The organism is Bradyrhizobium sp. CCBAU 51627 (assembly GCF_028128765.1).
Classification (GTDB): domain Bacteria; phylum Pseudomonadota; class Alphaproteobacteria; order Rhizobiales; family Xanthobacteraceae; genus Bradyrhizobium.
In genome coordinates this window covers 1-55117 of record NZ_LBJG01000085.1, presented here as the reverse complement: position 1 = coordinate 55117, position 55117 = coordinate 1, and the positions used below count along the sequence as shown (strand labels likewise).

62 protein-coding genes and 1 pseudogene (1 of these 63 cut by a window edge) are annotated in these 55117 nt (G+C 63.5%); 19 read left to right on the top strand and 44 right to left on the bottom strand.

The genetic code is table 11. The features are described 5' to 3' along the window. Together ptsP (XH88_RS30365) and prfA are read left to right on the top strand one after the other, a co-directional pair. Positions 1–585: the final stretch of a phosphoenolpyruvate--protein phosphotransferase gene (gene ptsP / locus XH88_RS30365; RefSeq protein ID WP_271671899.1), read on the top strand. 1683 nt of this gene lie to the left of the window's left edge; the window shows 585 of its 2268 coding nt (coding positions 1684–2268); its start codon lies beyond the left edge, outside the window; its stop codon occupies positions 583–585. Positions 586–635: 50 nt separating this feature from the next. Beyond that, positions 636–1721: a peptide chain release factor 1 gene (gene prfA, locus XH88_RS30360; RefSeq protein WP_271671898.1), complete on the top strand. Its 1086-nt coding sequence runs from the start codon at positions 636–638 to the stop codon at positions 1719–1721. A 3-nt stretch (positions 1722–1724) separates the two neighbouring features. On the opposite strand, the gene XH88_RS30355 is transcribed toward prfA, so the two are convergent. Next, positions 1725–2132: a MarR family winged helix-turn-helix transcriptional regulator gene (locus tag XH88_RS30355; protein WP_271671964.1), complete on the bottom strand. Its 408-nt coding sequence runs from the start codon at positions 2130–2132 to the stop codon at positions 1725–1727. A 145-nt stretch (positions 2133–2277) separates the two neighbouring features. On the opposite strand from XH88_RS30355, the gene prmC reads away from it, so the two are divergent. Together prmC and XH88_RS30345 are read left to right on the top strand one after the other, a co-directional pair. Next, positions 2278–3186, top strand: coding sequence for a peptide chain release factor N(5)-glutamine methyltransferase (gene prmC, locus XH88_RS30350; RefSeq protein WP_271671897.1), 909 nt, complete (start codon positions 2278–2280; stop codon positions 3184–3186). 462 nt (positions 3187–3648) lie between these two features. Beyond that, positions 3649–4431: a DUF4167 domain-containing protein gene (locus tag XH88_RS30345; protein WP_271671896.1), complete on the top strand. Its 783-nt coding sequence runs from the start codon at positions 3649–3651 to the stop codon at positions 4429–4431. Positions 4432–4494: 63 nt separating this feature from the next. Here XH88_RS30345 and XH88_RS30340 read toward each other — a convergent pair whose 3' ends face one another. Next, positions 4495–5238, bottom strand: coding sequence for a methyltransferase domain-containing protein (locus tag XH88_RS30340; protein ID WP_271671895.1), 744 nt, complete (start codon positions 5236–5238; stop codon positions 4495–4497). A 108-nt stretch (positions 5239–5346) separates the two neighbouring features. On the opposite strand from XH88_RS30340, the gene gloB reads away from it, so the two are divergent. Then, positions 5347–6114: a hydroxyacylglutathione hydrolase gene (gene gloB / locus XH88_RS30335; protein WP_271671894.1), complete on the top strand. Its 768-nt coding sequence runs from the start codon at positions 5347–5349 to the stop codon at positions 6112–6114. A gap of 23 nt (positions 6115–6137) precedes the next feature. Beyond that, positions 6138–6560 carry a cupin domain-containing protein gene (locus tag XH88_RS30330; protein ID WP_271671893.1) on the top strand — a complete coding sequence of 141 codons (423 nt, stop codon included), beginning with the start codon at positions 6138–6140 and terminating at the stop codon, positions 6558–6560. 7 nt (positions 6561–6567) lie between these two features. Here XH88_RS30330 and yddG read toward each other — a convergent pair whose 3' ends face one another. The 4 genes from yddG to XH88_RS30310 all read right to left on the bottom strand — a co-directional run bounded on the left by yddG (position 6568) and on the right by XH88_RS30310 (position 9980). Further along, the gene (yddG, locus tag XH88_RS30325; protein ID WP_271671892.1) at positions 6568–7437 is read right to left on the bottom strand and encodes an aromatic amino acid exporter YddG; all 870 of its coding nucleotides are present in this window, start codon (positions 7435–7437) and stop codon (positions 6568–6570) included. Between the two features lie 142 nt (positions 7438–7579). Continuing rightward, a complete protein-coding gene (gene phbB / locus XH88_RS30320; RefSeq protein WP_271671891.1) occupies positions 7580–8305 on the bottom strand; it encodes an acetoacetyl-CoA reductase in 726 nt (241 codons plus the stop codon). A 236-nt stretch (positions 8306–8541) separates the two neighbouring features. Beyond that, a complete protein-coding gene (locus XH88_RS30315; protein ID WP_271671890.1) occupies positions 8542–9720 on the bottom strand; it encodes an acetyl-CoA C-acetyltransferase in 1179 nt (392 codons plus the stop codon). A gap of 77 nt (positions 9721–9797) precedes the next feature. After that, positions 9798–9980 carry a hypothetical protein gene (locus XH88_RS30310; RefSeq protein WP_271671889.1) on the bottom strand — a complete coding sequence of 61 codons (183 nt, stop codon included), beginning with the start codon at positions 9978–9980 and terminating at the stop codon, positions 9798–9800. Positions 9981–10023: 43 nt separating this feature from the next. Between XH88_RS30310 and phaR the strand changes: the two genes are divergently transcribed. After that, a complete protein-coding gene (gene phaR / locus XH88_RS30305) occupies positions 10024–10614 on the top strand; it encodes a polyhydroxyalkanoate synthesis repressor PhaR (protein ID WP_271671888.1) in 591 nt (196 codons plus the stop codon). A gap of 103 nt (positions 10615–10717) precedes the next feature. Next, the gene (locus XH88_RS30300) at positions 10718–11335 is read left to right on the top strand and encodes a class I SAM-dependent methyltransferase (protein WP_271671887.1); all 618 of its coding nucleotides are present in this window, start codon (positions 10718–10720) and stop codon (positions 11333–11335) included. A 144-nt stretch (positions 11336–11479) separates the two neighbouring features. Here the strand turns inward: XH88_RS30300 and XH88_RS30295 are convergent, their stop codons facing one another. Continuing rightward, positions 11480–12367, bottom strand: coding sequence for a branched-chain amino acid aminotransferase (locus tag XH88_RS30295; protein WP_271671886.1), 888 nt, complete (start codon positions 12365–12367; stop codon positions 11480–11482). 145 nt (positions 12368–12512) lie between these two features. Here XH88_RS30295 and XH88_RS30290 point away from each other — a divergent pair, with 145 nt between their 5' ends. The 3 genes from XH88_RS30290 to XH88_RS30280 all read left to right on the top strand — a co-directional run bounded on the left by XH88_RS30290 (position 12513) and on the right by XH88_RS30280 (position 14833). Further along, a complete protein-coding gene (locus XH88_RS30290; protein ID WP_271671885.1) occupies positions 12513–13448 on the top strand; it encodes an alpha/beta hydrolase in 936 nt (311 codons plus the stop codon). A 189-nt stretch (positions 13449–13637) separates the two neighbouring features. After that, entirely contained in the window at positions 13638–14510 is an 873-nt protein-coding gene (locus tag XH88_RS30285; RefSeq protein ID WP_271671963.1) for a hypothetical protein, read from the top strand. A 149-nt stretch (positions 14511–14659) separates the two neighbouring features. After that, complete coding sequence (locus tag XH88_RS30280; RefSeq protein WP_271671884.1) at positions 14660–14833, top strand: hypothetical protein; 174 nt, start codon at positions 14660–14662, stop codon at positions 14831–14833. 16 nt (positions 14834–14849) lie between these two features. On the opposite strand, the gene XH88_RS30275 is transcribed toward XH88_RS30280, so the two are convergent. The 3 genes from XH88_RS30275 to XH88_RS30265 form a co-directional block, all read right to left on the bottom strand. Then, positions 14850–15410: a carboxymuconolactone decarboxylase family protein gene (locus tag XH88_RS30275; protein WP_271671883.1), complete on the bottom strand. Its 561-nt coding sequence runs from the start codon at positions 15408–15410 to the stop codon at positions 14850–14852. A gap of 122 nt (positions 15411–15532) precedes the next feature. After that, entirely contained in the window at positions 15533–16678 is a 1146-nt protein-coding gene (locus XH88_RS30270) for a PLP-dependent cysteine synthase family protein (RefSeq protein ID WP_271671882.1), read from the bottom strand. Between the two features lie 101 nt (positions 16679–16779). After that, positions 16780–17244, bottom strand: coding sequence for an Lrp/AsnC family transcriptional regulator (locus XH88_RS30265; RefSeq protein WP_271671881.1), 465 nt, complete (start codon positions 17242–17244; stop codon positions 16780–16782). Between the two features lie 159 nt (positions 17245–17403). Between XH88_RS30265 and XH88_RS30260 the strand changes: the two genes are divergently transcribed. Then, positions 17404–18420 (top strand): 1-aminocyclopropane-1-carboxylate deaminase, encoded by a 1017-nt coding sequence (locus XH88_RS30260; RefSeq protein WP_271671880.1) that lies wholly within the window; start codon positions 17404–17406, stop codon positions 18418–18420. A 116-nt stretch (positions 18421–18536) separates the two neighbouring features. Here the strand turns inward: XH88_RS30260 and recQ are convergent, their stop codons facing one another. The 18 genes from recQ to XH88_RS30170 all read right to left on the bottom strand — a co-directional run bounded on the left by recQ (position 18537) and on the right by XH88_RS30170 (position 37418). Next, entirely contained in the window at positions 18537–20402 is a 1866-nt protein-coding gene (gene recQ, locus XH88_RS30255) for a DNA helicase RecQ (protein WP_271671879.1), read from the bottom strand. 101 nt (positions 20403–20503) lie between these two features. Beyond that, positions 20504–21247, bottom strand: coding sequence for a polysaccharide deacetylase family protein (locus XH88_RS30250; protein WP_271671878.1), 744 nt, complete (start codon positions 21245–21247; stop codon positions 20504–20506). A 104-nt stretch (positions 21248–21351) separates the two neighbouring features. After that, positions 21352–22347: a homoserine O-succinyltransferase MetA gene (gene metA, locus XH88_RS30245; protein ID WP_271671877.1), complete on the bottom strand. Its 996-nt coding sequence runs from the start codon at positions 22345–22347 to the stop codon at positions 21352–21354. A 12-nt stretch (positions 22348–22359) separates the two neighbouring features. Continuing rightward, positions 22360–23661, bottom strand: a complete 1302-nt coding sequence (locus tag XH88_RS30240; protein ID WP_271671876.1) for an O-acetylhomoserine aminocarboxypropyltransferase/cysteine synthase family protein — start codon at positions 23659–23661, stop codon at positions 22360–22362. Between the two features lie 289 nt (positions 23662–23950). After that, positions 23951–25516, bottom strand: coding sequence for an amidase family protein (locus tag XH88_RS30235; RefSeq protein WP_271671875.1), 1566 nt, complete (start codon positions 25514–25516; stop codon positions 23951–23953). A 217-nt stretch (positions 25517–25733) separates the two neighbouring features. Next, entirely contained in the window at positions 25734–26717 is a 984-nt protein-coding gene (gene dusA, locus XH88_RS30230) for a tRNA dihydrouridine(20/20a) synthase DusA (protein ID WP_271671874.1), read from the bottom strand. Positions 26718–27320: 603 nt separating this feature from the next. Next, on the bottom strand, positions 27321–28304 hold the full coding sequence (dhaK, locus tag XH88_RS30225; protein ID WP_271671873.1) for a dihydroxyacetone kinase subunit DhaK: 984 nt from the start codon (positions 28302–28304) through the stop codon (positions 27321–27323). 35 nt (positions 28305–28339) lie between these two features. Further along, a complete protein-coding gene (locus tag XH88_RS30220) occupies positions 28340–28768 on the bottom strand; it encodes a hypothetical protein (protein WP_442868495.1) in 429 nt (142 codons plus the stop codon). Next, complete coding sequence (ptsP, locus tag XH88_RS30215) at positions 28755–30374, bottom strand: phosphoenolpyruvate--protein phosphotransferase (RefSeq protein WP_271671871.1); 1620 nt, start codon at positions 30372–30374, stop codon at positions 28755–28757. The genes XH88_RS30220 and ptsP (XH88_RS30215) overlap by 14 nt, the downstream gene beginning before the upstream one ends. 4 nt (positions 30375–30378) lie before the next feature. Next, complete coding sequence (locus tag XH88_RS30210) at positions 30379–30678, bottom strand: HPr family phosphocarrier protein (protein ID WP_271671870.1); 300 nt, start codon at positions 30676–30678, stop codon at positions 30379–30381. A gap of 30 nt (positions 30679–30708) precedes the next feature. Next, the gene (gene dhaM, locus XH88_RS30205) at positions 30709–31101 is read right to left on the bottom strand and encodes a dihydroxyacetone kinase phosphoryl donor subunit DhaM (RefSeq protein WP_271671869.1); all 393 of its coding nucleotides are present in this window, start codon (positions 31099–31101) and stop codon (positions 30709–30711) included. After that, positions 31098–31721, bottom strand: coding sequence for a dihydroxyacetone kinase subunit DhaL (gene dhaL, locus XH88_RS30200; protein WP_271671868.1), 624 nt, complete (start codon positions 31719–31721; stop codon positions 31098–31100). The genes dhaM and dhaL overlap by 4 nt, the downstream gene beginning before the upstream one ends. Positions 31722–31733: 12 nt before the next feature. Next, complete coding sequence (locus tag XH88_RS30195) at positions 31734–32759, bottom strand: ABC transporter ATP-binding protein (RefSeq protein ID WP_271671867.1); 1026 nt, start codon at positions 32757–32759, stop codon at positions 31734–31736. Further along, positions 32752–33849: an ABC transporter ATP-binding protein gene (locus tag XH88_RS30190; protein ID WP_271671866.1), complete on the bottom strand. Its 1098-nt coding sequence runs from the start codon at positions 33847–33849 to the stop codon at positions 32752–32754. Before XH88_RS30190 ends, XH88_RS30195 begins: the two co-directional genes overlap by 8 nt. A 10-nt stretch (positions 33850–33859) precedes the next feature. Next, on the bottom strand, positions 33860–34060 hold the full coding sequence (locus tag XH88_RS30185) for a hypothetical protein (RefSeq protein ID WP_271671865.1): 201 nt from the start codon (positions 34058–34060) through the stop codon (positions 33860–33862). After that, positions 34057–35019 (bottom strand): carbohydrate ABC transporter permease, encoded by a 963-nt coding sequence (locus XH88_RS30180; protein ID WP_271671864.1) that lies wholly within the window; start codon positions 35017–35019, stop codon positions 34057–34059. The genes XH88_RS30185 and XH88_RS30180 overlap by 4 nt, the downstream gene beginning before the upstream one ends. Further along, positions 35016–35990 carry a carbohydrate ABC transporter permease gene (locus tag XH88_RS30175; RefSeq protein ID WP_271671863.1) on the bottom strand — a complete coding sequence of 325 codons (975 nt, stop codon included), beginning with the start codon at positions 35988–35990 and terminating at the stop codon, positions 35016–35018. Before XH88_RS30175 ends, XH88_RS30180 begins: the two co-directional genes overlap by 4 nt. 69 nt (positions 35991–36059) lie before the next feature. Further along, on the bottom strand, positions 36060–37418 hold the full coding sequence (locus XH88_RS30170; protein ID WP_271671862.1) for an ABC transporter substrate-binding protein: 1359 nt from the start codon (positions 37416–37418) through the stop codon (positions 36060–36062). A gap of 1001 nt (positions 37419–38419) precedes the next feature. Here XH88_RS30170 and XH88_RS30165 point away from each other — a divergent pair. Next, positions 38420–38737 (top strand): ArsR/SmtB family transcription factor, encoded by a 318-nt coding sequence (locus XH88_RS30165; protein ID WP_271671861.1) that lies wholly within the window; start codon positions 38420–38422, stop codon positions 38735–38737. 33 nt (positions 38738–38770) lie between these two features. Here XH88_RS30165 and XH88_RS30160 read toward each other — a convergent pair whose 3' ends face one another. The 14 genes from XH88_RS30160 to XH88_RS30095 form a co-directional block, all read right to left on the bottom strand. Then, positions 38771–39322 carry a YeeE/YedE thiosulfate transporter family protein gene (locus tag XH88_RS30160; RefSeq protein ID WP_271671860.1) on the bottom strand — a complete coding sequence of 184 codons (552 nt, stop codon included), beginning with the start codon at positions 39320–39322 and terminating at the stop codon, positions 38771–38773. Between the two features lie 14 nt (positions 39323–39336). Beyond that, a complete protein-coding gene (locus tag XH88_RS30155) occupies positions 39337–39888 on the bottom strand; it encodes a YeeE/YedE thiosulfate transporter family protein (protein ID WP_271671859.1) in 552 nt (183 codons plus the stop codon). Positions 39889–39980: 92 nt separating this feature from the next. Further along, entirely contained in the window at positions 39981–41081 is a 1101-nt protein-coding gene (locus tag XH88_RS30150; RefSeq protein ID WP_271671962.1) for a YeeE/YedE family protein, read from the bottom strand. 87 nt (positions 41082–41168) lie between these two features. Continuing rightward, positions 41169–41612 carry a DsrE family protein gene (locus XH88_RS30145; RefSeq protein WP_271671858.1) on the bottom strand — a complete coding sequence of 148 codons (444 nt, stop codon included), beginning with the start codon at positions 41610–41612 and terminating at the stop codon, positions 41169–41171. A gap of 8 nt (positions 41613–41620) precedes the next feature. Next, on the bottom strand, positions 41621–42526 hold the full coding sequence (locus tag XH88_RS30140; RefSeq protein WP_271671857.1) for an alpha/beta hydrolase: 906 nt from the start codon (positions 42524–42526) through the stop codon (positions 41621–41623). Between the two features lie 16 nt (positions 42527–42542). After that, on the bottom strand, positions 42543–42974 hold the full coding sequence (locus tag XH88_RS30135) for a DsrE family protein (protein ID WP_271671961.1): 432 nt from the start codon (positions 42972–42974) through the stop codon (positions 42543–42545). A 26-nt stretch (positions 42975–43000) separates the two neighbouring features. Beyond that, positions 43001–43693 carry a c-type cytochrome gene (locus XH88_RS30130; RefSeq protein WP_271671856.1) on the bottom strand — a complete coding sequence of 231 codons (693 nt, stop codon included), beginning with the start codon at positions 43691–43693 and terminating at the stop codon, positions 43001–43003. Beyond that, positions 43677–44948 carry a sulfite dehydrogenase gene (soxC, locus tag XH88_RS30125; RefSeq protein ID WP_271671855.1) on the bottom strand — a complete coding sequence of 424 codons (1272 nt, stop codon included), beginning with the start codon at positions 44946–44948 and terminating at the stop codon, positions 43677–43679. Before soxC ends, XH88_RS30130 begins: the two co-directional genes overlap by 17 nt. A gap of 6 nt (positions 44949–44954) precedes the next feature. Further along, positions 44955–46646, bottom strand: coding sequence for a thiosulfohydrolase SoxB (gene soxB, locus XH88_RS30120; RefSeq protein ID WP_271671854.1), 1692 nt, complete (start codon positions 46644–46646; stop codon positions 44955–44957). 27 nt (positions 46647–46673) lie between these two features. Then, the gene (gene soxA / locus XH88_RS30115; protein WP_271671853.1) at positions 46674–47495 is read right to left on the bottom strand and encodes a sulfur oxidation c-type cytochrome SoxA; all 822 of its coding nucleotides are present in this window, start codon (positions 47493–47495) and stop codon (positions 46674–46676) included. A gap of 28 nt (positions 47496–47523) precedes the next feature. After that, positions 47524–47850 (bottom strand): thiosulfate oxidation carrier complex protein SoxZ, encoded by a 327-nt coding sequence (gene soxZ / locus XH88_RS30110; protein ID WP_271671852.1) that lies wholly within the window; start codon positions 47848–47850, stop codon positions 47524–47526. A gap of 18 nt (positions 47851–47868) precedes the next feature. Next, positions 47869–48321, bottom strand: coding sequence for a thiosulfate oxidation carrier protein SoxY (soxY, locus tag XH88_RS30105; protein ID WP_271671851.1), 453 nt, complete (start codon positions 48319–48321; stop codon positions 47869–47871). 18 nt (positions 48322–48339) lie between these two features. Continuing rightward, positions 48340–48783, bottom strand: coding sequence for a sulfur oxidation c-type cytochrome SoxX (soxX, locus tag XH88_RS30100; RefSeq protein ID WP_442868494.1), 444 nt, complete (start codon positions 48781–48783; stop codon positions 48340–48342). Between the two features lie 131 nt (positions 48784–48914). Beyond that, positions 48915–49496, bottom strand: a complete 582-nt coding sequence (locus XH88_RS30095) for a SoxW family protein (protein ID WP_271671850.1) — start codon at positions 49494–49496, stop codon at positions 48915–48917. Between the two features lie 87 nt (positions 49497–49583). Between XH88_RS30095 and XH88_RS30090 the strand changes: the two genes are divergently transcribed. Then, the gene (locus XH88_RS30090) at positions 49584–50303 is read left to right on the top strand and encodes a hypothetical protein (RefSeq protein ID WP_271671849.1); all 720 of its coding nucleotides are present in this window, start codon (positions 49584–49586) and stop codon (positions 50301–50303) included. A gap of 1 nt (position 50304) precedes the next feature. Here XH88_RS30090 and XH88_RS30085 read toward each other — a convergent pair whose 3' ends face one another. Continuing rightward, positions 50305–51036, bottom strand: coding sequence for a cytochrome c biogenesis CcdA family protein (locus XH88_RS30085; protein WP_271671848.1), 732 nt, complete (start codon positions 51034–51036; stop codon positions 50305–50307). Positions 51037–51110: 74 nt separating this feature from the next. Between XH88_RS30085 and XH88_RS30080 the strand changes: the two genes are divergently transcribed. From XH88_RS30080 to XH88_RS30065, 4 genes and pseudogenes are all read left to right on the top strand, one after another. Continuing rightward, positions 51111–51482: a thioredoxin gene (locus XH88_RS30080; RefSeq protein WP_442868493.1), complete on the top strand. Its 372-nt coding sequence runs from the start codon at positions 51111–51113 to the stop codon at positions 51480–51482. A 30-nt stretch (positions 51483–51512) separates the two neighbouring features. After that, the gene (locus tag XH88_RS30075; RefSeq protein ID WP_028137430.1) at positions 51513–51863 is read left to right on the top strand and encodes an ArsR/SmtB family transcription factor; all 351 of its coding nucleotides are present in this window, start codon (positions 51513–51515) and stop codon (positions 51861–51863) included. A gap of 72 nt (positions 51864–51935) precedes the next feature. Beyond that, positions 51936–53015: a YeeE/YedE family protein gene (locus XH88_RS30070; protein ID WP_271671847.1), complete on the top strand. Its 1080-nt coding sequence runs from the start codon at positions 51936–51938 to the stop codon at positions 53013–53015. Between the two features lie 42 nt (positions 53016–53057). Beyond that, positions 53058–53141, top strand: a pseudogene (locus XH88_RS30065) (YbaK/EbsC family protein); the annotation flags it as partial. A gap of 5 nt (positions 53142–53146) precedes the next feature. Here XH88_RS30065 and XH88_RS30060 read toward each other — a convergent pair. Then, positions 53147–53797, bottom strand: a complete 651-nt coding sequence (locus XH88_RS30060) for a DUF2306 domain-containing protein (RefSeq protein ID WP_271671846.1) — start codon at positions 53795–53797, stop codon at positions 53147–53149. Between the two features lie 527 nt (positions 53798–54324). Here XH88_RS30060 and XH88_RS30055 point away from each other — a divergent pair. Next, positions 54325–55029 (top strand): hypothetical protein, encoded by a 705-nt coding sequence (locus XH88_RS30055; protein ID WP_271671845.1) that lies wholly within the window; start codon positions 54325–54327, stop codon positions 55027–55029. The last annotated feature ends 88 nt before the right edge of the window (positions 55030–55117 follow it).

Sequence of the window (55117 nt, the reverse complement as noted above, 5' to 3'; positions counted from 1 at the left end):
CGCGCGCTGCGCATCATGTTTCCGATGATCTCGGAGGTCGCCGAGTTCGATGCAGCGAAGGCGCTGGTCGAGCGCGAGCTGACATACTTGCGCCAGCACGGCCACACGCTGCCTGAAAGAATCGATATCGGGACCATGGTCGAGGTGCCGGCGCTGCTCTATCAGCTCGACGAGCTCTTGAAGAAGGTCGACTTCATTTCGGTCGGCTCCAACGATCTGTTCCAGTTCCTGTTCGCGGTCGACCGCGGCAATGCCAAGGTCTCCGAGCGCTTCGACACCATGTCGACACCGATCCTGCGGGCGCTGCGCGACATCGCGCAGAAATCGCAGGCCGCGAAGAAATCGCTGTCGCTCTGCGGCGAGATGGCCTCGAAGCCGATCGGCGCATTGGCCTTGATCGCAATGGGCTACCGCTCGCTGTCGCTCTCGGCGACCGCGCTCGGCCCGGTCAAGGCAATGGTGATCGACCTCGATGCCAAGAAGGCCGCAGCGATGCTCGGCCCGCTGCTGGATGCGCCGACCGGCAGCGTCTCGATCCGGCAGAAGCTGACGGAATTTGCCGAGGCCGAAGGCCTGGCGTTGTAGCGGCCTGCCGCCCGTCGCCGCCGCCTCCCTCCGCTTTTGAGACCAAACCGATGTCGTCACTTCCCGAAGCCAAACTGGACGTCCTGCTTGCGCATCACGCTTCGCTCGAAGCCGAATCGCTCGGACGGCTCTCCTCCGAGCGCTACGTGCAGGTCACACGCGAGCTCGCCGAGATCACTCCCTTGATCGAGGCGGTGAAGACCTACCGCGCCGCCGTCAAGGAGCTCGCCGACACCGAAGCGCTGATCGCCGACCCGGCAACCGATGCCGAAATGCGCAGCATGGCTGAAGCCGAGCGCGACGAGCTCAATCCGAAGATCGAGGATCTCGTACAGAAGATCCGTGTCGCGCTGCTGCCCAAGGACGCCATGGACGACCGCAACGTGGTGCTGGAAATCCGCGCCGGCACCGGCGGCGACGAGGCTTCGCTGTTCGCCGGTGATCTGTTCCGGATGTACGAGCGCTTTGCCGCCTTGCAGGGCTGGAAGGTCGAGGTGATCTCGGCGAGCGAAGGCACCGTCGGCGGTTACAAGGAAATCATTGCGGAGGTGCAGGGCCGCGGCGCTTTCTCCAAGCTGAAATTCGAATCCGGCGTGCACCGCGTCCAGCGCGTGCCTGACACCGAGACGCAGGGCCGCATCCACACCTCGGCGGCGACGGTCGCCGTGTTGCCCGAGGTCGAGGATGTCGACGTCGAGATCAAGAACGAGGATCTGCGCATCGAGACCATGCGTGCGCAAGGCGCGGGCGGCCAGCACGTCAACAAGACGGAATCGGCGATCCGCATCACCCACATTCCGACCGGCATCGTGGTGATGATGCAGGACAGCCGCTCCCAGCACAAGAACCGCGCTTCCGCCATGAACATCCTGCGCTCGCGCATCTACGACGCAGAGCGGCAGCGTGCCGACGCCGCGCGCTCGGCCGAGCGAAAGGAGAAGGTCGGCTCCGGCGACCGCTCGGAGCGGATCCGCACCTATAACTTTCCGCAGGGCCGCGTCACCGACCACCGCATCAACCTGACGCTCTACAAGCTGCCACAGGTGATATCAGGCGAGGCGCTCGGCGAACTCACCGATGCACTGACCACCGAACACCAGGCCGCCCAGCTTGCGGCGCAAGGCGCGGCGGCCTGAGCCTCAGCGCGTTTTGGCCCGGAACGATCGCAGGATCTTGGCCAGAGCCGGAGCGGCGGCACGCAGCTCGTCCAGATGAATGCGCGAGAGCGAGCGCAGCTTCTGCTCGCCCTTGACGGTCAGCTTGACCAGGACGCGGCGCGCATCTCCGGGATCGGCTTCCCGGCCGATCAGGTTCAGTTTCGCCATGCGATCGACCAGCTCCACGGCGGTATGGTGCCGGATCAGGAGGAAGCCTGCGATATCGCCGACGCTGGCGCCGTTGGGGCTCGCCAATCCCTTGATCGCAAGCAGCGCCTGATGCTGCTGCGGCGTCAATCCAGCGCTTTGGGCCGCCGTCTCGCTGAAGGCGAGGAATGTGCGGAGCTGGTGGCGGAATTGCGCAAGCGCTCTGTAATCAGCCTCGCGCATCGCAGCGCCCTTTGAGGATGTCGCAGAGACCGTACGTTCGGTCGCCCGCTTCGATTGAGCACTCACGCGATCTCTCCTTCGCTGCGAAGCGCGATCAAACGCGCTCCTTTCCGTTGACGCAAGCGATGCTGCCGATCTATCCACGATGCCAGGCAGGACGGTTCCCTTGACGGCAGATTTCGATTCCGGACCCAGCATCGAGCGTGCGCGGCGCGCGCTTGCGGCGCGGCTGCAGGCGGCCGGCATCGAGGATCCGTCGCTGGATGCTCGCCTGCTCGTGGGCGCCGCGCTGGGGCTCGATCTGACCGGCTTGGTCGTGCAGGCGGAACGATATCTCACGCCCGAGGAGGCTGTGCGGCTCGAAGGATACGCAAAGCGAAGGCTCGCCCATGAGCCGGTCGCCCGCATTCTCGGCGTGCGGGAATTCTGGGGCTTGCCGTTCCGGCTGTCCGAAGCGACGCTGGTGCCGCGGCCTGATACCGAGACCGTGGTCGAGCTGGCACTCGAGATCTTTCGCGAGCGCGCGAACGCGGGGCGACGGCCGCGCATCGCTGATATCGGCACGGGATCGGGCGCCATTCTGCTGGCGCTGCTGCACGAGATTCCCGATGCGTTTGGCGTCGGCACCGATCTCAGCCTGACCGCGCTTCATACCGCCAGGGGCAATGCCGCCGCCCTGGGCCTTTCCGACCGCGCTGGCTTCGTCGCCTGCTCCTACGCGGCGGCGCTTCGCGGGCCGTTCGACCTGATCGTATCGAACCCGCCCTATATTCCCGCCGGGGAAATTCCGAAACTGAGCATCGAGGTACGCGAGCACGATCCGCATCTGGCACTCGACGGCGGCAATGACGGCTACGACGCCTATCGCGCCCTGATCCCGCAGGCGGCCGAGCGGCTCGCGCCCGGCGGCATCCTGGTCGTCGAGGCCGGACGGGGCCAGGCCGGAGATATTGAAACCTTGATGGCAGCTGCCGCGTTATCGATCGACAGGCCGCCCAAGACCGACCTGGCGGGCATTCCCAGGGCCGTCTCGGCCCGAAAAATGCCCCCATAAAAGCCGGATTGGGCTCCAAAAACCTCTTGGAATATCCCGTGGGAACGACTACTTTCCGGTCAACACATCGGTGCCGGCCCCGTAGACCTACGGGCGAAAGCCGGGCTCTCGGGCGAGAGCTTTACTGATTATAGGTTCCAAGCCGCAGGTCCTGTTGAGCGCGATGGCCAGTTAAGCTGCGCTGCTTACCGACCGCAAAGTGAACGAAAGCCTGATATTGCGCTTGAAGACTTACGCAAGAAAGCTGGGCTTGTTTCGGCAGGCGATATGAATGGGTTCGCTGGCAATGGATGCTGGCGGGTGGGGAACGCGTCTTTGTTGAACGCGACGGTCGACGAACATTGGCAGGGTTCAATCCGCCCTTGCGCGCGGTGCGCGCGAGGACTGTGAACCGCTGTCCGCAGGCTACTCCAGGCAATCAGTGATGCGTGCAACCTTTAGGGCTGGAATCAAAGGCAGGACATGAGAAACGGTCAGAACAAGCAGCGGATGCGCAACCGCAACAACAACAATAACAACAACCGGCGCGGCCAGAACCCGATGACCCGGGTCTTCGAATCGAACGGCCCAGACATCAAGATCCGCGGCACCGCCTCGCACATCGCCGAAAAATATCTTCAGCTTGCGCGTGACGCGCGTTCTTCGGGCGACCCGGTCGCCGCCGAAAACTACTACCAGCATGCCGAGCACTATTTCCGCCTGATCGCCGCGGCGCAGGAACAGTTCCGCCAGAGCCAGCAGCCGCGCGGCGACGAGCCCAGCAGCACCGGCAGCGACGATGGCGAGGATGACGGCGAGAACTTCTCGGCGTTCGGCCAGGAGCCCGGCTTCGTTCCGCAGCCGCCGCCGCAGCAGCCCTTCATGCGCGACCGCGACGGCCAGCGTGATCACCACCAGCGCGACTACCAGCCGCGCGACAACCAGCAGCCCTATCAGCGCGATCAGCAGCAACCGCGCGAGCATCGCGAACGCGACCATCGTCCGCAGCCGCAATATCATCAGCAGCCGCAGCCGCAGAACCAGCCGCAGCCGGTCGTCGCCGATGCCGGCAACGTCGATCGGCTGCCATCCTTCATCACCGGCGCGCAGCCGCAGACGAGCGGCGCGCCTGGCGGCTTCGAAGGCGGCAGCGGTGGTGGTGGCGAGCGTTATCCGCGGCGGCGGCGCCGGCCGCATGGCGGCCCACGCCCCGAGCGCGAGGCCGCTCCCGCGGCGACCAGCGACGATCTCGCCCCCGGCGAGTAAGCTGCCCAACTCTCTTGATCTTCGTGGACTGCATCGTCCCGGCTTCGCCGGGACGATTTGTTTTCAGGTCCGCGTCACCGTCGTCGAGGACGGCACCAGGACCGGCTTCAACGAGGGAATCAGCCGCGCCCGTTCGCGCTTGGCCGGGATGGCACGATAGACCTGCTTGGTCGCTTCGACGATGTGGACGCCGGCGAACGGCAGCGACAGCGCCGCGCCGGCGCGTTCCCACATCTGCGCCGATTTCAGCACCCAGCGGCCCGCATAAGGCGGCATGAACAGCGCCTCGCCCCAGGCGGTCGGCGTGAACCAGGTCTGGCGCAACAGGTCCGTGATCTGTGAGCGCGAGTAGGGACGGCCGTGGCCGAACGGCGTGTTGTCGCTGCGCGTCCATACCCCGCGCCGATTCGGGATCACCGCGATGACACGCCCGGACGGCGACAGCACGCGCCAGACCTCGCGCAGCAGCGCGGCCGGATCATCCGACATCTCGAGCGCGTGGACCAGCAGGATGCGGTCCACCGCGGCGTCGGGAAGCGGCAGCGAGAACTCGTCGACCAGCGAGGCCAGCGCCGGCCGCCCGGTCGGCCATTTCAACACGCCCTGGGCTGCCGGCATGAAGGCGATGCAGCGCTCCGCGTCCTCGCGAAACAGTCCGAGATAGGGCGTCGGATAGCCGATGCCGAGCACACGCTGCCCCTCGGCGCCCCGCCAGCGCTCCCGGATCCCGCGATTGATCATCTGCCGCGCCACGATGCCGAGGCGCCGGGAATAGAACTCTCTGAGGTCGACGACGTCGATGGTCATGGCGGCAATGTAACATGCACAAGGCTGCCGCCGCGCGCGGAATATTGCATTGCCTGCGCAACGTTAACGCCATATTTGTCTGACGGGGCTGAGCCCGATGGAGATGTCATGGCCGCCGAAATTCGTACTTTCACCTGTTTAAACGACAATTTCGGTTATCTGATCCACGACGTGGAAACCAAGGCAACCGCGTCGATCGACGCACCGGAAGCCGGCCCCATCATCAAGGCGCTGGAACGGGAGGGCTGGCAGCTCACCGACATCCTGATCACCCATCATCACGGCGATCATGTCGGCGGGGTCGCCGAGCTCAAGCGGAAATACAATTGCCGCGTCGTCGGGCCGCATGACAAGACGACTGCGATCGCCGATGTCGATCTGCGCGTCGCCAATGGCGACGTGGTCAAGATCGGCACGCTGCTCGGGCGCGTGCTGGAGACGCCTGGCCACACGCTCGACCACATCTCCTACGTGTTCGACACCGAGAAGACCCTGTTCGCCGCCGACACGCTGTTCTCGATCGGCTGCGGCCGCGTGTTCGAAGGCAATTATCCGATGATGTGGGACTCGCTGTTGAAGCTGCGGGCGCTGCCCGACGATTTCAAGCTCTATTGCGGCCACGAATATACGGCATCCAACGTCAAATTCGCGCTCACGGTGGAGCCGGACAACGCAGCGCTTCAGGCCCGCGCGGCCGAGGTTGCGAAGCTGCGGGCGGAAAACAAGCCGACCATTCCCTCACTGCTTGGTGATGAGAAGCGAGCAAACGTGTTCCTGCGTGCGGATGAACCGTCGGTGGCGGCCAGGTTACACATGAAGGGTGCGGATGCCGCCGCAGTGTTCGGCGAACTGCGCGAGCGCAAAAACAAATCCTGAAGAACAAGTCCTGACGGGGATCGATGCCGACCGCAGCCGAGATCATCGCACGCCTCGAACTCCGTCCGCATCCCGAGGGCGGACATTATCGTGAGACCTTCCGCGACCAGACCACCGACGCCAACGGCCGCTCGCGCTCGACTCTGATCTACTTCCTGCTCGCGCGCGGCGAGCGCTCGCACTGGCATCGCATCGATGCGGTCGAGACCTGGCACTATTATGCCGGTAGCCCGCTGACGCTGCGCATCGCCCATGACGGCTGCTCCCAACACGAGGTGCGCCTCGGCGCCGACCTTATGAGCGGCGAGCGGCCGCAGGCGATCGTTCCCGCGGACGCGTGGCAGATGGCAGAGTCCACCGGCGAGTGGACGCTGGTCGGCTGCACCGTGGCACCCGCTTTCGAGTTTGCAAAATTCGAGCTCGCGCCGAAGGGGTGGGAGCCTTAGAGGGCTCTCATCGCTTCCGCAGCACCATGTCCTTGGCCGCGATCAGGCCGCCGCCGGCGATCAGGATCGCTGCAATCGCGATGTTGGCGCTGGCTTTGGCAAAACCGGCGGCGATGAGGAAGCCCGTCGACAGCAGCGGCGTCGCGTAGGAGGCGGCGCCGAGCACGCGGATGTCGCCTCGTTTCATGCCGATGTCCCAGGCGTAGAAGGCCGCACCCACGGGGCCGACGCCGAGCCCGATCACGGCGAGCCATTGCAACGCGCTCTCGGGCCACACAGTGGCTTCAAGCAAACCGTGCATCAACGCCGCGAGCACCGATGTTGCGAGACAGAAGCCGGCGACCGCATCGGTCGGGACGGCCTTCAACCGCCGCGACAGCACCGAATAGGTCGCCCAGACGAACGCGGCAATGAAAGCCGCGATCAATCCCGGCACCGCGCCCGGCGCGAAGCCGGAGGTGTTGCCGGCAAACAGCAGAACGGTGCCGACGAGGCCGAGCACGGCACCGATGATATGATGCACGGCGAGCCGCTCGCCCGGCAGGAAGGACGAGAACAGCACGATCAATAGCGGCCACATGTAATTGAGAAGGCCGGCTTCCGCCGGCGGCGCGAAGCGCAGTGCGAGGAAATAGAGCGCGTGATAGCCAAACAAACCGCCGACGCCGACGACCCACACGACCAGCGGCTGACGCAGGCTCTTCGTCGCCTCGCCCCGACCGATCCAGGTGAGCAGGCCGACGAGACCGCCGATCGCAAAGGTCATTGCCGCGAGTTGAAACGCCGGAATCCTTCCGGTCGCCACCGTCGTCACCGACAGCAGCGACCACATCAGGATCGCGGTCAGTCCGATCAGCGTGGCGGTGCGGGGAGTCATCGGCCCAATGTTTCCGTCATGGCCGGGCTTATCCCAGCCATCAACGCTCTTCCGTGGCGACGGTTGTTGTAGGGCCGTGGATGCCCGGGACAAGCCCGGGCATGACGATGTGAACAATATCACCCGGTGTGATGCGGTCGCATCACACCATGTACTGTCCGCCGTTGACCGTCAGCGTCGAGCCGGTAATGAAACCGGAGTCGTCGGCCGCCAGGAACACGACCGCGCGCGCGATCTCCTCGGGCTCACCCAGCCGGTTGGCCGGGATCTGCGGGATCACGCTCTTCTCCAGAACGTCCTTCGGCACCGCCTGCACCATTTCGGTGTTGATATAGCCGGGGCAGATCGCGTTGACGGTGATGCCGCCCTTGGCATTCTCGAGCGCAAGCGCCTTGGTGAAGCCGATGTCGCCGGCCTTCGCCGCGGAATAGTTGACTTGGCCGAACTGGCCCTTCTGGCCGTTGATCGACGAGATCGAGATGATGCGACCGAACTTGCGCGAACGCATGCCCTCGATCACCTGGCGCGTCATGTTGAACAGCGAGCCGAGATTGGTGTTGATGACGGCGTTCCACTGCTCGAGCGTCATCTTGTGGAAGGCGGTATCGCGGGTGATGCCGGCATTGTTGACGAGCACCTCGATCGGACCGAGGTCGGCTTCGACCTTCTTCACGCCTTCGGCGCAGGCATCGAAGCTGCTGACGTCCCATTTGTAGACCGCGATGCCGGTCTCGGCCTTGAACTTCTCCGCCGCCGCATCGTTGCCGGCGTAACTCGCCGCGACCTTGTAGCCAGCCGCCTTCAGCGCCTTGCTGATCGCAGCACCGATGCCCCGCGTACCACCCGTGACCAATGCAACACGTGCCATGTCTTATTCCTTCCCTTGGACTCTTCGGACGTTTCTGGCGTGATCGTTTTTAACGTTGGATTATGCGGTTGGTTTGACGGACATCAAGAACAAAACGCCCGGCGTTGAGCCGGGCGCTTGTATTTAGTCGAGGCTTGAGCGGATGCGAAGAATATTTGATTTGCAACCGCCGCCTTTTTAATCGCGTGCAACGCACTCACCGACGTGTGCAGCGCACCCGTCGGTCAAGTGTAAGCTCAGTCGCGCGCCAGACACATCGCAATGCCCATGCCGCCGCCGATGCACAGCGTGGCAAGGCCCTTCTTCGAATCACGCTTCTGCATCTCGTGCAGCAGCGTCACCAGCACGCGCGCGCCGGAAGCGCCGATCGGATGGCCGATCGCGATCGCGCCGCCATTGACGTTGACCTTGGACGTGTCCCACCCGAGGTCCTTGTTGACGGCGCAGGCCTGTGCCGCGAAGGCTTCGTTGGCCTCGATCAGATCGAGATCACCGACATTCCAGCCGGCCTTCTTCAACGCAAGACGCGAGGCTGGGATCGGGCCGGTCCCCATGATCTTCGGATCGACGCCGGCATGCGCCCAAGACACGATTCGGGCGAGCGGCTTCTTGCCTTCCTTGGCCGCCTGCTTCGCGGTCATCAATACGACGGCGGCTGCGCCATCATTGATGCCGGATGCGTTGCCGGCCGTCACGGTGCCGTCCTTCTCGAAGGCGGGACGGAGCTTGCCCATCGCGTCCAGGGTTGCGCCGTGGCGCGGATATTCGTCGGTGTCGACCACCACGTCACCCTTGCGGCTCTTGATGGTGACCGGAACGATCTCGTCCTTGAACTTGCCGGCCTTCTGCGCGGCCTCCGCCTTGTTCTGCGAAGCGACCGCAAACTCGTCCTGCTGGGCGCGGGTGATCTGAAATTGCTTGGCCACGTTCTCGGCGGTGTTGCCCATATGGTAGCCATTGAAGGCGTCCCACAGGCCATCCTTGATCATGGTGTCAACGAATTCGAGGCCGCCCATCTTGACGCCGCCGCGCAGGTGCTGGGCGTGTTGCGCCATGCTCATGGACTCCTGCCCACCAGCGACCACGATGTCGGAATCACCGTTGACCAACGCCTGATAGCCAAGCGCGACCGAGCGCAGTCCCGAGCCGCAGAGCTGGTTGACGCCCCAGGCCGGGCTGTCCACGGGGATGCCGGCCATGATCGAAGCCTGGCGGGCCGGGTTTTGCCCCTGACCTGCGGTCAGAATCTGGCCCATGATGACTTCCGAGACCCGGCCGGGCTCGATACCACCGCGCTCCAGCGCGGCCTTGATGGCGATAGCACCGAGGTCATGGGCGGGAAGGGTCGCGAAGGCTCCGTTGAAGCTTCCGACCGGGGTGCGGGCGGCGCTGACGATGACGACATCGTCTGACATGGGCATCTCCTGGGGTTATTGGGGGCAGACGGGGCTGGGAAAACGGCTCGCCAGTCTCGAACGGCATCCTGTTAACGTCATTGCGGCATGTCAATCGGCGGGTCACCAAATTCATGCCGCAGCGCATTCAAAATAGCGTTCTTGGCGTTTTCGCAAGCAAGATTTTGCTCTGCAATTAACCGTGCCGCACAAAACGGTAGCGTGAGCCCTTTGAAAATGCTTATTTTGTTGCGTTGCGTACTCTTCCCGCCCTGCGGCATAGCCCTGCAGGTTCCTGTTCTCCGCGCTTGCAAGTGAGAGCCCATGGCGAAATCAGACCAACCCACCACCATCAAGAAATACGCGAACCGCCGGCTCTATAACACCGGAACGAGCACCTATGTGACGCTCGAAGATCTCGCCGCCATGGTCAAGGACGGCGAGGATTTCCTGGTCTACGACGCCAAGACCGGCGACGACATCACCCGCTCCGTGCTCGCCCAGATCATTTTCGAGCAGGAGAACAAGGCCGGCCAGAATCTGCTCCCGACCACCTTCCTGCGCCAGTTGATCCGCTTCTACGGCGACAGCATGCAAATGGTGGTGCCGAAATATCTGGAGCAGTCGATTGCGACCCTGACCCAGGAGCAGGAGAAGTTCCGCAAGCAGATCGCCAACACGTTGTCCGGCACTCCCTTTGCGCCGCTGGAAGAACAGGTCCGCCGCAACATGGAGCTGTTCCAGCAGACCTTCTCGATGTTCAAGCCCTTCGCTCCGCCCGCGCGCTCGGCCACTCCGGAACCGGAGCCCGATGCGAACGCTGAAGCACCGAAGGACACCAACATCGAGGACCTGCGCCAGCAGATGAAGGACATGCAGGAACGCCTCGAACGGATGTCGAAAAAGGAAGAGTAGGGTTTCACGCGCCGGCGCGTCCGCATGGGGCGGGCGCGCAAACGACCAACCGATTGCGGCACCGCCATGCGGGCGCCGCCGTCCGGCCAACGCCGGAGCTTCCATGTCCGACCGCACCACGCACTGGCAGACTGTCTACGCCACCAAGGGCGAGACCGAGGTCAGCTGGTTTCAGGACAACCCTGCGATCTCGCTCGAGATGATTCGCGCTGCGGCCCCCGACCGCAGCGCCGCTATCATCGACATCGGCGGCGGCGCGTCGCGACTGGCCGATGCCCTGCTGCGCGACGGATACCACAATCTCGCCGTGCTGGACCTCTCTGCCAACGCACTCGATGCAGCGAAGCAACGAATCGGAAGCGCCGCTTCAGCGATCGATTGGATCGTTGCCGACGCCACGACATGGCGGCCAGCGAAGACTTACGATATCTGGCACGACCGCGCCGCCTTTCACTTCCTGACCGATCCGCGCGACCGGGCCGCCTACGTCGAGCGCCTGCGATCGGCGCTTGCGCCCGGTGGACATGTCATCATCGGGACATTCGCGCTCGACGGACCGGAGAAATGCAGCGGCCTGCCGGTGCAGCGGCACGACAGCGCCAGCCTGTCAGGCGAGCTCGGGCCGGAGTTCGAGCTGGTCGAGACGCGAAGCGAGATCCACCGCACGCCGTGGAATTCGACGCAGGCGTTTCAGTTCAGCCGATTCCGGCGACGGGGCTAAAAAGACGCCTTTAAGAAGCCGGTGTCATGCCCCGGCTTGACCGGGGCATCCAGTACGCCGCGGCTTCTCCGTATCCTATCACTGTCTCTGGAATACTGGATCGCCTGGTCAAGGCCGGGCGATGACAGCGGAGCAAATGGTTCCCTACGCCGCCAGCTTCACCGCATGCGCAAAGTCCCAATAGAGTTTTCGCGCCTTGGTGTAGAGCGGGCCCGGCTTCAGTTCGCGCCCATCGATGCGAATCACCGGCGCGACCTTGGCGAAATTGCCCGTTGAGAAAATCTCGTCGGCGGCGACGAAGTCGGTATAACGCAGCGTCTTCTCGACCACGGTCACGCCCTCACCGCGAAGCAGGCTGATGACGCGCTGGCGCGTGATGCCGTTGAGGAAGGTGCCGTTCGGCGCCGGCGTGAAGACCACGCCGTCTTTCGCCATGAACACGTTGGAATTGCCGAACTCGGCGACGTTGCCGAGCATGTCGAGCATCAGCGCGTTCTGGAAACCGCGCGAGGCCGCTTCCGCGAGCGCGCGCGAATTGTTCGGATAGAGGCAGGCAGCCTTGGCGTCGACCGGCGCGCATTCGGCCGCGGGCCTGCGGAACGGCGACAGCGTGATCGCGTTCCCGACCGGCTTCGGCATCGGCGCCTCGTAGATGCAAAGGCACCAATTGGTGGTCTCCGGGTCGAACAGCACGCCGCCGCCCGATCCGTTCTGGGCCCAGTACATCGGTCGGATATAGAGCTCGGCATTCGCGGCGAAGCGCGCAATGCCTTCATTGGCGAGCGAGAGCCAGGTGCCGGCATCGACCACCGGCTTCAGGCCAAAATTGATCGCGGACTGATTGGCGCGAGTGACATGGCGATCGAGATCGGGCGCGACGCCTTCGAACGCGCGCGCACCATCGAACACCACCGAACCAAGCCAGGCCGCGTGCGTGCGCGGTCCCATGATCGGCACGTTGCCGTCATGCCATTTGCCCTCGAAGAAGGTCCAGCTCGGCGAATATTCGATCGGCTTCTTGATCTCGGCCATATCAAGCCTCCCCTCAGAATGATCCAAGCACTATTGTCCCGATTTCTAAACGAATTGCTGCGGGAAAGCACCATTCCCACCCCGGAAGGAAAGACGACGCCGCGGTCAAACCGGTTATAATGTCGGGTATGTCACGGAGCTTCCCATGCCGCTCGATCCGCTCGCAAAGCGCTTGTTGACCATGATGGCTGCCGCTGCGCCCCAGGCGCGCAGCCGGCCGAGCGTCGAGGCACGGCGGCAGTCACTGGCGAAGCTGATGCAGTTTGCCCGAGCCGAGGCGCCTGACGTGGCCGTGTCGGACGGCATTCTGCCCGGTCCGGGCGGAGCGCTGCCCTATCGCCTCTATTCGCCCGCGTCTGCCGCGGAGAGCGCTCCGGGCTTCGTGTTCTTTCATGGAGGTGGGCTCGTGGCCGGCAGCGTTGCGACACATGACCGCATCGCGGCGGCGCTGGCGCATGCGACCGGGTGTCGTCTCGTTTCCGTCGACTATCGCCTCGCGCCCGAACACAAATATCCTGCCGCCGTCGACGACGCGATCGCGGCGACCGAATGGGTCGCGCGCGAAGCCTCCTCGCTAGGCATTGATGCCGAGCGCCTCGTGGTTGGCGGCGATTCCGGCGGTGCGACGCTGGCCGCGATCGTTTGCCAGGAGGCAGCGCAGAGCGCCGGCCTCTCGATCGTCGCGCAATGCCTGATCTGCCCGGTGCTCGATTTCGAGGAGACCTCACCTTCACGCGAGGCCTTCGCGGAAGGGCATCTGATCGATCGCGTCACCATCGAGGCCGACCTGTCCGACTACCTGCCCGAGGGCCTGGATGCGGCCGATCCCCGCATCTCGCCCTTGCGTGCGACACGGCTCGCGGGCCTGCCGACGGCAATCATCCACACCGCCGAGTTCGACCCGATGCGCGACGAGGGCAATGCTTACGCGCGCAAGCTGCTAGCGGCAGGCGTCGCGGTCGAGCACGTCTGTCATGATGGCATGGTCCACAATTTTCACGCCATGGGCGCGATCCTGCCGCAAGCGCAGCTCGTGCTGTCGCAGATCGGCGAGCAGGTGCGGCGGGCGGTGGAAAGGTAACGCATATCCTCGCCTCTCCCATCGCGGGAGAGTGTGCCGGTGCGATCACCGCAGGGCAAATCGCGTTCCTTGGCTGGGATCCCGCTTGACCAGACCTGTGAACACGTTCCATCTAGCAATCCGTTGTCGTCACAGCGCCACGCGTCGGATCGCCACTTGTCACATCACAGACCATTGCAGGTTACGGGATTGTGCGCTGTCGCGATGGGACTGCTTTGCCTGACGATATCGGCAGGCGGCGCCTTCGCCGCCGATGAGGATGAGAAAACACCGGCGAAGCCTGCCGTCCCGAACATCTATCTCGATCTGCGCACGATCTATGCCACGATCCCCGCGGGCACGCTCGCGCTCGGCTTTGGCAACACGTCGCTGGCGGCCGCGTTCGAAGCCCTGGCCGCACGACGGGGCACGACGCTGCCGAACGGGCTGCCGGCCGCTAGATCGATTGCGGTCGACCTGCCGCTGACGGTCGACGTCAACGATCGCGTCTCGCTCTATGGTGGCGTATCGGGCTCGACCACCGACATCGGCGGCGGCTGGTCTACCTTCGACATCACCAGCTGGAATATCGGCGTCCAGGCCGATCTCTACCAGCAGAACGGCGGCAGGATCCCGACCATCACGCTACAGTCGACCCTGACGCAGTCGGTGCCGAACGAACAGGGCATGACGAATTCGTTCAACAACATCCTGGAGTTCGACTACGCGCTCGATGAGGACGAGACGCGCGGCTGGCTTGCCGGCATGCAATACACCTACACCACGATCGCAAGCCCGTTCGCCAGCATCCGGCCGAACACGATCCTCTATGCCGGCGGCTATTACCAATGGCCGAGCAACTGGAAGTTCATCGGCCGCTTCGGCATGCAGTCGTTCGGCGGCGCGCAGCTTGCGGGCCGGACGCTGGTGCAGTCCTTCACCCAGCCGATCCTGCGGCTCGACCTTGACCGCATGGACGATAACGACAACCGCCTGTTCGGCATCACCGCGCAGATCGCGTGGATGCCGAGGCCGGCCTACCAGGTGACGCTGCGCACACCGCTCTATGCGGTGCGCAATTAACCCGGGAGCTGCGGCAGATTGTTTGTAAGTTCCGCGTCAACTGGTCGTTAATCCTCATCCGAAAACATCGGGCACGTTACACCGGGGCAAGGGACCTCGCGCGACGCTCGTCCCGCGCTTCGCTTCGTTGTTCGCATTGGAGGCCGCGAATGTCCCGCTTGGTCGCGGAACGGGCGTTCCTTGCCGGAAAGATTTTGCGCGACCTTCAGACGCCCGACGGTCGGCGCATCAGAGCCCATTGCACCACGACGTCGAATGGCGGCCGTATGCTGACCTATGTCGCCTGGAAGTCCCCGCCGCCTGCAAGCAAGGCGGCGGAGTGATGATCGCTCGCCGCAACTAATCCGGCACAGGCACGTCGAACGTGTTCAGCGTGACCGAGACCATGCAATAGACGCCGACCAGATAGGACAGCTCGGCCGCGCCGTGCTCGCCGAATTCCTTCACCGCGGCCCGATAGGTCAGCTCGGGCAGCACGCCGCCGTTCACCAACGCAGATGCCATGTCGTAGGCGACCGCCTCCTGCTTGGTAAGATCGACCGGCCGTTGTCCGGCGACGATCGTCGCGAGCTTCTCGTCCGAGAGGCCGCGCTGCTCGGCGACCAGCACGTGAGCATAGAGCTCGTAGCCGGAGCGGAAATGCGAGCCTGTGACGAGGATCGCGACCTCGCGCACCGGCGCCGGCAGCAGCGGGTTCGACGCGATCGCCTTGACCAGCTCCCACACCGGCTTGCCGAAGCGCGGCTCGCGGAGCCAGGGATTCCACGGCCCGAGCAGCGCGCCGTCGTCGCGCATGTTCACGAAGCCCTTGAAGTGGCCCCTGATACCCGCTTGCATGTCGGCATAGAGCGGCTTCTGCTCGTCGGTCAGCTCTTTCGGATCGAGAATGGGAAGGCGCACGGTGGGTCTCCTCGTTGAGAAGACGCCAAGCTCGCTTGCGTGCACACGCATGGCAAGTGAAGTTGCTGTGACATCGCTGCAATTTCGCAGATGGAAAAGACGCCGCTACGAAGCCCTCGGCTTCATGGGCTCTGGGGATTGACGACGTCCTCGACCGCAAGCGCCAATGGCTGCGCAGTCTCCAGAAACGACGACAAGGCCGCCTCGAACGGCGCCGGATCGAGACCGCGCGCGGCGAGCCAGGCAGGCTCGTAATAGGTCTGCCGGTAACGCTCGCCGGAATCGCAGATCAGCGTCACAAGCGATCCGGTCTGGCCTGCCTTTCGCATCTCCGAGGCAAGGCGGCACAGCGCCAGGAAGTTGGTGCCCGTGGAGCCGCCGACCGCACGTCGCAGCCGGCGCGACAGCACGTTCATCGCCGCGATCGTCGCCGCATCGGGAATCTTCATCATGCGGTCGACCACACCCGGCACGAAGGACGGTTCGCAGCGCGGCCGGCCGACGCCTTCGATCAACGAGGGACGTTCGCAAACATGCGAGCGGTCCTGCGAGCGGAAGCAATCGAAGAACGCGGAATGCTCGACATCGGCGACGCACAGGCGCGTCGGATATTGGCGATAGCGCAAATAGCGGCCGATGGTGGCCGAGGTGCCGCCCGTGCCAGCCCCCATCACGATCCAGTCCGGAAGCGGACGCGGCTCGCCTTTCAACTGCGTGAAGATGGACTCTGCGATGTTGTTGTTGCCGCGCCAGTCGGTGGCGCGCTCCGCAAAAGTGAACTGGTCCATGTAGTGACCGCCGAGCCGGGCCGCGAGCGCGGCGGCCTCCGCGTAGAGCGCGCGACCGTCGTCAATCAGGTGGCAATTGCCGCCATAATGCGCGATGGCGGCGATCTTCTCGGCCGAGGTCGTGCGCGGCATCACGGCGTAGAAAGGCACGCCGATCATCTCCGCGAAATAGGCTTCCGACACCGCGGTCGAGCCGGACGACGCCTCCACGACGGGCGTGCCTTCGCGGATGTGGCCGTTGCAGAGCGCGTAAAGGAACAGCGAGCGCGCCAGCCGGTGCTTCAGACTGCCGGTCGGATGCGTGGATTCGTCTTTCAGATAAAGGTCGATGCCAGACAGCGCCGGCACGATCAGGCGAATCAGATGGGTGTCGGCGGTACGGCACTGGTCGGCTTCGATGGCAGCAATGGCCTTGTCGACCCAGCCGCGCCGGTAGCTGGGGGCGATGGGATCATGCTGACGAAAGGGAAGCGGTTGCATCGGACGAATCTCTCATGAGGCGCATTGCGCATCGATAGCACGATTGTTTGACGCGTTTTCATGACGCGAACCGGCCTCCACTTCGCTGGAAAACGCTCTGCTCAAAACTCCAGCGGCGCGTTGTCGACGACCTCCTTCATGACGAAGAAGGTGCGGGTCTGGCGGACGCCGGGCAGCGCGATCAGCTGCTCGCCATGGATGCGGTTGAAGTCCTCCATGTCGCCGACGCGGATCTTCAGGAAATAGTCGAAATCGCCGGCGACGAGGTGACAGTCGAGTACGAATTTCAGCCTGGCGATCGCCTGCTCGAAAGTGGCGAAACTCTCCGGGGTCGAGCGGTCGAGCACCACGCCGACCATCACGAGCGTGCCCTTCGCCACCTTCTTCGGTGCCACCATGGCGCGGACAGTGGCGATAAACCCGTCCTCGAACAGGCGCTGGGTGCGGCGATGGCAGGTGGCGGGGCTGATCGCGACTGATACGGCCAGCTCGGCGTTGCTGAGGCGGCCGTTATTTTGCAGCAATCTCAATATTTTAAGGTCGGTTCGGTCGAGCCGGGCGGCCATGAAAGGATCTTTCGAAAAAGCAGTCAAACTCGAAAGAAGTCTTAGCAGGTGGCGCCATTTGCGCAAGATAATGCGCAGTACTGGCGCAATATTCGAAAGCACCTTTTTGCTTCACAATGCTAGCGACATCCCAGCCATAACGCCAATCGGGATGATGCAATGAACCTGGACAAATTCGCACGCTATCCGCTGACCTTCGGACCGACACCCATCGAGAAGCTGGAGCGACTGTCGAAGCACCTCGGCGGCAACGTCGAGATCTACGCCAAGCGCGAGGACTGCAATTCCGGCCTCGCCTATGGCGGCAACAAGCTGCGCAAGCTCGAATACATCATTCCCGATGCGATCGCCTCGAATGCCGACACGCTGGTATCGATCGGCGGCGTGCAGTCGAACCACACCCGGATGATCGCCGCGGTCGCCGCCAAGATTGGCATGAAGTGCCGCCTGGTGCAGGAAGCCTGGGTGCCGCATGAAGACGCCGTCTATGACCGTGTCGGCAACATCATGCTCTCGCGCATCATGGGCGCCGACGTGCGCCTGGTCGATGACGGCTTCGACATCGGCATTCGCAAGAGCTGGGAGCAGGCGGTCGAGGAAGTGAAGGCGGCGGGCGGCAAGCCTTATGCGATTCCCGCCGGCGCCTCCGTGCACAAATATGGCGGGCTCGGCTATGTCGGCTTCGCCGAGGAAGTGCGCAAGCAGGAGAAGGAACTCGGCTTCAAGTTCGACTACATCATCGTCTGCACCGTCACCGGCTCGACACATGCCGGCATGCTGGTCGGCTTCGCCGCCGACGGCCGCGCGCGAAAGGTGATCGGCATCGATGGGTCGTTCACTCCCGATCAGACCAAGGCGCAGGTGCTCTCGATCGCGCAGAACACGGCCAAGCTGGTCGAGCTTGGCAAGGACATCGTTGCAGACGACGTCGTGCTGATCGAAGATTACGCCTATCCGGCCTATGGCGTGCCGTCGGAAGAGACAAAGGAAGCGATCCGCCTCACCGCGCGGTTAGAGGCAATGATCACCGATCCTGTCTATGAAGGCAAATCGATGCAGGGCCTGATCGACCTGACCAGGAAGGGCTATTTCGAGAAGGGCGCAAAGATTCTGTACGCCCATCTCGGCGGCGCGCCGGCGCTGAACGGCTACGGTTACGCGTTCCGGAACGGCTAGCCCGCAAAGACTGTCGGTCCCGGGGCGCGGCGAAGTCGCGAGCCCGGGACCCATAATCACAAAATCGCGTTTGGCGGCGCGCTTGTCCGGGATGACGGCGGGGTAGTTGGCGAGCGTTATCGCGTCCGCACGATCTGCAGCAGCTCCTCGCCGTAATGCTCGAGCTTCTTGTCGCCGATGCCAGGAACATTGCGCAGTTCGTCCAGCGTGGTCGGCCAGGCCCGGACGATGCCGTCGATGGTGGCATCGTGCAGCACGACATAGGCGGGCACGCCGCGTTCGCGCGCCACATCCGAACGCCAGGAGCGCAGCCGCGCACGCAATTCCGGATCGACATCGCCCTGCGGAGCGTTCGCCGCCGGCGCAAGATCGCCGCGCCGGGACTTTGCACGGCTCGTGCGGATACGGGTGCCCGGCGCCTCCTCACGCAGCCACACCTCCGTCTCCCCACGCAGAACGCCGCGCGCGGACTCCGTCAGCTTCAGAGCGCCAAAGGCCTCACTGTCGCTCTGCAAATGTCCCATCGCCACCAGCTGCCGCAGCACGGTGCGCCACTGCTTTTCATTGAGCTCGCGCCCGATGCCGAACACCGACAACTTGTCGTGGCCGAACTGCGTCACCTTCTCGGTCAGGCGACCAATCAGCACGTCGATCAGATGCATCGCGCCGAAGCGCTGCCCGGTGCGATAGACGCAGGATAGCAGCTTCTGCGCCAGCACCCTGCCGTCGCGCATTTTGGGTGGCGTCAGGCAATTGTCGCAATTGCCGCAATTGTCTGCCGTCACTGCCTCGCCGAAGTAGGCGAGCAGGCGCCTGCGCCGGCATTGCGCGGTTTCTGCGAGCCCGACCAGAGCATCGAGCTTGCCGATCGAGACACGCTTGAAGTCGTCAGAGCCGCTGGACTCGTCGATCATGCGGCGCTGCTGCACGATGTCGGAGAGCCCATAGGCCATCCAGGCCGCCGACGGTTTGCCGTCGCGCCCCGCGCGGCCCGTCTCCTGGTAATAGGCTTCGATGCTCTTGGGCAGGTCCAGATGCGCAACGAACCGTACATCCGGCTTGTCGATGCCCATGCCGAAAGCGATGGTCGCGACGATGACGATACCGTCCTCATTGAGGAAGCGGTCCTGATTCCGCGAGCGCACGCTGCTATCGAGGCCGGCGTGGTAGGGCAGCGCTGCAATGCCGGCATCGGCCAGCGCGGCGGCAACCTCCTCGACGCGGTTGCGCGAGAGGCAATAGACCACGCCAGCATCACCCGCATGGCGCTCCCGGATGAACTCCTTGAGTTGCGACACCGCATTGCGCTTGTCGACGATCTCGTAGCGGATATTGGGGCGGTCGAAGCTCGAGACGAATTGCGGGCTGTCTGCCAGCTGGAGCCGCTGAACGATCTCTTTCCGCGTCAATTCGTCAGCGGTTGCGGTCAGCGCGATGCGCGGCACGTCGGGAAAGCGCTCGGCGATGACGGAGAGGCCGACATATTCAGGCCGGAAATCGTGTCCCCATTGCGAGACGCAATGCGCTTCGTCGATCGCGAACAACGCTACCCTCGCCTGCGCCAGCATCGACAGGCAGCGTGGCGTCACCAGCCGTTCCGGCGCGACATAGAGCAGGTCGAGATCGCCCGCGATCAGGCGCCGCTCGATGTCGGAGGCTTCCTGCAACGATAGCGACGAGTTCAGCGCGGCTGCATTGACGCCGGCCTCGATCAGGCCCGCGACCTGATCGCGCATCAGCGCAATCAGGGGCGAGACCACGATGCCGCAGCCCTCGCGCAACAGGGACGGCAATTGATAGCACAGCGACTTGCCGCCGCCGGTCGGCATCAGCACCAGGCAATTGCCGCCCGCGGTGACATACCGGATGATCTCGGATTGGGCGCCGCGGAAACCCGGCAGACCGAACACCGAATGCAGCACCGACAGCGCATCGCGGCCATCGGCCGGCGCCGGCAACGGAGCGGTGGAAGGGGCGGACATGGGCGCGTCTGGGCGTTGAGAGATTCGTCACAGGCCAGTCGCATGACCGCGCGGGCGTGGCAAGCACATCTTCACCCTCCGTTTGAAGGGGCGGTGAAAAGCTACGCGCCGATCCTGCGCAAGGCCTCGGCGACCGTCACGATCGGCATGCCGCGCTGTTCCGCGGCCTCCAGCGCGTGGCGCAGCAGCGCGGGCGTGCAGCCATAGGGGCTCGGGTGGTCGACGACGTCATGACCGTAGAAGATCAGCCAGCCGCCGCTTGCCAGTGCCTCGTCGAAGTAGCGGTCCACGCCCGCCACATCGATCTCACAATCGACCAGGGGCGAGGCGCGGAGGAACTGGAGATCGATGACGTCGCTGTTGACGCCGGGAAGGATACCCCGCGCCGAGCGGAAAGTTTTGGCGAGCTGAGGCTTCCGCCAGACCGAGGCGAGGCCATACGGATAGGCGAAATTCTCGAGCCGGATCGAGGAGTCGATGCTGTGAAAATAGTTGCGGTTGCGCTCGATCTCGCGCGCCATTGCGCGCTCGTCGAGATCGACCGCGCGCAGATGCGAGAAGGTGTGGCAGCCGATCTCGTGACCGCCGCGATGCAGCCGGACGATCGCATCGCTCGATAGCCCGCGCCAATGATCCCCGGGCTGGTCGATCAGACTGCCGGCAAGGTAGAACGTGCCGCGGCCGCCATGCGCTTCGAGCAGCGCGGCGCCCTCGCCTGCGGAGCTATCGGGCGCGTCATCGAAGGTAAAGCTCACCATCGGCGCATGCGCTGGCAAACGGTGCGGCGCGGCGCGGAAATGCCGGGCCAGCCGATTGCTCAAGCGTCCGTTGAGGTCCGACAGCAAGGGTGCATTCCCTGTGATTCCACGTTTCTCCACTGAAACATTTGCACGTGGTCCGAGGCAAGCCTAACGCTTGGGTAATCCTAACGCGGAACCAGACGCCCCGCTTAACGCGCGAGCAGCGGGGCATCGGCGCCGAGATATTGCAGCCAATTGCGGAAAAGCGCCGCGGCGGCGGTGCCCGCGTCGATATCCGCGCGCAAGGTCAGTGCAGGCAATTCGTTGGTGAGCGCGGGATGACGCTGCTGCCTCGCCCGCTTCTCGAAGCGCGCCAGCTTTTCCTCCGTCGCTTCGTCGAAATAACTCAGAGGGAGGGCCGGATAGATCTCTCGCTGGCGCGCGAGGTAACGGCCGATGTCGCGCAGATATTCGCGTTGGAGCGACAGCGCGTCATATTCGGGGTGCCCCTGGAAAAAGATGAAACGGCTGGCATATTGCCTGACGAAGATGTCGACTCCTGCCCGGGCCGATCGGGTCAGCACCTGATACCCAGCCTGAGTGAGATCATTCTCCGCCACTTCGTTCAGGCGAGAATGCGAAACCTTGAGCGGCGCCGGCGCATCGCGTGTCAACGCGTCGCCGGTCACAGCCTCACAATCGAAGATGCCATGACATTTGGCCGGCAGACGCTGCCGTTCGACCCGATCGAGATGCAGCACCGCGGCGTGTGCCGCGAGGCATGACCAGATCGTCGAGCGGGTGTTGGCCTTGGCCCAGTCGATCAACTCGGTGAGGTCACGCCAGTACGGCTCCTGGTCGAGCTCGGGCGCGACCGGCTCGGCGCCGGTCACGATCAGACCGTCGAATCTCTGGCGCTTGAGATCGGAAAGATCGGAATATTCGCTCTCGACATGCCATCTCGCTTCCGGCGAGCGCTTTACCGACGGCAGCGAGAAACAATGGAAGCGCACACGGCGTGGGCCCGCGGCGGCCTGGAGCAGCTTCATGAATTGCCGCTCTGTCGCTTTCAGCGCCGTATCAGGCATGTTGTTGATCAGACCGATGGTGAGATCGGTGCCGCCGCGATCGCGCGCGAAATCACCCTCGGCCGGCACCAGCGCCGGGCTTGCGATCCCTTGATCCCTGGCGATCAAGACGTTCATCGGCCCGGTTGCCTACTCCGCGGCCTGAAGGCGTGCGGCCGGGCAGGCTTTTTCCAGTGCCTGGTCGATGTCCTCGATGATATCGGCCGCATGCTCGATACCGATCGAGAGGCGGATGGTCTCCGGCAGCACACCGGCTGTGCGCTGCTGCTCCGGCGACATCTGGCGGTGCGTGGTCGAGGCTGGATGGCAGGCCAGCGACTTGGCGTCGCCGATGTTGACAAGGCGCGTGATCAGCTTCAGCGCGTCATAGAAGGTTTTGCCGGCCTCCATCCCGCCTTTGATGCCGAAGGTGAACAGCGAAGAGGCGTTGCCGTTGAGATACTTTTGGACCAGCGGATAATAGGGGCTGTCCGGAAAGCCGGTGTAATTGACCCAGGCCACGCGCGGGTCCTTGCGAAGGAATTCGGCGACCTTGCGGGCGTTCTCGACGTGGCGCTCCATGCGCAGCGCCACGGTCTCGATGCCCTGAAGCAGCAGGAACGCATTGAACGGTGACAGCACCGAGCCCATCGTGCGCTGATAGACGCTGCGCGCGCGCTCGATATAGGCGGTCCTGCCGAAGCGCTCGGCATAGACGAGGCCGTGATAGGAGGCATCCGGCTTGTTGTAGGCCGGGAAACGCTCGGCATGCCTGGCCCAGGGAAAATTTCCGGAATCGACGATCGCGCCGCCGAGCGTGGTGCCGTGACCGCCCAGGAATTTGGTCAACGAATGCACGGCGATGTCGGCGCCGTAGTCAAACGGCTTGAGCAGGATGGGCGTTGCGACCGTGTTGTCGACGATCAGCGGCACACCATGCGCATGCGCAATTTTCGCCAGCGCCTCGATGTCGCAGACATTGCCGGCGGGGTTGCCGATGGTCTCGGCGAACACCGCGCGGGTGTTCTCGTCGATCAGCTTTGCAATCGCATCAGGCGCGTCGCTCTCGGCGAAGCGGCCCGTAATGCCCTGCCGCGGTAGGATGTGGGAGAGCAGCGTGTGCGTGGTGCCGTAGAGCTGCGGCACGGAGACGATATTGCCGCCGTGGTCGGCCACATTGACGAAGGCGAAATGCAGCGCGGCCTGGCCGGTTGCAACCGCAAGCGCGCCGACACCGCCTTCGAGCTGGGCGATACGCTTCTCCAGCACGGCGCTGGTGGGATTGGCGATGCGGCTGTAGCGAAAGCCTTCGGCCTCGAGGTTGAAGAGCGCTGCGCCGTGGTCGGCGCTGTCGAAGGCGTAGGCCGCGGTCTGGTAGATCGGCACGGCGACTGCGTGCGTGGTGGCTTCGGGCTCGTAGCCGGCGTGAATAGCGATCGTCTCGTTGCGCATCGTACCACCTCCGCGTGGGACGCGGGCCGCACTTATTGGCCTGTATGAGGCATGTGCGTTGTCCGCCGTTTCCCTGTTAGAGGTGGGTGGTAAAGCGGACAATAATTCGCTTAGAGATCGAGGAAGTAACCCTAATGGTTGTTGGTGAATTGGCTAAAATTTGAGTCAATTTGGATTAACTGTCCAGCCGATATCGTCAGGGACGCCAGCGGGCCGAAAGTGGATGACGATCTCGCCCGCGAGATCGTCATTGCCGCAAATTGCAATGCTCCGGGATGGCTGCGCCAGATCAGGCCATCATTTCCCAGAGCCGGTGTGCCAGCACGCCGGCGCGCTTTTCGATCGCCGCGGCCGCATCCAGAGCCAGATCCTCGCGGTAGCGGCCCGCGATGAGTTGCACGCCGATCGGCTTGCCGTCGTGCACGGCCACGGGCACCACCGCGCCGGGCAGGCCCAGCACGTTGATCGCGGAGATGAAGCGGATTTCACCCCAGAAGATTTCCTGCACGCGCTCGGCGCTGACGGTGTCCTCGCGCGGCCCCGGCGTCGGCTTCACCGTTGTCGGCGCCAGCACCACCGGATACTCCTCGAAGAACATCTGCCAGGCGCGGATATGGCCGTTGCGGGCGGCCGTCGCCTGCATCCAGGCCTTGAGATCGAGGACATTGGCCTTGGTCTTCATCCCGCTCCACGCCTTGTGGAAGTCCTCCGATGTGACCTTCAGCATGCCGGCCTCCTGCATCACCACCGTCTCGTTGGTGATGATGTCGCACCAGGTCTGCCAGACGCCGTTGATGTCGGGCACCTCGACCTCGCTGACGCGATAGCCGGATCGCTCCAGATGATCGGCGGCCTGGCGGAGCGCAGCGCTAACCGCCGGATCGACCTCCATGTCTTCGGGTATCCTGGCCAACGCGACCTTGATCGGACCCTTCGGCTTCGGCCCGGTCAGCGGCGCCGGCACCCACCAGGGATCGCGCGGATCGCGCTGGCTCATCACCTCGAGCGCCAAACGGACGTCCGAGACGTGGCGGGCGAGCGGCCCCTGCGCCGACATCAGGTGCGCCAGCATCGGCCGCTCCGCCGTTGCGCTTGCGTTGAAAGCGGGAATGCGGCCCTGCGTCGGCTTGATGGTGGCAACACCATTGCAATGCGCCGGCCAGCGCAGCGAGCCACCGATATCGTTGCCATGGGCGATGGTACCGATGCCGGCGGCGACCGCCGAACCCGCACCGCCCGAGGAGCCGCCGCAGGTGATATCAGGGTCCCAGGGATTGAGCGTCAGCCCATGCAGCGGATTATCGGTGAAGCCGCGGAACGAGAATTCCGACGTGTTAGTGAGACCAATGACGATCGCGCCTGATTTCTTCAGGTTGCGGACAACAGGCGAATCCGATGGCGCGATGAGATTCTTGTTGGCGGGAACGCCGTTGAAATTGGGCCGGCCCTCATAGTCGACGTTCTCCTTGATGGTCACGGGCACGCCGTGCAGGAGACCGAGTTCGCCGCCCCTGGCGCGCTGCTTGTCGGCCGCATGCGCCGCCGTCAGCGCTTCCTCACCGAGATCGACGACGACCGCATTCAGCCTCGGATTGACGGCATGCATCCGCTCCAGATGCGCCTCGACGGTTTCCACCGCGGAGATTGCGCCGGAGCGGATCGCCGCCGCGGTTTCTACCGCCGACCATTGCCAGGCCGGCCCTCTGGGACGGCGTACCGCCGCGGATTTGCGAGCCGGCGCCGCGATTTTCTTTGCCGTCTTGGCGACGGCCCGCTTGCGGACTGGGCTCTTCTTGCTCGAGGTTTTCGCTGCTTTCTTCGAAACGCTTTGCTTCTTCGCCGTCTTCCTTGCCACGTCCCCATCTCCTGAAATTGCGCGGCGAAAGTTACGAAGGCCATGCGACCCTGTACAGGTGCGTTTCTGCATGGCGCGCTGGCGCCGCACCCCGGTCAGAGGCGATGCTCCGCCTGCACTCTTTCAGCTGGCCGCCTGGGTCGTTGAGCGAAAATGCCACTCTCGCGAAACAGGACAATCGCCGAGGATCGAAGTCTTCGAAGCCAGGAACGGTGCGCTAGGCGGCCTGTCTGAGCGCGAGTTTGGCGATCGCATCTCTCAATACAGTCAGATTTGCCCCCGGGCCTGTACCGTGCTCGGCAAGATGACGGCGAAAAGCGCGCGCCCCAGGCACTGCGTGGAATGCACCGACGAAATGCCGGGTGATGGCATGCAGCCGCGTGCCGCGGACAAGCTGCGCTTCGATGTAGGGCATCATTGCCTCGAATGCGTCCTGCATCGTGGCGTGCGGTGCCGCCTCGCCGAAAATGTCGGAATCGACCGACAGCAGCCGCCACGGCTCCTGATAGGCGGCACGACCAAGCATGACGCCGTCGACATGGGCAAGATGCGCTTTCGCCTCGTCGAGGGTCAGAACACCGCCGTTGATGATGACCGGAACGTCGGGCATCGCACGCTTGAGCCGGTAGACGCGATCATAGTCCAGCGGCGGGATGTCGCGATTCTCCCTGGGCGACAGGCCGTTGAGCCAGGCCTTTCGGGCATGCACGATCAGCGCATCGCAGCCGGCGGCGACCACCGCGCGCGCGAGCGTGTCCAGCGCGACTTCCGGATCCTGAGCATCGATGCCGATGCGGCACTTGACGGTGACGGGAATGGCGACCGCGCCCTTCATCGCCTCGACGCACCTCGCCACGAGTTCCGGCTCCGCCATCAGGCAGGCGCCAAAGCGGCCATCCTTCACGCGATCGGACGGGCAGCCGACATTGAGGTTGATCTCGTCATAGCCGAACTCTTCGCCGATCCGCGCCGCCCTCGCCAGCTCGCCGGGGTCCGACCCGCCGAGCTGAAGCGCGACAGGATGCTCCATCGCGTCGAACCCAAGCAGCCGCTCCCGGTCACCATGAATGATGGCCCCTGTGGTCAGCATTTCCGTATAAAGCAACGCCCGCCGGGACAGATGGCGGTGGAACACCCGGCAATGCCGGTCCGTCCAGTCCATCATGGGGGCGACGGAAAATAGATAGCGCAAGTCATTCATTTCATTGATCTATTCTGTCTCCACCCAATCCCATAACGGATTGGACCGATTGGGAAATCCAGCGCGACCCAGCTTTGATATATTTTGCTTTTTTCCAGAATCATATCCCCCTGCTGGAAGCCAAGACGCCCAATCTGCATTCTCCATGCACACATTGTGCACGCGGAAGCCCGAGTGCACACGAACGGCGACGTTCACTCAGTCGCCTCGGAAAATTGGCGCTTTGTCGCTGGAGCCATTCCTCCCTCCACTCTCATCGCAGCACGAGCGACACAAAGAAAACGCCAAGTGCGACGCACATTCAACCGAAACCAAGAAGCAGCTTTGGCAAGGAAATCAGCATTGATCCAACGCTACGAGGGTACGCCACATGCGCCACAACGTGAGCGCAATTCAGGAAATGCCTCAATAGAGCGTCAGGGGCATCGGACCGACGGGAGATAGCTCTCTACTCGGCACGTAAAAGAATGCCGTGCCCGAGGGACACGGCAAGTTTCAGGGAGGGTGAACCGGAAGATTCCCGGTGCATACGCGAGGCGTGGCCTCGGCTGATCGTCAACCGATGCGCGATCGGAAAAAGTCAAAGGCCATTCGCGGCCGCGGTCACCATTTCAACGCGGCCGTGCGCACGGGATGGTCCCAGAGCGCCGCGGTCTCACTATCGAGCACGCTCACGGTGAGCGAGCACCCGGCCATGTCCAGCGAGGTGACGAAGCTGCCGACCAGCGAGCGAGCAATGCGCAAACCGCGCTTTTCGAGCAGTCGGCGCGCCGCATTGTACATCAGATAGAGCTCGATCGTCGGCGTTCCGCCAAATCCGTTGACGAGCAAGAGGGCTTCTGCCCCGTCGCGCGCGTTGAGATCCTGCGCGATGGCCGTCGTCATCTCGTCCGCGATCGCGTCGGCCTGCTCCAGCTTGACCCGGCGCCGTCCCGGCTCACCGTGAATGCCGACACCAACCTCCATCTCGTCCTCGCCGAGCGAGAAGGTCGGCGTGCCTGCGGCAGGCACAGTGCAGCTCGTCAGCGCCACCCCCATCGAGCGCGTGCGCGCGTTGACGCGCTCGCCGAGCGCAACGCAGCCCTCGAGGTCGGCGCCCTTCTCGGCCGCCGCGCCGACGATCTTCTCGACGATCAATGTGCCCGCCACGCCGCGGCGCCCGATGGTGTGTGTCGAGTTCTCGACCGCGACGTCGTCGTCGGTCACGATGGTGGCAGTGCGGCCTTCGGCGATCTCAGCGGCCATCTCGAAATTCATGCGGTCGCCTGCATAGTTCTTCACGATGAACAGCACGCCGGCTTCACCGGCAACCGCCTGGGCGGCCTCGACGATCTGGTCCGGCGTCGGCGACGTGAAGACCTGTCCCGGACAGGCGGCGTCGAGCATGCCATAGCCGACGAAGCCCGCATGCAGCGGCTCATGCCCGCTGCCGCCACCCGAAACGAGTGCGACCTTCTTCGAGTTCAGCTCACGGCGCTGAACGAATTTCCGCTCCGGCCCAAGCGCGACGAGATCGGCATGTGCGGCCGCAAGCCCGTCCAAGCTCTCCGCAAGCACGCCGTCGACCGAATTGATGAACTTCTTCATTGTCTCCTCCCCGCTTCTTCCTTTGGCCTCACGCCTTATTTTTCCCTCATGATGGCAATCAAGCGCCGCGCGAATTCCTGGAGCAGCGCATCGAGCTCGGCGTTCCGCTTGGCGCTGCCGAGATCCGGCAAGTGCAGCGTCAAGGTCCGCTCGTGCGATCCTTCGGTCAACCGGCCGATCCGACGCGGATGCGCCCGCGCATAGGCGCGAAGAAAAGCGGACTTCGCCTGCGGCGGGAAGTGGCAGACATCGAAGATCGTGTTGAGATGCTGCACGGGTATCGGCACCGGATAAGCGGGGTTGCTGATCTGGCTGACGAAGCTGCGGTTCTTCCCCATGGCATGCGCAAGACGCAGCCGCATGCCCGACGGGCGGCTCTCCAGCACCTCCTTGAAGATCCGTTTGTAAACCGCAACAGCGCCGGCTTCCGCCGGTTCGTCGATCGCCGTATCAGCCAAGGCCACCTCCGCTGCTCAGCCGGTCGATCGTCTGCTTGATGTGCGCGAGCGCCGATGCATTCACAGAGAGCTCACGCAGGCCGCAGTTCAGTAATGCGGGAAGGCAGCGCGGATCGCCTGCCATGTCGCCGCAGAGGCTGACGCTGATCGCGGCGCGCCGCCCATGCTCGGCGGTCCGAGCGATCAGTTCGAGCACCGCCGGATGCAGCGGGTCCATCAAGGGGGCGAGCGCTCCATTGGAACGATCGCAGGCAAGGACATATTGCGCGAGATCGTTCGAGCCGATTGAGAAGAAGGAGGCCTTGAAGCTCGTGATCACCAGGGCCGCCGCCGGGACTTCGACCATGATTCCCAGCTCGGGAAGCATCGCGGCAATCCCGTCCGCCTGCAAGCGCTGCACGACATCGGCAAACAGCTTCCGCCCCGCCTCGAGCTCACCCGCAGACGTGACCATCGGAAACATGACCTTGAGGTTTCCGCGCACGGCGGCCCGTGCCAGCGCGCGGAGCTGAATGGCAAAGATCTCGGGCCGGGCCAGGCAAAGCCGCAAGCCCCGAACTCCGAGGAACGGATTGGCTTCGCCGTCCAGCGTGAAGCCGGCGATAGGCTTGTCGCCGCCCGCGTCAAACGTGCGAATGGTGACCGGGCGCTGGTCGGCCCAACGCAGCACCGCATCGTAAGCCTGAAACTGTGTCTCCTCATCGGGCAAACCGCCCCGCTCCGTCAGCAGAAACTCGGTGCGCATGAGGCCGATCCCATCGGCATATTGCGCGTCGGCGTGCTCGAGATCGTCGACGCGCTGGATATTGATGAACAGCTTGATCCGCTCGCCGCGCCACGATGCTGTCGGCCGTCGCAGGATCGCGCGCGCAGACGCCCTGCTCTTGCGATGGCTTTCGCGCCGCTTCTCGAACAGGCGAACCTGCTCCGCATTGGGATCGAGCTCGAGCGTCGCGCCCTCGCCGTCAAGCAGCGCGGTGGCTCCGATATCGGGAATCGCGCCAAGCTGCACGACCATGGGGATGCCCCGCGCGCGCGCCAGCATCGCGACGTGGCTGGTGGGACTGCCGCGCAAGAGCGCGAGCCCGCCACCGCCGGACCAGTCAATCTCCAGAAATCGCGAGGGCGGCAGATCGTCGGCGCAGACGACGGCTCCGCTTGGAATTTTCAGGGCCTTACCCTCGCCTCCCCGCAGAATGTTGATCACGCGGTCGCGCAGATCTGCAAGGTCCGAGGAGCGTGCCTTCAGATATTCGTCCGCCGCCGAATTGTAGTCCGCGATCTGCGCGTCGAGTGCCGAACGCCATGCGACATCCGCCGGATCGCCATCGCCGATCGATGCGAAGATCGCTTCGATGAAATCCTCGTCCTCCAGCAGCGCGACCTGGAATTCGAGAATCTGCGCAGCCTCGCCGCCGGCGATCCCGGCGAGATCCGCGATCTGCCCGCTTGCCGCGTCAATTGCAGCGCGAAGGGCAAGCGCCTCTTCAGCGAGGTTACCCGCGACACGCTCGCCGTTGGTGTCCGCGTCGACACGGACAAGCCGGCCATGAGCAAAGCCGATCGAGGCGGTTCTACCGCGATAGGCCAGTCCTGTCGCGCCACCCTGCATGCTGCTAAGCCTCGTCGGGAAAATCGGTTGCGATCAGATCGATCAGCGCCGCAACGGCGGCTTCCGCGTCACTGCCGGATGCCTTGATCTCGATCGTGCTGCCGTGGGCCGCGCGCATCGCCATGATCTTGACCACGCTCTTGGCATTGATCCACTCGGCCACGCCTGCGACCCGCACGGAAATCTGGGCCTGGAACTTCTTCGCGAGCTTGGTCAGCTTGACCGCGGGGCGCGCGTGCATACCCACCGCGTGCACCAGCCGCACATTACCGGTGAAAATCTGTCCGTCCGCTTTGTCCAGCATGTCATCTTCCATCATCGCTTCGCCGACGCGTTAGTCGGCAGAGAGTTCCTCGGCCACGGCCTTCACCTGCGCCAGTGAGCTGCCGCCTGCCGCCTCGGTAGCCGCCATCACGGCGCCCTCGACGATCGGCGCGTTGCATACGACAACGAGCTCGCGCCGCGCGGGCTCCAGCATCTCAACCGCCATTTCACTGTTGGTTTCGGCTCCGCCCAGATCGACGAGGACTGCGACGCCCTTGGCGGACCAGGCATCATTGATGGCGTCGATGATCAGGGAGACGCTGGTGCCCAATCCGCCATCGGGATTGCCGCCGCAGAACGCCACCCTGACCTCGCTGCCGACCATCTGCCGCACCATGTCGGCGGTGCCCTTGGCGATGTCCTTCGAATGCGAGACGATCACGATCCCCACGGTTTCAGTCATTGCTGTCCCTCCAGGCTCGCGCAGACAGCCTGCACGAGAACGCAACTCGAGCGGGCGCCGGGATCGACGTGTCCGATGCTGCGCGATCCAAGGAACGACGCCCGCCCCTTGGTGGCCTGCATCGGCGCGGTCCGCTCGACCGCCTCGCCGGCGGTGGTCCGGACGCGCGCGATCAGATCCGGCTGGCCTGCCGCCGTCTTCAGCGTTTCCAGGACGGGAACAAGCACGTCGAGCATCGTCTTCTCGCCGGCCTGCGAGCGGCCGCGGGCGCTGACGGCGTTCACGCCGCTGCCGAAGACGTCCGCGAGGTCGTCCGGCAAGTGTTTGTTGTGCGAGAGCGCCTCGCCGGCGGCGAGGAAGAAGCTCCCGTAAAGCGGCCCGGACGCGCCGCCGACCGTCATCACCAGGGTCTTGCCGATCATTTTCAGCGCGTCGTCGAGCGGCTGCGCGGAGATGGCATCGAGCTTGCCGAGCACGGCTTCAAATCCACGCTTCATGTTTGTTCCATGGTCGCCATCGCCGATCGCCTGATCCAGGCTTGTGAGCTCCGGCGCGCTGGCGATGACCTGCTCTGCGGCCATCTTGACCAACGACTTGAATGTCTCGGGTTGCAGCGACATCGAATGGATCCTCTAGTGAATCATCGCGGAGATGCGTTGCCCCGCGCGATCGAAACAAAGCGGATGCACCAGGTGCAGTTCGACCTCCTGGCCTGCCTGCAGGGGCCGATGCGGGTCCGCAAGCGTCACGAGCATCTCACCCCTATAATCCAAATGAACATGATTCTGCTCGCCGAGGTGCTCGACGCGGTGCACGCGGCCGATCATCCGCCCACCATTGCGCGCAGCGATCTGCAGATGCTCGGTCCGGATGCCGACCGTCTCTGTTCCCGGCGGAACCGGTACGTCGGACAAGAGACGAGCCGGAAGGAAGTTGATTAGGGGAGTCCCGAGGCGGGAGGCGACATAGCTGCTGGACGGGCTTTCGTAAATCTCCCGCGGCGTGCCAAGCTGAAGAAGCTGGCCGTCCTTGATCACGCCGATCCGGGAGGCCATGGTCATGGCCTCGACCTGGTCGTGGGTCACGTAAAGGATGGTCGCGCCGAGCTCGAGCTGGATCCGCTTGAGCTCGAGACGGAGCTCCGAACGGAGCTTCGCATCCAGCGACGAGAGCGGTTCGTCCATCAGGTAGATCGAGGGATCGCGCACCAGCGCGCGGCCGATGGCGACCCGCTGCATCTCACCGCCGGACAGCCGGGTGGCACGATTGTTCAGCTTGCTTGCGATATGCAGCAGCTCCGCCGTCTGCTCCACGCGCTTGCGGATGACGGGCTCCGGCACGCGCCGCGCGGGCGAGCGCAGCGGGAACGCCAGATTGTCATAGACCGTGAGATGCGGATACAGCGAGTACTGCTGAAAGACGAAGGCGATATCGCGAGATCCCGGCGGATCATGCGTGACGTCGCGGCCGTCGATCATGACTGAGCCGGCGTCGGGGGTCTCGAGCCCGGTGATCAGCCGCAGCGTCGTGGTCTTGCCGGCACCACTCGGTCCGAGCAGGACCAGGAATTCTCCGTCATTCACCGCCAGCGAAAGCTCGCGGACCGCCTCGACCGCGCCAAACCGCTTGCTGATGTTGCGTAAGGTGACGTCAGCCATGGCCCGCGCTCCCCTCGTTGGCGGTCCGAATAGCCAAACCGCTGCCGACATCAAACAGCGCGAGCCGTTCGGAGTGGAATTCGAGACCCACCATTTCGCCGATCCGCACCGACGCGCTGGAGGGCAGCCGGGCCGCGACGCGTCCATGCGCCGTGTCGACCGTGACGATTTGCGTCGTGCCGAGATATTCTGCGCCGAATACCTCGCCGCGCACGGGGGCCGCGTCGGCGAAGCGGATATGCTCCGGACGTATCCCGAGAGCCAGCAGCGCGCTCGCGCGATCCTCACAAATCTGCGGAACTTCGACGCTGACGCTGTGAAACGCGACAGCCCGATCGCCGGATCGCAGGCCGCTCTCAAATCGCAAGAAATTCATCGGCGGCGAACCGATGAAGTCGGCCACGAACATGCTCGCGGGCCGGTCGTAGATCTCCTGCGGCGAACCGATCTGTTCGACGCATCCCTTGTTCATGACGGCGATCTGATCCGCCATCGACATCGCCTCGAGCTGGTCGTGCGTCACGTAGACCGTAGTTGCACCAATGCGATCATGGAGGTCGCGAAGCTCGCCGCACATCAGATGACGAAACTCGGCATCGAGTGCTCCCAATGGCTCGTCCATCAGAAAGGCCTTCGGCCGCCTGACCATGGCGCGCCCAAGCGCGACCCGCTGCCGGTCGCCACCCGACAGCTTTGACGTCTTGCTCGACAGGAGATGCTCGATCCGCAGGAGCCGCGCTGTTTCCTGCACGCGCTCGCGAACCTGGCGCCGGCCCATGCCCTGGCACTTCAGGGGAAAGCCGATATTGTCGGCAACATTCATATGCGGATAGAGGGCGAAAAGCTGGAAGACGAAGGCGATGTCGCGGGCCGCCGCACGGCGGAACGTCACGTCCTCGCTGTCGAGCAGGATCCTGCCCTCGGTCGGCAGCTCGAGGCCCGCAATCATGCGCAACGTGGTCGTCTTGCCGCAACCGGAGGGCCCCAGCATCGCGAAAAAGGTGCCATCATCGATGGTGAAGTTCGAGCCTTGCACGGCCGTGAACTGATCGAACGACTTGCGCAAGTTTTCGACGCGGATTTGTGCCATGGCTACCGCCCTATTCCGGAAAATGGCTGACGATGACATAGCCAACCGTGCCGGCGAGGATCGTCGCGAAGGAATAGCTGTACAGATCAATCGACCACGGCTGCACCAGCATGATGATGCCGCCACCGATCAGGGTCATCGCGCCCGTCTCCCAAGGCCCGCGTCGGAGCCAGCGAGACACTCCCCTTCTGGCGACCGCAGAACCGCTCATTTGCGCACAGCTCCGAAGGTGATGCCGCGCAACAGGTGTTTGCGCAACAACACGGTGAACAGGACGATCGGGACGACGAACAGCGTGGTCGCGGCAGCCACCGCTGGCCAATCCTGCCCGCCCTCGCCGATGATGAAGGGGATGAATGGCGGCATGGTCTGCGCTTCGCCGCTCGTCAGGAGAACCGCGAAGGCATATTCGTTCCACGAGAAGATCAGGCAGAAGATCGCGGTTGCCGCAATTCCCGTGACGGCCTGCGGCAGTACCACCTTGCGCAGGGCCTGGAGCCGCGTGTAGCCGTCGACGAGAGCGGCCTCCTCATACTCGCGCGGGATCTCGTCGATGAACCCCTTGAGCAGCCAGACCGCGAGCGAGACGTTCACGGCGGTGTAGAGCAGGATCATTCCGAGCCTGGTGTCGGTCAGGTTGAGCTGGCGGTACATCAGATAGATCGGGATCGCGACCGCGACTGGCGGCATCATTCGCGTCGAGAGGATGAAGAACAGGAGGTCGTCAGCCAGGGGAATGCGAAAGCGCGAGAATGCGTAGGCCGCGAGCGTGCCGAGAAAGACGGCCAGGAATGTCGAGCCGAACCCGATGATCAACGAGTTGACGAAACGTGGCACGACCTTCGACGGTCCGGCAATGACCATGTCCCGCTGGCGCACCAGCTTGTCGTACCACGTTTCCGGCGGCGGCAGCTTGGCGATGAAGTCCGGCGTCTGACGGGTACGCACGGTGAACAGGTTCACGTAGCCTTCGAGCGTCGGCTCGAAGAGCACCTTCGGCGGATAGGCGATGGCGTCGCTCTGCGACTTGAACGCGGTGGCAACGATCCAGAGCAGCGGCAGGATCGTGATCACGGCATACAGGATGACGAGGCTACCGGCCACGGCCCTGGCACGCGGCGAGGCTTCGACGATCGAGTGAGCGGTGGATTTGGCGACGGCAGCGGTCATCGTTGCTTCACCTTGTTGAGCGCTTTGACGTAGACGTTGGCGGCACCGAACACGGTCACGAACAGGATGATGGCGAGCGCGGAGGAATAGCCGGTGCGCCATTTCTCGAACGCCGCGCGCTTCAGCGTGATCGATACGAGCTCCGTAGTCGATCCCGGCCCTCCCGACGTCAGGAGATTCACCATGTCGAACATCTTGAAGTTCTCGATCGCGCGGAACAGCACCGCGAGCATCAGGAACGGCACCGTCATCGGCAGCGTGATCGACCAGAATTGCCGCCAGGCCGAGGCGCGATCGACTTCGGCCGCCTCATAGATGTAGTCGGGAATGGAGCGCAGCCCGGCGAGGCAAATCAGCATGACGTAGGGCGCCCACATCCAGGTGTCGACCAGCACGATGGTCCAGGGCGCGAGCGAAACCTGCCCGGTCATGCTGAACGAGCTCGGCGGCACACCCGTAAACAGGCTGATCAGGTAATTGAACGGCCCGATCTGCGGTTGCAACAGCAGCGTCCAGAAGTTGCCGACCACCGCCGGCGACAGCATCATCGGCAAGAGGATGATCGTGGTCCAGAAGCTGTGACCGCGAAACTGGCGGTTGATCAGGAGCGCCAGGCCGAACCCGACGACCACCTGCAGCGCGACCGACCAGATCACGAATTGCGCCGTGGTTTGGAGCCGGAACCAGACGTCCTCGTCGGTCAGGATGTCGGTGAAATTGTCGAGCCCGACGAACCGCAGCGGCAGATAGGACATGCTGAGATTGAGGCTGGTGAAGGACAGCCGGATCATCCACGCCAGTGGAAAGATGTTGATCACCAGCAATAGCGCGATCGTCGGCGCAACGAACAGCCAGGCGATGGTCCGGTCCGACAGGCCGCGGACGCGCCGCGTGGCACGAGATTTGGCGGGCTCGCTCACGCCGGGGATGATAGCATCATCGGGTTGAAGGATCGTCGTCATCTTGTCCATCGGCTGGCTGGTTCGGTTTCCCCGAGGCACATCCCGGGGAAACCAGTTCGGTTGACGCGAATACCGCGCCTATTGCGACGCGACCTGCTTACCCTGCTCCTTGAAAACCTTGGTCCAATCCTTGACCAGGAGATCGAGCGCCTGCTGCGCCGTGCCCTTGTCGGCAACGACGTAGTCATGCACCCGCTTCTGCATATCGAGCAGCAGTTGCGCGTAGGACGGCTCGGCCCAGAAGTCCTTGACAATGCCCATCGATTCCAGGAATTGCGGCGCGAATGCCGCGCTCTTCGGGAAGTCGGGCGCGTCGACCACCGCCTTGAGCGCCGAATAGCCGCCGAGCTGCCACCACTTCTGCTGCACGGCGGGCTGCGCGAACCACTTGATGTAGGCCAGCGCGTCGTCCTTGCGATCGGAGGTCGCCACGACCGAGATGCCCTGTCCGCCGAGCTGGGTGAAGTGTCCGTTCGGGCCGGCCGGATTGACGAAGAAGCCTATTCTGTCGCCGCCGACGTTAGGATCCTTGTAGAGGCCCGGGAAGAAGGCGAACCAGTTCATCTGCATCGCCACCTGACCGGACTTGAAGGCATCAAGTCCTTCCTGCATGTAGGCGTTGGTCATGCCGGGCGCGGTGCAGCACTTGTAGAGCTCCTTGTAGAACTCGAGCCCCTTGGCCGCTTCCGGTGAATTGACGACGCCCTGCATCTGGTACGGCCTCTTCGGATTGTCGTAGCCGAAGCCGTAATTGTAGAGCACGTTGGTCACGCCCATGGTGATGCCTTCGGAGCCGCGCTCGGTAAAGATATAGGCGCCGTAGACCTTCTTGCCGTCGATCTCGCGACCCTGGAAGAACTCCGCGATCTGCTTCAGCTCGTCGTAGGTCTTCGGCGGCGCCAGGTCGCGGCCGTACTTGGCCTTGAACGCGGATTGAATTTCGGGCCGTGAGAACCAGTCCTTGCGATAGGTCCAGCCCACCGCATCGGCCATGGCCGGCAGCGCCCAATAGTTCGGCGAGTTCTTCGGCCACTGCGAATAGCCGACCACCGTCGCCGGGACGAAGTCGTCCATCGATATCTTCTCCTTGTCGAAGAAATCGTTGAGCTTGACGTACCATTTGTTCTCGGCAGCCCCGCCGATCCACTGGCTGTCGCCGATGATCAGGTCGCAGAGCTTGCCGTGGGAGTTGAGCTCATTGAGGAAGCGATCGGCATAACTCGTCCATGGGACGAACTCGTACTTCATCTCGATGCCGGATTGCTTGGTGAAGTCCTTGCCGAGCTCGACCAGCGCGTTGGCCGGATCCCAGGCCGCCCAGCACAGCGTGAGCTGCTTGCCCTGAGCTGCGGCTTCGCCTCCACCAAATATTCCCAGCAGCGCCGTCCCGAGGACCGTGGTTGCCGCCGAGCTTCTTAGCCAATTGAATGTCCGCATATCCGTTTCCTCTCTCGTTGAAGCATCTAACCCGCTCGGCGCTCCCTGCCGGAACGACGCCAAGACCCTGAAACCGAGTTTGAGGAGCGATGAGTGGAGAACGAGACGGACCATTTCCGGAAACGGGTCCGGAAGGGCTTGGACTCCTCCCACACATCGGCTCGATGCGCGATGTTTAGTTTTTTTGTGGCACTAAACGTATTACTAAATTCTGGAAGCCGTCAAGCCGGTTTATCGCTAGCTAGCGAAAAGATTTTGCGACGTCCGCGCGCACAGCCGGGATGTTCGCAGCGCAGCAAAATTTCCATATCTGTCGGAAGATTCGATCGCCGATCTCGCGCCGCGAGCAATCCAGCCCGCCTGGATAACCGGCGAGCCAGAAGTTGGCCAACGCCAAGCATGTTTAGCAAATGATTTTACTGAACGTTCAACGAAACGATTGAGAGCGTGAGCAGTCTCCTCATCGGCCGAAGTCTGCCGTCGCCGCCGACCACACCTGTTTCGCTCCAGAAACGACCTCGCCAAAGCGCGGCTAACATGATCGAACTCAAGCAATGGGTGCAGCAAGTTCGACCAGCGGGGCTGCACGGAGCGGGATGAGAGGGTGGCATGTTTTCAGCAACTGATGCTGATCGTCGGCACTCACCTGTCTCCCCTGCCCTCGGAAACAATGGGCGTGCTCTTCCGCCGACCCGAGGCAGCCCAATCTCATTTCACGAGGTCTGCTGACATGGCTGTGACGAGATTTTTCTTGATCTCTTGGTGCACACGTCGTGCACACGCCGCCTTCTAAGCAATTGAAGAACTTGAACTCTCGTTCCAGTCCATCATGGGCGCCACAGAAAAGCGATAAGGCAACGTCTTGCGGCCTGATTTTGTGCGAGGGAAATGTGTCTCTCGCAGACCAGCCAAGTTCAACCCGGCGTGCCGTTCAAGTGCCTTGCCTTTCTGATCAGCGCGGACGCGTTGACAGCACAACGCAGGTGCTATTGAACGCCGTCATGGGAAGACCAAACACCCGCGCGCTGGAGCGACAAGCCAGAGATGTGGCCGCATTGATGCGCATGTTCGCCAACGAACATCGCCTGCTCATCGTCTGCAAGCTGGTCGAATATGGCGAAGCCAATGGCGGGACACTCGCCGAGGAGGTGGGGCTGTCCGCCTCGGCGCTGTCGCAGCATCTGGCCAAGCTGAAGGCGGAGGGCGTCGTCACGGCCCGGCGCGACGCTCAAACGATGTGGTATCGCCTTGCCGATCCGCGAGTCGAAGAGCTGGTTTCGACCCTGCACCGGCTGTTCTGCGGCCCTCGCAAACGATAGGCTTCCGGCCCGCTGAGCGCGTCGCCTGGCCAACTAGCTGCGCTTCTGCCTGGCCTCCGTGGATTCGATCCACCAGAAGAACAGCGCAGCGCCGACCGCAAGTGCAGCGAACCAGGCGACATCGGGGATGTTCGTCAGGTCCGGAAGGCGAACCTTGCCCAATGCCCAGACGTTGAGCACGTGGGCCTTCAGCCAGTCGAAGCTGAGGGCGTAAAGAATGGCACCGACGATCATACCGAGCGCACCGACCAGGGCATGGACGCTGCCGGTTGCGATGGCGCCAAGCGCCGTTCCCGGACAGTAGCCGTAGACCACCATGCCGACGCCGAACAGCGCGGCGCCGAGCGCGACCGCCAGCAGGTTGGCGTCCTTGACGTAGTACTTCGTGTTGCCGGTATCGACGAGCAGCAGCACGCCGATGCCGCCGACCACGATCGCGGTGCCCATCACCTTCAGCACGGTGAAGTCGCGCAGACGGAACTGATTCTCAATCACATTGCAGCTGGTCACCTTGCCACGCTGCAGCAGGAAACCGAAGGCTGCGCCCATCACGAGCGGACCAAGGATCGTCATCATCGCAGTCATCTCTGTTCCTCCTCTCAGCGCTTGCGGAACATGAGCGCGGAAATACCGAGCCCGGTGGCGAACATCACCGCGAGGAACAGCCAGCTCGAGACCGCGAGCTGCAACCCGCCGGAGATGCCATGTCCGCTGGTGCAGCCGCCCGCGAGGCGCGCGCCGTACATGATCACGGCGCCACCGAGGAACGCGCCGACAAAGCGCTTGGCGATCGATGGTCCGAACCGCTCTTTCCAGACCTCCGGCACGAGCTCGAGCCGCCACGTGCCCGACATCGCCGCTGCGATGAACGCCCCTGCGGGAATGCCCACGAGGAACCAGACGCCATAGTCCCACTTCAGTGGCATGCTCTTCCAGTAGGAATTCTGCGCTACCGCCTCCGGTCCAATGACAGGGACTGCGAACAGCGAGGCGATGCGCGAATAAGCGGTGGTAACGCCGAGCGGATCGCCGAACACCGCAAAGGCGATCCAGCTCAGAAGTCCGATACCGGCGCCGACGAGATAGGGCGACCAGTCTACCCGCGCGGTGCGCGGAGCTTCGCGAACGTAGCTTTCCGTAATGGTGGTCATATGCGTTTCCCCGACGGCGGCCCGTGACGCGCTCTCACGGCACGATCAATCCGCAGAGAAAATCATATTCAAAAAACTTAATTTAGCAATCTCTAAAGTATTGCATCAGCGCTCGACGCTGTCGGACTCGCCTGCTGCGGCTGCGTCACGCCGCCACGGTCGACGAGCAGATCGGTGAGCCCCGCCCCCAACCACATGCCGCCGAGCACGAGCCAGGCGGTGAGCGCGAACACCGAGGCACCGGTCACGCCGGCGCCAACCGCGCAGCCGCCCGCGAGCATGGCGCCAAACCCCATCAGCACCGCGCCGAGCAGATAGCGGCGCATGCCGAGCCCGTCCGAAAATCCTTCGAGCTTCAGCTCATGCGCGCGTGTCGCGGCGACGAACGAGCCGAGGAATACACCGGGAATGATGCCGAGATCGAATCCGAGCCGGAGCTGCGAGCTGTTCAGGACCAGCATCAGCAATTCGGCCGAGGGGCCACTAAAGGTGAGGCTCTTCAGCGTCACCGGTGCGAAGGAAGCCTGTGCGAGCTGATAGGTGAAGGACCAGCCCGCCACGACGGTCGCGCCGGTGGCCAGCGCGGCGACGATCAGCCGGCGCGGCAACTGACTGCGAAAGGCGAAAGCGAGCCCCGCGATCAGCCATAGTCCGCCAAAGGCGAGCTTCTCGGGCGTGCCGCCGCCGAACACCGCCATGATGTCGCGCGACGGGCCGCCATCCACCAGCCAGAGGTTGGTCACCCAGTCACGCGCAGGTGACAGCAGTCCGCGATATGAGGCCTGCGCAGTGACCGCAAACACCAGGCCCGACAGCAGGGCCCTGAGATTGCCGTTGGCCGAGAGCACGAGCAGCCGGCTGGCGCACCCGCGGGCGAGGATCATGCCGCAGCCGAACATCACGCCGCCGATCAGCGCGCCCGAGATGCTGCCCTGCTGTGCGAGCTGGCGCGCCTCGGACACGTCCAGCCAACCGACCGCAACCAGCGCCTGCGTACCAGCGAGAGCCGCGGCAAAAGTCAGGAGCCAGACCGCAAGGCGCGGCCCGCCCTCACCGCGGGAGAATTCGACGGCCGCGGCGCGCAAGCAGAAGCGGCTGCGCTGGGCGAAAAATCCAAAGAGGCCGCCGACCAGGAGTCCGCCCAGCCATGACAGCAGGTCTTCCCCCAGGAGATCGATCAGCGTGGTCTGCACAGCCACCTCGGTTTTCCCTGAAGCTATGCCAATCTATCGCTCGCCGATGCAGCGTCATATGAGCCAAATCAAGGCTCGCGATATCGGTCATGGCCGCAGATAGGCATATCCCTGCTGTTGCAGCTCGGCGAGCCGCACCACGCCACCTTTCTCGGCCACCACGAAGCCCGGCGTGAGGTCGTCGAGCTTGACGCCCTGCGCCTTCATGGTGTTGGCGCAGGCATCAAATCCGACGCCGGCATCGACGAGCTTCGTCATCATCGCAACGGTGTGATCCTCGGCGGCGAGCGCGTGAAAGGCGCGGAGCGCCGGTCCATGCACGACCAGCCTGATGTCGGCCTTGCCGGGTCCGCCGACGCCATCGACGTGATTCTGGAGGTTGCCCAGAACGAAGACGACACGTTCGGCATCGGCGAGGTGATAGACGACGCGCTGTCGCGTGGGCGCTTCCGTCGCCGCGGAGGCCTCGCGCAGGGCAAGAGCGCCGAATAGTCCGGCAAGGCTCGCGCGAAGCATGGATCGACGCTGCATGGTCCCTCCTATCGTGTCTGCTTGATGAAGTCAGCAATGTGATCGGCGACGTCTTCCGCGAAAAGGTCGCGAAAAAAATGATCGGCGTCATCGATCTTGTCGAGATGCACCCGGCCGCCGCTCGAATCGGCTAGCGGTGCGAAGGACGCTATCACATCGGGAACGACCGCGTCCTTGGTGGCGGCGAGCACCAGCACCGGCAGCTTCACGCGCGACACCAGCGCTGCGGTATCCTGGCTGGCATCGGCAGCATAGAAGGACGTGAAGCTGCGCGCGGTCACTACCGCGTTGCGGCAATAGATAAAGCCCGGCACGTCCATCCACTCTCCGCCGCGGCCCGCTACGACAGCCTTCGTTGCCTGCTCCAGCAATGGCTCGAGCGGCTTGCCATAAGTCCGGGCATAGGAGACCCGCAAGTCGGCTTCGGCCTTCGCGGTAACCGGCGCCAGCAGCACCGCGCCAGCCACCGGCGGGGCCTCGTTCGCGGCCAGGTAGCGCGCGACCTGGTTGCCGCCGCGAGAATGGCCGAACGTGAAGACGAGCCGGGATATGTCCTTTGCCCGGTTCACCCACGCCGCGATCTCCGCAACCGCATCTGCAGTGACATAGTCATGCCGCACGGCGCAGTCATACATACCCTTGCGGCGGTCGAGCCCCAGCGACAGCGTATGGGCGAGCGTAGCGATGCCGCGCTGTTCAAGCGCCTTGGCAACGCCCTGGACGACTTCCATGTCCTTGTGGGCGAGCGTGCCGTGAGTCATCACGACGAGCGGCGTATCCGGCCCCATCGACGTTGGCGTGCGCAATGTCGCGAGCGCCGTGTGGCCGTTGATCGACAGTTCGAGCTCCTGCTCGGTGGCGTCGGCGGGCACTGCCAGCACGAGCAAGACAACCAGTCCCAGCAACCATCGCATCGAGCGGATCCCCTCCTCAGGGACGGACGATCGTCCAGTTCTTTTCCGCCAGATCCATCAGCGCGGCAACGCCGACCTGGGTGACGCTGATGTCCTCGATCAGCGGCGGTCGCCGGCCCTCCTTCGCAGCCAACGTCTCCAGCGTGTTGCCGCAGGCGATGAAACTCGCATTGGGCATCGATTTCAGGAAATTCACCAGGCGCTCCTTCACCGGCGAGCGGTCCGCAAGCAGCATATCGAGACCTCCGTTGAAAGCGATGATGACGATCTCGACGTCCTCGCCCTGCCCGGAATAATGCCGCGAGACGTTGGCCGCAACATCGAGCACGGCGCGCATCTTGACCGGGTCGTCGTCACTGATCTGCAGCGCGAGCCGGTGCGGCTCGGCCGCCTGCGCCGGAGCCTGAAAGGCTGCGATGAGCAAGCCGACGCCAAGCGCCGCGCACAGCGCCGAGCGGCGGCTTGCTTCCGCCCTCACTCCACGCCTCTCGGCTTCCCGTCCTTCGTGTCTTCAGGCGTCACGTCGATGACGGCGGCGCGCGCGGTGATTTTGACCGGCGCTATGCAATCCTTCATGCAGGGATCTTTCTGCCAGAACGACTTCTCGCTGGTGGCACGGTCGTCCATCACAAAGCCCTGCTCGTTCGGCATCTTGATCGTGGCAAGATTCTTGTTGGTCAGCTCGAAATTCTGGTCGGTGACGACGTCGTTCAGGTACAGCACATAGGCGACCAGCGCGTAGTATTCGTTGACCGAAAACGATTCCGCATTGCCGTAGGGCATGGCGTGACGGACATAGTCGAATACGGTAGACGCGTAGGGCCAGTACGAGCCGACGGTCTTGACCGGATTGTCAGATGTCAGCGAGCCCTTGCCGCCGGCCAGCACCGGCCAGCGGCCGTTGCCTTCACCGAACTCGCCGTGGCAGGTCGAGCAATTGTCCATGAACAGCTTTTCGCCCTGTGCGACCGTGCCCTTGCCCTCCGGCAGGCCCTGACCGTCGGGCCGGACGTCGATATCCCAACCACGGATCTCGTCCGCGGTCGGTGCGCGTCCGATGTGATAGCGCGGCCCGCCCTTGGCGTCCGCCTTCTGTTGCGCGAGCGCCGGCGCGCTCAGCGCGCAAGCGAGCAGCGCGGCTGCAATGAACTTAGGCGACTTCGACATTCTCGACCTCACCATTGGCCTGTACGTGCCAGGTCTGGATGCCATTGTTGTGATAGATGGAGTTGACGCCGCGGATCTTGCGCAGCTCGGCCTTGCTCGGCTGCACGTAATCGGTCTCGTCCTGCACGCGCGATTGCAGCAGCAGCGGTTCGCCGTTCCAGTCGAACTCGTAATAGAAACGTGTCAGCGCCTTGTCGAGCACGGGACCATCGAGCCGCGCCGGCCACCAGTTGCGGCCGCCGTCGAGCGACACGTCAACCCGCTTCACTTTGCCATTGCCGCTCCAGGCGAGACCCGAGACGATCGTGAAACCCTTGCCGTGCCTGATCGGCGCCTGCGGACTCGGGCTTGTGATCACCGACTTGGCGTCCATCGACCAGGTGAAGCGCCGCGCCTTGCCGTTCGGGAGCAGATCCGTGTATTTCGACGTCTCCTCGCGGGTGTGCCAGGGCTGGTCGCCGACCTTGATGCGGCGCAGCCACTTGACCCAGAGATTGCCCTGCCAGCCCGGCACCACGAGCCGCATCGGGTAGCCCTGTTCGGGATAGAGCGCCTCGCCATTCATCTTGTAGGCGATGATGCAGTCGTCGAGCGCCTTCTCGATCGGCAGGCTGCGATCCATCGCCGCCGCGTCGGCGCCCTCGACCAGCAACCACTTGCCGTTGGTCTTCACGCCGGCCTCTTCCAGCAGTGTGCGCAGCGACACGCCGGTGTACTGCACGCAGTGGATCATGCCGTGGGTGAACTGACACCCATTGAGCTGCGCGCCGCGCCACTCCATGCCGGAGTTGGCAGCACACTCCATGAAATGGATGCGGTTGACGCGCGGATAGCGCTTCAGCTCCTCCAGAGTCAGGATCAGCGGACGTTCGACCAACCCATGGATCATCAGGCGATGGTCGGCCGGATCGATCTCGGCGATGCCGCCGTGATGCCGCTCGAAGCAGAGTCCGTTCGGCGTGATGATGCCTTCGAGCTCGTGCAGCGGCGTGAAACTCACCGAGGATTCGCGCGAGGCGGTCAGCCATTCGACGTCGCGCCGGACGACGTCCTTCTCGAATTTCGAAGGCTTGCCGTACGGGCGCACGGCGACGCCTTCGCCGAGGGCCTTGGTCCATTCGGGGACATTTGGAGGCTGGTTGGCCGGATTGCCGCCGCCGGCAAGAGCGGGCTTGGCAAGCACCGATGCGGCAACACCGGCCCCAGCGGCCAGAAAGTTGCGTCGGGATTGCCGGGGACTGTCCATCTTCGACATCGCTTCTTACGCTCCGGTGACTTTGACAGCTCTGTTGGGTTCGAGGCGAACCACCTTCTCTCGGGTCAGATAATTGCCGACGAGCTCCCAGATCGGCGGCCCTTCGGTTCCTTCATTGACGCTGGCCCAGCCGGCGACCTGATATTCCCTGGCGGGGTCGATCGGCGCGCCGGTCTTGACCAGCTGCAAGTCCGAGATGCGGCTGCCTTGCGGCTTCGTGACATCGATCGCGTAGGACAGCCCGCCGATCCGCACCATGTCGCCGCCCTGCTGATAATAGGGATCGACGTTGAAGAGGTTGTCGGCAACGTCCTCGATGATCTCCTTCAATCGCGCCCCCGTCATGCCCATACGGTAGACGGCTGGATAGGTGATCGCGGTTGCGTTGGTGACGTCCTCGAAGGTGATGTCCTGACCCGGTAGAACGCTGGTGCCCCAGCGGAAGCCGGGCGAGAGCGCGATCTCGGCATCGCGCTCCTGCATCAGCGCCTGGCAGATCAGATCATCGAACGTGCCGTTGAAATTCCCACGCCGATAGAGCAGCGACTCCGTCTTGCCGAGCACCTTGGACAGCTCCGACGCGAAGGGCTTGCGCACCTCGGCGATCTTGGCAGCCATCTCGGTGTCCGCCGTGATCACATCGGAAAACAGCGGGATGAGCTTGTACCTGAAAGCCTTGACCTCGCCGTCGCGGACGTCGAGATCGAGCCGCGAGACGAACTTGCCCGACGAGCCGGAAGCGATCAGCAGCGTCTTTCCGACCTTGACCGCCTCCGGCAGCGCGTCATGTGTGTGCCCGGTCAGGATGACGTCGATGCCCTTGACGCGGCTGGCAAGCTTGCGATCGACGTCGAAGCCATTGTGGGAGAGCAGCACGACGAGCTGCGCGCCACTCTTGCGAGCCTTGTCGACCTGCGCCTGGACATCCTCCTCGCGCACGCCAAAGGACCAGTTCGGAATCATCCAGCGCGGATTGGCAACCGGCGTATAGGGAAATGCCTGGCCGAGCACCGCGATCTTGACGCCGCCGCGCTCGATCATGGTCGAGGCGTCGAACGCTGCCTCGTTCCATTCGGTATCGCGAATGTTGAGGCCGAGGAACGGGAAACCGAGGCTCTCGATCGCCTGCTTCACGCGCTCGGTGCCGTAAGTGAACTCCCAATGGCCAGTCATGGCGTCGGGCCTGAGCAGCGCCACGCAGTCGATCATGTCCTGGCCGCGCGTCTTCAAAGACGACCACGATCCCTGCCAGGTGTCGCCGCCGTCGAGCAGCGCCACCTTGTCGCCGCGCTCGGCGCGGATGGCCTTTATCACGGTGGCGGCACGATCCAGACCGCCGATCCGGCCGTAGCTCTTGGCCAGCGCTTCGAAATCCTCCGACGTCAGGGCGTAGGCTGCCGACGAGCCCGGCGCGATACCGAAGCGGGCGAGGAACTCCTTGCCGGTGACGTGCGGCGGAAGCCCCTTCGCTTCGCCCACGCCGAGATTGGTCGACGGCTCGCGGAAATAGAGCGGCATGAGCTGACCGTGGATGTCGGTCACATGCACCAGCGTGACGTTGCCGAGCGGCTCGAACGCCAGCAACTCCTTCTCGGTCAGGCGCTGCTGGGCAACCGCTCGGGTCAGGCCGGCGCCGACACCGGTCGAGAGTGCCGCCGTTGCCGCAGCCACCTGGATGAATTCGCGGCGTGAGATCATGCGCAGTACTCCTGCAAGCTCATCGTTTCAGTTGCGCACCGACGGCGTCTCGACTGGCAATCCGATACCCCGCCAGGCGACATAGATTTCGAGCGCAAGGAACTCGTCCGATAAGGGCTTGAACGGCTCGGCGCGCACGTCGAACATGCAGCCCTCAAACCGCTCGTGCAGCGGCACCAGGCGCTGGTCACGCAGCCGGTAGGTCGGAAAGCCGTTGGTCTGGCCCTGGCTCAGAAAATCCGCGCGCATGAACTTGCCGTTGTTGCGCTCGTGGCAGGAGGCGCAGGCGAGATCAAGCTGGCCGAAACGTGTGTAATAGGTCTGCTTGCCGCGCTCGAACCAGGGCGACATCGGGCCGTCGGTCTTCACCGTCGCCGGCATGCCGTGCGACTGGTAGCGCACGAAAGTCGTCATGTCGGTCAGTTCCTGGGACTTGAATTTCCACGGCTCCGCCTTCATGTGTTCGGTGCGGCAGATGTTGATGCGCTGCTCGAGATTGACCGGCTTCTTCAGCTTGTCGTCCCATTTCGGCATGGCGGCGCCGACGCCCTTCATGCTGGTCTCGGCTTCGCCATGGCAACTCATGCAGGACTTGCCCTCACTGCCCTCGACCTTCTTCCAGACGTCGGCGGCGCGTTCTACGGCGAGAAAGCCCGGATTTTCGAGATCGTCGTCCTGAAGCGCACGGGTCTCCTTGCTGCGGAATTCGTAGCCGGAGATGATGGTCTTGAACACGTGCCCGGGCGGTGCCGGGATGCCCTTGCGTTCGGCTTCCTGCGCGGAGGCGCAGGTCGCGACCGACGCGAGCACGACGACCGCGGCGGCGAACCCAAGATATCGTTGCAGCATCGGTCCCTCCCTCGAAGCGCGGCGCGCATCAGGCCTTGAGCGCGATCTTCTCTTCGGCTGCGATCACCGTGCCGTCGTCGTCGGTCCAGGAGAACTTGAACGTGCCGGCCTCGTCGATCCTGGCATCGAACTGGATGTAGGGATTGGCCGAGATCGCAGGCTCCAGCGCGCAAGCGAACACCGGCTTGCCGTTGAACTCGCATGCGAACTTGTTGATGATCTTGCGCGGAATGGTCTTACCCTGCGCGTCCTTGCGCTGCCCCGATTCCATGACGTGCGAGACCAGCGTCTTGATCTGGATGACTTCGCCCTTGGCTGCTTCCTTGGGAAGCTTGATGCGCGGTTTGTCTGCCATCTTCTCTCTCCTCAGCCCTTAGCCGCCGCAGCCGCCGATGGTGACCTTGACGGTCTTCTGCTCCGTGAACAGCGAACCGTCGCTCATCTTCGCGATCGCAATCACATTCTGCGTGGTCGCGAGCCGGATGCGGATCGAAGCTTCCGCCTTGCCCGACATCGGTGTGAACGACAACGTCGCGACGCCCGCATTCGGGTTGCCGTCGGCGATGATCATGACGTCCTTGACGTAGGACTCCGCGGTCATCGGACTCTCGATGTTGATCGACAACGGCACGGTGTTGCCGTTCTCCGCGATCTCGGGCAGATCGAGCGAAATCCTACCCTTGGCCGGCTGCTTGCCGCCGGTGAACTTCTCGATCCACTTCGCCGCGTCGTTCGTCACTTCGGCATCGGCCGCCATGGGCATCAGGGTCAGCAGGACGAAGCCGCCCCCGAGCGCAAATGCCTGCCGTCGATTGATGGCCTTCATTCCTAATCCTCCTCGCCGTCAGTTCAGCGTCTTGAGAAAAGCGATGACATCTTCGACCTGCGCGGCCGTCAGAATGGACTTGCCGACGAACTCCGGGCGCACACGGTTCAAGCCGTCGTTCTTGAGGAAGGCCGGCATGACCGTGTCGGTGAAGATGCGCTTGGGGTCGGCGACGATGAGGCGCAATTGCGCCTCGGTATAGCGGCCGGCCACGCCGTCGAGCGACGGACCGAACTCACCGTGGAATTCCTCGGATTTCAGGCTGGTGACTTGATGGCAAGCCAGGCAATTGCCGAGCGTGCGGGTCAAGAACACTTTCTTGCCGGCCTCGGCATTGCCGGGCGAACCGGTCAGGGATTTCGGCAGGGAATCGCTGACGATGTCGAGCTTGATCGGCTCCTGCGCGCAGGCGCTACCGACCATCAGACATAAAGCAAACGCAGCAGCAAGCGAGCGCCGCATGTTTCCTACCCTTGATGGCGAGGTGACGCCCGCCTCGTTGATGACGGGCCCAACGACCCGTCACATTCATAAATCATGATATGTTAATGTATTAGGCGACGTCAAGATAAATCTGCGCGCGATCGCGGGGCCTAGCCGCTGGCGGCGAGGAAATCCCTGAACGAGCCGCGTTCATAGGCGCGCTCCCGCACGAAACGGAACATCGCCAGGAAATGTTGCGGCTTCAGATAGCCGGGCGCCCGCGCGACCTCCCTCGCCATCGGTGCGCTCGCCTCGATGCCGCTGGAAGACGGCGGAAAGAACTGGAACGTCGGGGTAAATCTGATCCCGTATCTCTGGGCAAGATCCTTCTCGGACAATTCCTGACGATCGAAGTCCGTAACCTTGCGGGACCCGATCAGATTGAGCTGGAGCACCTCGAAATTGTCGCGGATGTAGTTCGCAATACCGGCATCCGCGAAATTCACCAGATGCGTTTCGCGGCAATAGGGGCAACCGCGCAACTCCCACATGATGGCGAGGCGCTTGCCGTTGGCGGCAGCGGTCTCGAGGTCCTCGCGCAGATCGAGGAAGCTCTGCAGGAACCAGGGCTCGTGATAGAGCCCATCATCTCCCAGCACGGGCTCGGCCACGGCTTCCCCGCAGCCGGCGGCAAGCGCGGCGCCCGAGGCCAATGCCAGAAAATCACGCCGCGTCGACCTGCTGAGGGACATCGGGAATTTCAGCCTCGAAGGATATTGCGGGTTGCATCAGTTTAATTATGATATTCAAATATCATAATATGACAAGGATTTCCCATCTTGCGCTGCATCATCGCGCTTTTGGCATTTCTGGCCTGCGGCACGCTCGCGTGGGGCGCCGAGAACGACGGCGCGAAGCATTTCGCATCGGCGATGGAGCCTATCATGGCCAATCTGCGCACGGCCGCGAGCTACGCGCGAACCGGAAACATCGCGTTGGCGCAGATGGAGACCGAAGAGGCCGTGACAGCCTGGAAGCGGCTCGAGACAACTGCGTCGAATCTCCCGCCCCCGCACATGCCGGCCACGCTGACGGAATTTCTCGGCCAAGGGGGCGAGCGGCTTGGAGCCGTCGCGCACGCACTCGACAGCGGAGACAATGTCGCCGCCGGCCGTGAGCTGCAGCTGCTTCGCCAATCATTCCATCAGCTTCGGCGCCAGTCCGGCCTCTACGATCTCGGCGACTGCGTCTTCGAGATCGCGCCCGCCATGGAAACGTTGCGCATTGCAGCCACGCGGTACGGCGAGCAGCCCGCACCTGCTCATGCCGAGGATACCGTTGCCGCGGCGAGTGCACTGCGCGATCGTCTGCAGCGTTGCAACGATTGGGCGCGGGCGGACATCGCTGAAAGAAACGAGTTCCGCCGGCTGATCGAGGGCGCGATCGCCAGCAGCAGCGAGATCGCCCATGCGGCGATGGCCGGCGACGGAGCGCTCGTGCATCGCTACCTGATCGAGCTGCAGTCTTACGCCCAGCTGCTGGATTTCCGTTTCGGCTAGATCAACCGATGCTGGTCAGCGCGGGAAAAAGCTCCAGCAGCCATTCCGAGACTGCAGGCATCAGCCCGGTCAAGAACATCAATCCCGTCGCGACCAGAAAGGCGCCCATGGTCTTCTCGACCATGCCGAGGTGCCGGCGCACGCGGCCGAGCGCTCCGATGAAGCGACCGGTGAAAGCGGCGGCGACAAGAAAGGGAATGCCGGTGCCGACCGAATAGGCAAGCAGCAATAAAGCCCCTCTTGCGGTGGTATCCTCGGATCCCGCCATGAGCAGGACGGCAGCGAGGATCGGCCCCGCGCAGGGCGTCCACCCGAACGCGAACGCCAGCCCCATGACGAAGGCGCCCGCGACGCCGGCTGGCCGGCTCTCGATCTGCAGCGTGGCGCTGCGATAGAGGAGCGGAATTCTGATCACGCCGAGAAAATGCAGACCCATCACGACGATCAGGACGCCTGCGGCGATGCCGAGCGTCGAAAGATGAGCAGAAATGAAACGTCCTGCCATCGATGCCGTCGAACCAAGCGCGACGAAAACCAGGGAAAAACCGGCCACGAAGGCTAGCGCCGAGACCAGGATGCGTGGCCGCAGTTCAGGCCGACCATCCGAGAGATCCGTGACAGAGACGCCGGCCATGTAGCAGAGGAACGGCGGGACGAGCGGCAGGATGCAGGGCGACAGAAACGACAAGAGGCCCGCGACAAAAGCCGCGCCAAGCGTGACGTCCAAGGTCATTGCATCCATCCCTAGCACATATACGAATTTAATGATATAAAGGGGCAACGAAGTCCAGAGGTCCATTGCGCAGGATGAGCCGAATCATCGGATTGCTCGTGGTCGCCATCATGCTCGCGCTGCCCGCGACGGGATCGCGCGCGGCCGAACTCGTCATGTTCGAACGGGCCGGCTGCGTGTGGTGCGCGCGCTTTGACGCCGAGATCGCGCCGATCTACAGCAGGACCGAGGAGGGCCGGGCGGCGCCGCTGCGCCGCGTCGACCTCAACCGTCCGCTGCCCGCCGATCTCTCCGGAATCGATCCGGGTGTCTTCACGCCGAGCTTCGTCGTGGTACAAGAGGGCCGGGAGATCGGCCGCATTCGCGGCTATCCGGGGGATTCCTTCTTCTTCGGCCTGCTGAGCCGGATCCTGGCCGGATCGGGATCGACGCCCGGCAGGTCGTGACTAGAAGATGTCGTTGAGGAATTTGACGCGATGCCGTTGCCAAAGCTGAAGGAGATCGAGGGATCCGCCGAACTCGAGCAGATGATCGAGAAGGCGCGCGAGGCGAGCGACATGCTAAAGGCGCTGTCGCATGAATCCCGATTGCTGCTGCTTTGCATCCTCGCCGAGGGCGAGAAGTCGGTGACCGAACTCGAGCAGTTCCTCGGCGAACGGCAGTCGACCGTCTCCCAGCAACTCGCGCGGCTGCGGCTCGACCGGCTCGTCACCACCCGCCGCGATGGCAAGACAATCTACTACAGCCTCGCCAGCGAGGACGTCCGCAAGATATTGACCGCGGTCTACGATGTGTTCTGCGAGCCGGTGCGCCGTCGCCGCCGGTAATTCTCCGCGCTGGATTTCGGCGGCCTTCCGGCGCAGAGTGCCCGAGGCGAAGAACAAACATCTCCGGGAGGAATGCTGAATCCGTCAACCATAGCGTTTGCATGCGGGCTTGCCGCCGGCGCCGTGCTCGGCGTCGCCGGTCGTGCCGGACGGTTTTGCACACTCGCGATGCTCGAGGACGCGTTTTTCGGGTCGGATTTACGCCGGCTGAAGTCCTTTGCGCTGGCTGCGGCCGTGGCGCTGCTTGCGACCCAGGCGCTTGCCGAATTCGGTGTCGTCGATCTGTCGCGGTCGATCTACCTGACGTCGTCGATCGGACTTGGCGGCGCGATCGTCGGCGGGTTGATGTTCGGCATCGGCATGGCCCTGGTCGGCACCTGCGGTTTCGGCACGCTGGTCCGCGTCGGCGGCGGCGATTTGCGAGCCATCGTTGTCTTTCTCGTGCTCGGCCTCTCTGCGCTCGCGACCATGCGCGGCATCACCGGGATGTTGCGCGTGATGCTGATCGAACCTTTGTCGCTGCGGCTCCCGGAGGGCACCAACCAGACCTTGACCTCGCTGCTGGGCGCCGGAAGTGCGATGCGTGCACTCCTCGTCGTGTCGATTGCCATTGCGCTCGCGGTCTGGGCCTTTGCAGACGGCCGGCTGATCCGGTCGCCCCGACTATTGGTCTCGGGTCTCGCCGTCGGCGGCGCGATCGCATTCGGCTGGTTCGCGACGGGGTGGCTGGCCGACGACGAATTCGACCCCGCCCGCGTCTCATCGCTCACTTTCGTCGCGCCACTCGGCGACACCATCCTCTACGTCGCCACCTTCTCAGGTGCGCGGCTGAATTTCGGCATCGGCTCCGTTGCCGGTGTCGTGGCAAGCTCTTTCGCCTCGGCGATGCTCGCGCGCGGCTTTCGCTGGGAAGCCTGCGACGACGCGCGCGAATTGAAGCGTCACATGACCGGCGCACTCCTGATGGGCTTCGGAGGGGTCATGTCGATGGGATGCACCATCGGCCAGGGCTTGAGCGCGTTCTCGACGCTCGCCGTCTCGGCGCCGATCACCATGCTGGCGATTGCCTGCGGAGCTCGACTGGGACTCGAGTTCACGATGACCGGCGAATGGCTGCCAGCAGTGCGCAAGCTATTCGGTGTCTCGACGTAGAAGAAAAACTGCCGATAGCCGCGAGGATGGACCAGCCATTGAGTTCGCGCGCAGATCGGCGGCAAGCCGAAGATGCTGGGACCGGAAGAGGTCGCCGACATCACGGGCCACGAGGTCGGCGGCGTCTGGGCTCATAAGCGCGCAGACTCCGATGAGCGAGAACACCACCGGGCTTCCTGCATCGAATACAGGGCAACAATGACGACATTGGGTACCCACGAAGTAAACGCCAGAACCGGGGACATGCTGGAGTAGCTGTCGTAGCCCAACAGATAGCCGACTGGAATCTGCAAGCGAAGAACAACGGCTCCGAATGTCATCGCATAGCTGAATCGCATGAGCAGCCGGTGCCATTCAAATTGCCTCCGTACTGCCGAAATCCAGGCGGCCGTGGTCGTTCCGACCCACAACAAGGCGAGAATTCCGAAGCCGAGACCCGCTACCCATCCGCCCGAAGCAAACGGTACTGTAGCCAATGCGCCTCCTCCACCCGTCACGCATGCCAGGACGTAAACTCGGCCTGACCATCGATGCAACATCGGACGGCGCACGCGTAACCCCGGATAGAACTGGAGCGGACCGAGGGCCAATGCGACCGGGGCGATGAACATATGGATCAGAGCCTGTAGCGGCGCCTGCAATATGACTGCCTTGATCTTTGGATCGATACCGGCCCACACGTTTCCCAACGCGCCGTAGTATCGCAAGGAATACGCGGCTACGACTGTGGCGAGCACGATCATGACGCCCCGTCCAATTTGGGAGTTGTATTCCTTGTCCATCTGGCTTGCGCCCCTGCAGTTCGTCAGAATGTCGCTCTACCGACGGGGTTTCCCGAACGGTTGATCCGCACGATGATCGAACCATTCGGGGGGACAAGGATTGAGGGACAGCCGACCCGGCAAAAGGGATGAAGGAATGCGTGGTGGGACGACCGGCGGCTCTATCGTGATGAAAGGCGCTGCATCTGGGCGGGACTTGACAGATCGAGCCATGGCGGCTGGACGACGGCATCTATCTTGCGCGCGCCGGTGGCGGCGATCCGGCCGCCATGCGGCCGGAGCCAGCTAATCGAAACTTCAGACGCGTACTTATAGGCCGTGCGCGATGTCCGCTTCGCCCTAATACCGCCCGTCTTGGGCAACCGTAGCAAAGTCGCGATGGGCCGCAACCAGACATCGCCGGGAAGAAGGAGGTCGCCATTGCGCCTATAGGTTTGAAGCAAGACGCTCAGCGCGCACTCTGATATCATTCGTTCCAGAGTGGGAGTTTGCTAGCCCAATAAGAGGAGGGAGGATAACCTCGCGCGATGTCCGAAGATAAGCTGACAATAAAATTCCGCTGCCCCCAGGCGCTTGAAGGTTTGCTGCCGATTCCTGTTCCGGCGAGCCTCGGCCTTCCCGGCTGGCTCAAAGCGATGCCGACAAAGGCCTTCAGCGCGCTAAATCTCCAGGAAGAGCAGACCGTAAAGCGCTGTCCACCCTTCGTCGACGCCATGACAAACGGCTTTCTCATTCCGCTGATCTGCGATTTACGGGTGGAGGATGGCCAGATTACTTGGGACAACGACTTGCCGACAGGCGAGATCAATTTTCCACGCTCGCCGATCAGCTTCCACGATCCTGGCCAGGTTACGGGCACGCCGCTGTTCGACGACGATCGCTTCGTTGTCAAGTTCCACAATCTCTGGACGATTGAAGCCCCGGCAGGCTACGCGCTCTACTTCACGCACCCCATCAACCGGTTCGACCTGCCTTTCACGACGCTCAGCGGTCTCGTCGATTGCGACCGTTACGTCGACAACTGGATCCATTTTCCCGCGAACTGGCATGATACGAACTTCCACGGCGTGCTTCCGAAGGGAACGCCGATAGCCCAGTGCATTCCTGTTCGGCGGGAGAGTTGGACAAGCGAGGTGTCAGCCTTCACCGCGGAAGACACACGCCGGATGCATGAGTTGCAAGACGCGCTCCGACGCGAGCCGGATTTGTACCGACGGCAGTTCAGGGCCTAAAGCGTGATGGCATTAGGTCCGATAGCCTGAATTTTTGAGGTAGTTGGCGCATTCCTCGGAGGTGAAGGCGTCGAGTGCATGGCCGATT

Bases quoted from the DNA above. Each gene is read 5' to 3' on its own strand.
- XH88_RS30345 (WP_271671896.1), top strand. From the start codon at position 3,649: ATGAGAAACGGTCAGAACAAGCAGCGGATGCGCAACCGCAACAACAAC.
- prmC (WP_271671897.1), top strand. From the start codon at position 2,278: ATGCCAGGCAGGACGGTTCCCTTGACGGCAGATTTCGATTCCGGACCC.
- prfA (WP_271671898.1), top strand. From the start codon at position 636: ATGTCGTCACTTCCCGAAGCCAAACTGGACGTCCTGCTTGCGCATCAC.
- XH88_RS30315 (WP_271671890.1), bottom strand. From the start codon at position 9,720: ATGTCAGACGATGTCGTCATCGTCAGCGCCGCCCGCACCCCGGTCGGA.
- XH88_RS30300 (WP_271671887.1), top strand. From the start codon at position 10,718: ATGTCCGACCGCACCACGCACTGGCAGACTGTCTACGCCACCAAGGGC.
- XH88_RS30165 (WP_271671861.1), top strand. From the start codon at position 38,420: ATGGGAAGACCAAACACCCGCGCGCTGGAGCGACAAGCCAGAGATGTG.
- XH88_RS30085 (WP_271671848.1), bottom strand. From the start codon at position 51,036: ATGACCTTGGACGTCACGCTTGGCGCGGCTTTTGTCGCGGGCCTCTTG.
- XH88_RS30280 (WP_271671884.1), top strand. From the start codon at position 14,660: ATGTCCCGCTTGGTCGCGGAACGGGCGTTCCTTGCCGGAAAGATTTTG.
- XH88_RS30095 (WP_271671850.1), bottom strand. From the start codon at position 49,496: ATGTCCCTCAGCAGGTCGACGCGGCGTGATTTTCTGGCATTGGCCTCG.
- dhaM (WP_271671869.1), bottom strand. From the start codon at position 31,101: ATGACTGAAACCGTGGGGATCGTGATCGTCTCGCATTCGAAGGACATC.
- dhaL (WP_271671868.1), bottom strand. From the start codon at position 31,721: ATGTCGCTGCAACCCGAGACATTCAAGTCGTTGGTCAAGATGGCCGCA.
- dusA (WP_271671874.1), bottom strand. From the start codon at position 26,717: ATGAATGACTTGCGCTATCTATTTTCCGTCGCCCCCATGATGGACTGG.
- XH88_RS30055 (WP_271671845.1), top strand. From the start codon at position 54,325: ATGTCCGAAGATAAGCTGACAATAAAATTCCGCTGCCCCCAGGCGCTT.
- XH88_RS30180 (WP_271671864.1), bottom strand. From the start codon at position 35,019: ATGACCGCTGCCGTCGCCAAATCCACCGCTCACTCGATCGTCGAAGCC.
- XH88_RS30080 (WP_442868493.1), top strand. From the start codon at position 51,111: ATGAGCCGAATCATCGGATTGCTCGTGGTCGCCATCATGCTCGCGCTG.
- XH88_RS30075 (WP_028137430.1), top strand. From the start codon at position 51,513: ATGCCGTTGCCAAAGCTGAAGGAGATCGAGGGATCCGCCGAACTCGAG.
- XH88_RS30140 (WP_271671857.1), bottom strand. From the start codon at position 42,526: ATGCGATGGTTGCTGGGACTGGTTGTCTTGCTCGTGCTGGCAGTGCCC.
- XH88_RS30355 (WP_271671964.1), bottom strand. From the start codon at position 2,132: ATGCGCGAGGCTGATTACAGAGCGCTTGCGCAATTCCGCCACCAGCTC.
- XH88_RS30170 (WP_271671862.1), bottom strand. From the start codon at position 37,418: ATGCGGACATTCAATTGGCTAAGAAGCTCGGCGGCAACCACGGTCCTC.
- XH88_RS30070 (WP_271671847.1), top strand. From the start codon at position 51,936: ATGCTGAATCCGTCAACCATAGCGTTTGCATGCGGGCTTGCCGCCGGC.
- XH88_RS30190 (WP_271671866.1), bottom strand. From the start codon at position 33,849: ATGGCACAAATCCGCGTCGAAAACTTGCGCAAGTCGTTCGATCAGTTC.
- XH88_RS30340 (WP_271671895.1), bottom strand. From the start codon at position 5,238: ATGACCATCGACGTCGTCGACCTCAGAGAGTTCTATTCCCGGCGCCTC.
- XH88_RS30295 (WP_271671886.1), bottom strand. From the start codon at position 12,367: ATGGCCGAGATCAAGAAGCCGATCGAATATTCGCCGAGCTGGACCTTC.
- XH88_RS30240 (WP_271671876.1), bottom strand. From the start codon at position 23,661: ATGCGCAACGAGACGATCGCTATTCACGCCGGCTACGAGCCCGAAGCC.
- phbB (WP_271671891.1), bottom strand. From the start codon at position 8,305: ATGGCACGTGTTGCATTGGTCACGGGTGGTACGCGGGGCATCGGTGCT.
- soxA (WP_271671853.1), bottom strand. From the start codon at position 47,495: ATGCTGCAACGATATCTTGGGTTCGCCGCCGCGGTCGTCGTGCTCGCG.
- soxC (WP_271671855.1), bottom strand. From the start codon at position 44,948: ATGTCGAAGATGGACAGTCCCCGGCAATCCCGACGCAACTTTCTGGCC.
- soxX (WP_442868494.1), bottom strand. From the start codon at position 48,783: ATGCGGCGCTCGCTTGCTGCTGCGTTTGCTTTATGTCTGATGGTCGGT.
- metA (WP_271671877.1), bottom strand. From the start codon at position 22,347: ATGAACGTCTTGATCGCCAGGGATCAAGGGATCGCAAGCCCGGCGCTG.
- gloB (WP_271671894.1), top strand. From the start codon at position 5,347: ATGGCCGCCGAAATTCGTACTTTCACCTGTTTAAACGACAATTTCGGT.
- dhaK (WP_271671873.1), bottom strand. From the start codon at position 28,304: ATGAAGAAGTTCATCAATTCGGTCGACGGCGTGCTTGCGGAGAGCTTG.
- XH88_RS30130 (WP_271671856.1), bottom strand. From the start codon at position 43,693: ATGTCGAAGTCGCCTAAGTTCATTGCAGCCGCGCTGCTCGCTTGCGCG.
- XH88_RS30145 (WP_271671858.1), bottom strand. From the start codon at position 41,612: ATGCAGCGTCGATCCATGCTTCGCGCGAGCCTTGCCGGACTATTCGGC.
- phaR (WP_271671888.1), top strand. From the start codon at position 10,024: ATGGCGAAATCAGACCAACCCACCACCATCAAGAAATACGCGAACCGC.
- XH88_RS30310 (WP_271671889.1), bottom strand. From the start codon at position 9,980: ATGCCGCAGGGCGGGAAGAGTACGCAACGCAACAAAATAAGCATTTTC.
- XH88_RS30210 (WP_271671870.1), bottom strand. From the start codon at position 30,678: ATGCTGGACAAAGCGGACGGACAGATTTTCACCGGTAATGTGCGGCTG.
- recQ (WP_271671879.1), bottom strand. From the start codon at position 20,402: ATGTCCGCCCCTTCCACCGCTCCGTTGCCGGCGCCGGCCGATGGCCGC.
- XH88_RS30330 (WP_271671893.1), top strand. From the start codon at position 6,138: ATGCCGACCGCAGCCGAGATCATCGCACGCCTCGAACTCCGTCCGCAT.
- XH88_RS30265 (WP_271671881.1), bottom strand. From the start codon at position 17,244: ATGGCCGCCCGGCTCGACCGAACCGACCTTAAAATATTGAGATTGCTG.
- XH88_RS30290 (WP_271671885.1), top strand. From the start codon at position 12,513: ATGCCGCTCGATCCGCTCGCAAAGCGCTTGTTGACCATGATGGCTGCC.
- soxZ (WP_271671852.1), bottom strand. From the start codon at position 47,850: ATGGCAGACAAACCGCGCATCAAGCTTCCCAAGGAAGCAGCCAAGGGC.
- yddG (WP_271671892.1), bottom strand. From the start codon at position 7,437: ATGACTCCCCGCACCGCCACGCTGATCGGACTGACCGCGATCCTGATG.
- XH88_RS30160 (WP_271671860.1), bottom strand. From the start codon at position 39,322: ATGACTGCGATGATGACGATCCTTGGTCCGCTCGTGATGGGCGCAGCC.
- XH88_RS30195 (WP_271671867.1), bottom strand. From the start codon at position 32,759: ATGGCTGACGTCACCTTACGCAACATCAGCAAGCGGTTTGGCGCGGTC.
- XH88_RS30060 (WP_271671846.1), bottom strand. From the start codon at position 53,797: ATGGACAAGGAATACAACTCCCAAATTGGACGGGGCGTCATGATCGTG.
- XH88_RS30185 (WP_271671865.1), bottom strand. From the start codon at position 34,060: ATGAGCGGTTCTGCGGTCGCCAGAAGGGGAGTGTCTCGCTGGCTCCGA.
- soxB (WP_271671854.1), bottom strand. From the start codon at position 46,646: ATGATCTCACGCCGCGAATTCATCCAGGTGGCTGCGGCAACGGCGGCA.
- XH88_RS30175 (WP_271671863.1), bottom strand. From the start codon at position 35,990: ATGGACAAGATGACGACGATCCTTCAACCCGATGATGCTATCATCCCC.
- XH88_RS30260 (WP_271671880.1), top strand. From the start codon at position 17,404: ATGAACCTGGACAAATTCGCACGCTATCCGCTGACCTTCGGACCGACA.
- XH88_RS30270 (WP_271671882.1), bottom strand. From the start codon at position 16,678: ATGCAACCGCTTCCCTTTCGTCAGCATGATCCCATCGCCCCCAGCTAC.
- ptsP (WP_271671871.1), bottom strand. From the start codon at position 30,374: ATGCAGGGTGGCGCGACAGGACTGGCCTATCGCGGTAGAACCGCCTCG.
- XH88_RS30155 (WP_271671859.1), bottom strand. From the start codon at position 39,888: ATGACCACCATTACGGAAAGCTACGTTCGCGAAGCTCCGCGCACCGCG.
- soxY (WP_271671851.1), bottom strand. From the start codon at position 48,321: ATGAAGGCCATCAATCGACGGCAGGCATTTGCGCTCGGGGGCGGCTTC.